Genomic DNA, 53,284 nt, shown 5'->3' with positions numbered 1-53,284 from the left:
GGAAGGCGTCGTTCGCCCAGGTCGCGACGTGGGCCTCCCACGCGACGCCCATGAGGTCGAAGATCATGTCGACGCCCCAGACCAGGGGCAGCGCGATGAACGTGAGCCACAGGGTCAGGCGGCCCTTGCGGTCGGCCGTGATCTCGGAGAAGTGCGTCAGGTCGTGCAGCTCCTCACGCATGTCGTGCAGCAGGTCGTCCTGCCGATGCATGGTGACCATGGTGTTTCCCTTTCTCGAGCGGTCTCTTTGTAAGAGACGTCGTCTTTGACGGTAGACCTGCGGACGTCTTTGAGCAAGACTTCTGTCTGGTAGAGGGGAGCAGGCGATGGACGAGGCGTTCGGCCGACGCGCGGCGACCGTGGCGGCGCTCGCGGACCCGCTGCGGCGAGCGCTGTACCGGTTCGTGGCCGAGCAGCCGGGCGCGGTCAGCCGCGACCAGGCCGCGGAAGGCGTCGAGGTGCCGCGGCACACCGCCAAGTTCCACCTCGACCGACTGGTCGACGAGGGACTCCTCGTCGCCGAGTTCCGGCGGCTCACCGGCCGCACCGGGCCGGGGGCCGGCCGCCCCGCCAAGCTCTACCGCCGGGCTCGCAAGGAGGTGTCGGTCAGCCTGCCCAGCCGCCGCTACGACCTTGCCGGGCAGGTGTTCGCCGACGCCGTCGAGCGGGCGCTGGCCGGCGAGCCGATGGCAGCCGCGCTCGACGACGCGGCCGACGCGGCAGCGCACGCGGTCGCGTCGTCGTACGACGACAGCCCGTCGGTGCCCGACGTCCTGTCCCGTCTCGGCTACGAGCCACGCGAGGAGGGCGGGGTCCGGCTCCGCAACTGCCCCTACGACCGGCTCGCCGCCGACCACCCGGACCTGGTGTGCTCGGTCAACGAGCGCTTCGTGACCGGCCTCTGCGCGGCCCTCGGGAGCGCCGGCAGGGTGACCCGGGCCGGCGCCGGCCCGGGCGCGTCGGGGTGTTGCGTACGGATCGACCCCGAGGACCCAACAACCACCCCCTAGGCTGCAGCCATGGGCAAGCAGGAAGACTTCGTACTCCGCGCTCTCGAAGAGCGTGACGTCCGGTTCGTCCGGCTGTGGTTCACCGATGTGCTCGGCTTCCTGAAGTCGGTCGCGGTCGCACCCGCCGAGCTGGAGGGCGCCTTCGCCGAGGGCATCGGCTTCGACGGCTCGGCGATCGAGGGCTTCGCCCGGGTCTACGAGTCCGACATGCTGGCCAAGCCCGACCCGGCGACCTTCCAGATCCTGCCGTGGCGTGGCGAGGGCCCGGCGACGGCCCGGATGTTCTGCGACATCGTGATGCCCGACGGATCGCCGTCCTTCGCCGACCCGCGCAACGTGCTCAAGCGCACGCTCGCCAAGGCGGGGGAGCAGGGCTTCACGTTCTACACGCACCCCGAGATCGAGTTCTACCTCTTCAAGGACGACCCGCAGCCGGGTGTCGTGCCGGTGCCGATCGACCGCAGCGGCTACTTCGACCACGCCGCGCACTCCGACGGCTCCGACTTCCGTCGTGAGGCCATCACCATGCTCGAGGCGATGGGCATCTCGGTCGAGTTCAGCCACCACGAGGGCGGCCCGGGCCAGCAGGAGATCGACCTGCGCTACGCCGACGCGCTGTCGACGGCCGACAACATCATGACCTTCCGCACCGTGATCCGAGAGGTCGCGCTCGGCCAGGGCATCTGGGCGACCTTCATGCCGAAGCCCTTCACCGAGCAGCCGGGCTCCGGGATGCACACCCACGTCTCGCTCTTCGAGGGCGACCAGAACGCCTTCTACGAGCCGGGCTCCGAGTACCAGCTCTCCAAGATCGGCCGGCAGTTCATCGCCGGCGTGCTCCACCACGCCGGCGAGATCAGCGTGGTGACCAACCAGTGGGTCAACTCCTACAAGCGGATGATGTTCGGCGGCGAGGCTCCGTCGTACGTCTGCTGGGGTCACAACAACCGCTCCGCGATGATCCGGGTGCCGATGTACAAGCCGCTCAAGGGGCAGTCCACCCGGATCGAGCTGCGCACGATCGACGCCGCCTGCAACCCCTACCTCGCGTTCGCTGCCGTGCTCGCGGCCGGCCTCAAGGGCGTCGAGCAGGGCTACGAGCTTCCGCGCGAGGCCGAGGACGACGTCTGGGCGCTGAGCGAGGCCGAGCGCCGCAGCCTCGGCATCGCCCCGCTGCCCAAGAACCTCAACGAGGCGATCGAGATCGCCGAGCAGTCCGAGCTGCTCGCCGAGACGCTGGGGGAGCAGGTCTTCGACTACTTCCTGCGCAACAAGCGCGCCGAGTGGGACGAGTACCGCGGACAGGTGTCGGCGTTCGAGCGCGACCGCATGCTGCCCGTCCTCTGACCGCATGAATCGCGCGACGCTGCGCAGTGAGCTGCTCCGGCACGGCTTCGCCGATGTCGACCGCGCGATGACCGAGCTCGCCGAGCTCGGTGGCGCCGGCCAGGAGCTGGTCGCCATCCTCGGCTGGTCGGCCGAGCCGTCCGCCGCGCTGTCGGCGCTGCTCCGGCTGGCCGACGCGGTCGAGGACCGCGACGGGCTGCTGGCAGCCCTCACGGCCGACGAGGGTACGGCGATGCGGCTGCTCTGCGTCCTCGGCGCCAGTGCCGCCCTGGCCGACCACCTGGTGGCCCACCCCGATCACTGGCGGGTGCTCCAGGACTCGACGCTCGGCACCACCCGGCCGGCCGCCTGGGCGCTCCGCGCGGCGCTGCTGGAGGCCGTCGGCGCGGATCCCGCGGCCGAGGCGCCGGTCGCCACCCTCGACGAGGCCGAGGCGATCGATGCGCTCCGCGTGACCTACCGGCGGCTGCTGCTGCCGCTCGCCGCGCGCGACCTCACCCACGAGCTGAGCGTCGACGACGCGGCCGCCGAGCTGTCCGACCTCGCGGCCGGCACCCTCGACGCAGCCCTCGCCGTTGCCCGCGCCCACGTCGGCGAGGAGGCCGCGTCGGTCCGGCTGTCGGTGATCGCGATGGGCAAGTGCGGCGGCCACGAGCTCAACTACGTCTCGGACGTGGACGTGATCTTCCTGCACGAGGCCGCCGACGGAGCGGACGAGGTCGCCGCCGCGCGCACAGCCGCGCGGCTTGCGTCCCAGCTGATCCAGGTCTGCTCGGCGCAGACCCGTGAGGGCACCATCTGGCCGGTCGACGCCGCGCTCCGCCCGGAGGGCAAGGCGGGCGCGCTCAGCCGCACCCTCGCCGGCCACCGCGGCTACTACGAGCGCTGGGCCGAGCCCTGGGAGTTCCAGGCGCTGCTCAAGGCCCGGCCGGTCGCCGGCGACCTGGAGCTCGGCCGCGATTTCGTCGCGATGGTCAGCCCGATGGTGTGGTCGGTCGCCGACAGGGAGGGCTTCGTCGACGCCGCCCGGGCGATGCGGCGTCGGGTCGTCGACCACATCCCGGTCAAGGAGGCAGATCGAGAGCTCAAGCTGGGAGTCGGCGGCCTGCGGGACGTGGAGTTCGCCGTCCAGCTGCTCCAGCTGGTGCACGGCCGCGCGGACGAGCAGATCCGGCCGCAGGCGACCTTGAGCGCGCTCCACGAGCTCACCAGGGCGGGCTACGTCGGCCGCGAGGACGGCGAGGCGCTCCACAACGCCTACGCGTTCCTCCGCCAGCTCGAGCACCGGATCCAGCTGCACCGGCTCCGCCGTACTCACCTGGTGCCGGAGGACGACGCCTCCCTGCGCCGGCTCGGCCGCAGCCTCGGCTTCATGAAGGAGCCGAACCAGCGGCTGGTCCGCACCTGGCAGCACCACCGCCGCGAGGTCAGCCGGCTCCACCAGAAGCTGTTCTACCGGCCGCTGCTGTCCGCGGTCGCCCAGATCGCCGGCGACGACGTACGGCTCTCCTCCGAGGCAGCGCGCGCCCGGCTGGCCGCGCTCGGGTACGACGACCCCGCCGCCGCCCTCCGCTCCCTGGAGGCGCTCACCGCCGGCGTCACCCGCACGGCCAACATCCAGCGGGCGCTGCTGCCCGCGATGCTGCAGTGGTTCGCCGACGGGGCCGACCCGGACGCGGGGCTGTTCGGGTTCCGGAGGATCAGCGAGGCGCTCGGCCGCACGCCCTGGTACCTCACCACGCTCCGCGACGAGGGGGAGATCGCCGAGCGTCTCGCCCACCTGCTGTCGACCGCGCGCTACTGCTCGGACCTGCTGGAGCGCGAGCCCCAGGGGATCAAGCTGCTCGGCGGCGACCTCACACCCCAGCCCTCGGCCGTGCTCACCGAGGAGATGCTCGCGACCGCGGGCCGGCAGGAGGACGTCGATCGCGCGGTGAAGGCGGTCCGCGCCGTACGCCGCCGCGAGCTGCTGCGCACCGCCGCCGGCGACGTCCTCGGTCTCACCGACGTCGCCGACGTCGGCAACGCGCTCTCGCGGATCACGGACGCCACCCTCGAGGCCACGCTCGCCGTCGTGGGCGAGTCGGTCCGGGTGCAGCGCGGCCTCGACGCGGCGCCCACCCGGTTGGCGATCATCGCCATGGGCCGCTACGGCGGGTTCGAGCTCTCCTACGGCAGCGACGCCGACGTGCTCTTCGTGCACGAGCCCGAGGACGGGGTCGACCAGCACGAGGCGGCGTCGTACGCCAAGGCCGTGGTCGAGGGCGTACGGCGCACGCTCGCACTCCCCGGCGGCGACCCGCCGCTCGTCGTCGACGCCGACCTCCGCCCGGAGGGGAAGCAGGGGCCGCTGATCCGGACCCTCGACGCCTACGCCGCCTACTACGCCAAGTGGTCCAAGGTCTGGGAGGCGCAGGCGCTGCTGCGCGCCGACGCCGTGGTCGGCGACCTCGAGGTCCGCGAGCAGTTCACCGCGCTGATCGACCCGCTCCGCTACCCGGCCGGGGGGCTGGCCGAGGACGACGTCATCGAGGTACGGCGGATCAAGGCCCGCGTCGACAACGAGCGGCTGCCGCGCGGCGCGGACCCCGCTCTCCACTTCAAGCTCGGTCGCGGGGGACTCGCCGACATCGAATGGACCGTCCAGCTGCTGCAGCTCCGGCACGGCGCCGACGTCCCCGGGCTGCGCACCACCCAGACCCTCGCCGCCCTCGCCGCGGCGACCGAGGCAGGGCTCCTCGACAGCGACGATGCCGAGGTGCTGACCGCCGCCTGGCGCGACGTCAGCCGGGTGCGCAACGCCGCGACGCTGGCCCGCGGGAAGCCGGTCGAGCAGATGCCCCGGCCGTCCCGCGAGCGACGTGCGGTGGCCGGGATCCTGGGCTATCCGCTCGATCAATCCGACGCGATGGTCAACGACTACCTGCGCGCAACGCGGCGCGCGCGAGCGGTCGTCGATCGCGTTTTCTGGGACTGATCGTCGCGGACATTCCACGTGCCGAGGGGGATGACAGGTTCCCAGGACGGGTGTGTAATGATGGGGTCGTCGGGCCGTGGCCGACCCCCCCAGAGGTCACGGCCCGACGCCTATTTCCCCGAGATTGCGGCGGCCTGACGCTCCGGCAGCTGCTCCCCAGGACGGTTCTCTCGTGACTCCAGCCGAGGTCGTCGTACTGGCGTTCGCCCTGGCGATGGACGCCGTCGCGGTGTCTCTCGCCGAAGGTCTCCGGCTGCGTCGCCCGAGCTGGCGCGACGCGCTGTTCCTGGCAGGGATGTTCGGCCTCTTCCAGGCGCTCATGCCCGTGCTCGGCTGGGCCCTGGCGTTCAGGTTCGCCGACACCGTCAGCGCCGCGACGCCGTGGATCGCGTTCGGCATGCTCGCCCTGATCGGCGCGCACATGATCAAGGAGTCGTTCGAGGACGACGACGATCACGGGGTGACGTCGCTCGTCACCCTCCGGACCGTGACGCCCCTCGCGATCGCGACCTCGATCGACGCCGCGGCCGTCGGCGTCACCTTCGGCGTGCTCGAGGTCGACGTCGCCCCGGCCGTCACGGTCATCGGTGTCATCACCGCCGTGCTGTCGCTCGGAGCCGTCTTCATCGGCGCCCGGGTGGGGGAGCGGCTCGGCCGCTGGGCGGAGCTGGTCGGCGGCGTGATCCTGGTCGCGATCGGCCTGCGGATCCTGCTCGACCACCTCATCGGCTGAGGCTGCGAGCCCGCCGGAGTCGTGGCGGACGGCGGTCCGTTATCGGAAACGGTGCCCAAAAACTGTCGATCCCCTGCCGGCTCCAACGGCAGGGGATCGATCTCCGGACTGGGGGAATAGCCCGGCCGAAACGCCTGATCCTAGCGGTCGAACGCCTGTGGGGGGAGCACTTGCGACGACCACCGGGACCGTTCTGAGTTCCGATGACGGAAACGCTAGCACAGATTTGACTTGCCAATGTGACCGAATGTGACAGAGTTTGTCCAGAGTTCGAAAATCTTCGAACTCGGACCTCATCGCTCCAAGCAGGGGGAGAGATTCATGAACAAGACGTTCAAGCTCGCGATCGCAGGCCTCGTTGCGGCACTGGCCACCACCGTCGGGATGGCCGCACCGGCTGACGCCAAGGCGCCCGCTCCCGTTCAGAAGACCTGGGTCTGCTGCTGACACCTCGCCGGCTTCATAGTCGAGCCGGTATCTGGCGCGCCGCGCGACGGCGTGACGTCAAGCCTGTGGTGGCTGCTGCGTTCCGGTAGGCCTCGCGGGCTCTATCGAGGTCTCCTGCCTCTTCCATCAGATCAGCGAGCTCGAACCACATCTGAGCGACGGATCTGTCGGCCCCTGCTGCCGTCAGGACGTGCATCGACTCGACGTACGCCGCATGGGCTTCGGTAGGACGATTCAGTGCGGCCAACGCCTGGCCGCGCACCACCAACGCCTCCGCATGAGCGTTGACCGCGCGGTGGCTGACCGACTCCTGTGCCACGACCACCATCTCGAGCGCCCGCGCCGGCTCGCCTGCCAGCAGGTGCGATTGCGCGATGCGGATGTCGGCGAGCGCGATGTCGATCTCGCTGGCGCTCGAGTTGGTCATCTCTTCGCGTGCTCGGCAGAGGTTGTCGCGTGCCTCGTCGATCTCCGGTGGGTCCATCTGCAGCTGGAGCTCGCCGAGCTGTGCCCGCAGCCGCGCGAGGTTGCGGCTGTCGTTGCCCTCGGTGAGGAGGGCGAGCGCCCGCGAAGCGAGTGGAGCGGCCGTCGCGATGTCGCCTCGCTCGGCTGCCACGAGACTCGCGTTCCAGTAGGCGCCCGCGCGGGCGTGGGACGACGACAACTCATCTGCGCGGCGGATGGCTTCGGTGCAGATTCGGGACGCTTTGTGCAGGTCACCCCGGATGATGTGCGCGCCAGCGATGTTGACGGCGAACTGGACGGCTTCGTCTGTCTGGCCGAGACCCGCCTCGTTGATGCGAACCTCGAGTCGGTCGCCGACCTCGATCGCGAGAGAGAGATCCCCCGTGTCCCGGTAACAGCGGCTGAGCGCGATTCCGGCAGCGATGATCATCGGTCCGGAGGCGCTCTCGACCAGCTCTTCGAGCTGGATGATCGCGGCATCGAGGTCGCCGTTCGACTCCAGGGCGCGGGCGTACAGGTAGCGCCCGCGGCAAGCGAGCTCGTCCAGGGACGACTGGAGGGCGAGCGAGAGGAACTTCTGGGCCTGACGCTCGGCATCGGTGCCTTCGCCGGACTCGAGCGCGAGCTCGGCGTAGTCGAGGCCGAGCCGGATCTCGTCGTACTGGGTCGCGGTGACGCCCTGGAGCAGCTGCTCGATCGGGGTGCCGAGGCGGGAGGCAAGACTGGTCAACACCGAGAGGTTGGGTCGGCGGGATCCGCTCTCGATCCGCGAGACGTAGCCGACGGAGATCTCCTTGCCCGCCAGGTCGGACTGCGTCCAGCCCTTCGCGACCCGTGCGGCGCGCACGCGCGAACCCAGCGCCGTCAGGTCGACGGCGTGCAGGAGTTCCACATTGCTCGCATGCATGTGACTCATTGTGACCCACAAGGGGCGATTTCGGTCAAAGTCACCTCCTGGTGACTTATCCGAACTCGAAATTTGACCTTTTTGACAAATCATCCCCACTTGTCAACCTGCTTTACAAAAGGTAGCCTCATGTCAAGTTCGACGACATGGCCGCAACGAGCGGCCCGCGAAGGAGGCGACGAGTCGATGACGACTTCGAGCATGGAACAGACGGTCTCGACCAGCACGTCCGACTGGAAGGACAAGAAGCGCTACCTGTGGCTGCTCGGTCTGGTAGTGCCGAGCATCGCGTTCCTCGCGTTCGCCGGCTACACGCTGCTCGGGTGGAGTGCGGCGCTCTGGCTGGGGCCGATCCTGGTCTTCGTCATCATCCCGATCCTCGACGTCACGATCGGCCTCGACTCCGAGAACCCGCCGGACGACCTGATCGAGGCGCTCGAGAACGACAAGTACTACCGCTGGATCACCTACGTGTACCTGCCGATCCAGTACCTCGGCCTGTTCGCCGCGATGGCGATGATCGCCGGGATCAACCCGCTGACGTGGACCGCTGACCTGGTCGGCACGACTGGCTGGATCGCCGACACGGTCAGCCCGAAGCTGGTCGCCGACCTCGACCTGTCGCTGGTCGACAAGATCGGCCTCGCGCTGTCGATCGGCTGCATCGCCGGCATCGGCATCAACACCGCCCACGAGCTGGGCCACAAGCGCGAGGCCAACGAGCGCTGGCTGTCCAAGATCGCGCTCGCGCAGAGCTTCTACGGCCACTTCTACATCGAGCACAACCGCGGCCACCACGTCCGGGTCGCGACGCCGGAGGACCCGGCTTCCTCCCGGCTGGGTGAGAACTTCTACCAGTTCTGGCCGCGCACGGTCGCGGGCTCGCTGCGGAGTGCTTGGGAGCTCGAGTCCAAGCGCTACCGCCGCAAGGACACCCACCCGTTCCACCTCGGCAACGACGTGCTCAACGCCTGGCTGATGTCGGTCGTGCTGTTCGGCGGTCTGATCGCGATCTTCGGGTGGGGGATCGCGCCGTACCTCCTGCTGCAGGCGGTCGTCGGCTTCTCCCTGCTCGAGGTGGTCAACTTCCTGGAGCACTACGGCATGCTGCGGCAGAAGGTCGGCCCGGAGGGCAAGCAGCGCTACGAGCGGGTCAACCCGTCGCACTCGTGGAACAGCAACAACATCGTCACGAACGTGTTCCTCTACCACCTGCAGCGGCACAGCGACCACCACGCGAACCCCACTCGTCGCTACCAGACGCTGCGCGCCTTCGACGAGTCGCCGACCCTGCCGATGGGCTACGCCGGCTGCATCGTGATGGCCCTGGTCCCGCCGCTGTGGCGCGGGGTCATGGACAAGAAGGTCGTGGCGCACCTGGGCGGCGACGTGACGCTGGCCAACATCCAGCCGCGCAAGCAGGCGAAGTACTACGCCCGGTACGGCGCGGTCGAGCACGAGCTCTCGATCGCCGACGACGTCACCGTGCAGGACTTCCAGACCGAGGTCCTGGCCGCCAAGTGCCCCGGCTGCTCCTACGTCTACGAGGTCGCGGCGGGCGACGAGCACGAGGGCTTCGCCGCTGGTACGGCGTGGAACGAGATCCCCGACGACTGGTGCTGCCCCGACTGCGGCGTGCGCGAGAAGGTCGACTTCGTCCCGGTCGACGCCGAGAGCCTGGAGGTCCGCACCGGCTGACGCCGGCAGTGCGCCAGAGTGGGCGCATGCGATTCGGACTGATCGGCACCGGGCCGTGGGCACAACGTGTCCACGGCCCGGCTCTTGCCGCCGCACCAGGCATCGAGCTCGCGGGCGTCTGGGGGCGGTCGGAGGACCGTTCGTCAGCGCTCGCGACCGCCCTCGACGCCCGCCCGTACGCCGATCTCGACGCGCTCGTCGCGGACGTGGACGCGATCGCGTTCGCCGTACCGCCGGACGTCCAGGCCGAGCTGGCGCTCGGGGTCGCGGCGGCCGGTCGGCACCTGCTGCTCGAGAAGCCGGTCGCGACCGATCCCGCGCGAGCGCGGGCGGTCCGGGACGCCGTCGCCGCGGCCGGCGTCGCCTCGGTGGTGTTCTTCACCGACCGGTTCATCGAGGCGCAGCGCGCGTGGTTCGCCGAGGTCCAGGAGAGCGGTGGCTGGCGCGGCGGCTGGCTCCGCTGGCTCAGCGCGCTGCAGGTGGAGGGGAACCCCTTCGGTGCTTCGCCGTGGCGCCGCGAGCAGGGGGCACTCTGGGACATCGGCCCCCACGCGATCTCGACGCTGACGGCCGCTCTCGGCCCGATCGAGACCGTCCGGGCCGCCGGGGGAGAGCTCGACCTGGTGGTGCTGACGTTCGGCCACGCGTCCGGCGCCACGAGTACGGCGACGCTCTCCGCGTTCGCGCCCCCCGCGGCGATCGGGTTCGACGCCGCGGTGTGGGGCGAGCACGGGGTGCTCCCGATGCCGGCCCGTCCCGAGGGCATGGCCGTCGAGGCGTTCCGTACGGCGGCGCAGGAGCTGGTCGCGTCGGCGGAGTCCGGCGATGGTCACCCGCTCGACGTCGAGTTCGGTGTCCACGTCGTCGAGCTCCTCGCCGATGCCGCGGAGCAGATCGCTCGGTAAAGGCGCGGGCCGTCGTACCCGTCTCGGAGTACCCGCGGCGGGTACCGGATCCCCATGACCCATGACGTAGGGGTCGCACCTGCGACCCTCCTTCAGAAGGCCGCGCTCGTGGTGGCGGCCGTGTTCGTGCTCGTCGGCGTCCTCGGGTTCATCCCCGGCGTGACGACCGACTACGACCAGATGGAGCTGGCTGGTCACAAGTCCGGAGCCGAGCTGCTCGGTGTCTTCGGAGTCTCGGTGCTCCACAACGTGGTGCACCTCCTGTTCGGACTGGTCGGGCTGGCGCTGGCCCGCTCGTGGGCAGGAGCCCGCGCCTTCCTCCTCGGTGGTGGTGCGATCTACCTCGTCCTCGCGCTGTACGGCGTCCTGGTCGACCGGCACGAGAAGGCGAACTTCGTCCCCCTCAACGACGCCGACAACTGGCTGCACCTCGTCCTCGGAGCCGCGATGATCGTGCTCGGCGTGGTCCTCGGAGGACGCGCTCGGCACGCGCACTGATCCGCCACTCGGGAGGAGATGATCCCCATGGCCACCAAGACCTGGACCGTCCAGGTGAACATCGAGGAGATGGGAGACGACACCGTCGCTGACGCCACTGTGAGCATCGACGGCACGGAGGTGCACGGCCAGGGCCGGAGCCGCCGCAACCCGCAGGACGAGACGGTGCCGAGGATCGGCGACGAGCTGGCGGCTGCCCGGGCGCTCTCCGAGCTCGCCGACGAGCTGCTCTCCACCGCCGCCGGCGACATCGAGGCGAGAACGCACCAGCCGGTGCGCTCACTCGCGCTGTAGGAGTCACCCAGGTCAGGGCCGGGCGCCTATCCCGGTCCTGATCTCGTGGCTGCGGAACCGACCGCTGGTGCTGGGCGCGAGCGGCGGGTTGGGCCCGCCCTCCGCCGACCGGAAGCCTTCCCACAGCGCCTTGAACGTCGCATGGGCGTCGCGTTCCGGCTGCCAGCCCAGCTCGTCGCGCGCGCGGTCGGTCTTCATCACCGGGATCTGTGCGAGCAGGTCGAAGAGGCCGGGTGCCGCGGGCACGATCCGAGCGCGCCAGGCCGCGGCAACGGCGCCGCGGGTGAGACGTCGCGGCACCCGGACCACCGGGCGGCCGAGCAGGTGTCCGATCGCCCCGATGTCCAGGGTGGGGTCGGTCGCGATGTTGAACGCGCCCTTCACGTCCCGGACCAGCGCCAGCCGGTACGCCTCGGCCACGTCATCGGTGTGCACCACCTGGAGCGTAACCCCGGGGTCCGGTAGGACCGGCGGTCCCACCGTCGCGAGCAGCTTCGTCGGCGCGAACGGTCCGACGAACAGCCGTCGCTGCTGCACCGACGCCTCGCGGCGGAAGATGAATCCGGGCCGCAGCCGGACCACGCGGGTCGTCGGGTGCCGTGCCTCGTAGGCGTCGAGCAGCCGCTCGACGTACGCCTTCTCCCGGCTGTACGCGGCTGTCGGGATGCCGTGCGTCGGCCATGACTCGTCGACGGGATGTCCCGGTCCGGGGCTGTACGCGCCCACGGAGGACGCCTGAACGAAGGTCCGGACGTTCGCGTCGGAGACCGCCTGCAGCAGTCGCGCAGTGCCCTCGACGTTCGCCCGCCACGTCGTGGCAGGGTCGCGGGTCGGCTGGAACAACCACGCGAGGTGGATCACGGCGTCCGCGCCCCGGAGGAGCTCCCGCGGGAATCCCTCAGCGAGGTCGGCCGCGTGCCACTCGACGTCATGGGGCAGGCTCGTGGGCGTGCGTCGCGAGACGCCGACGACCCGGGCGATGCCGGGATCGTCGGCGAGCCGCTCGACCAGGCGCGACCCGACGTTCCCCGTCGCTCCGGTGACGACCACGTGCATGGTCGGACAGTGCCCGGATCTGCGAGGAGCAGACGGTCAGGAGCCCCCCTCCGCGGTGCGGACCCGCACGCAGCACTGGCCTTCCTGCGGTTCCAGGCAGGCGGCCACGCCGCCGCCGAGTCCGTCGCCGACGCCCTGGACGAACGACCGGTTGAGGCCGCAGACCAGCTCGGTGTGCTTCTCGGCCAACGTGTCGAAGGGACAGTTGGCGAGATCGACCCGGTCGTCGTCGAGGCGCGGCTCGTAGCCGAGCGACGCCAGCACCTGTGCCACCCCCTCGAGTCGGGGGAGCGCGGCCGCATCGGCGGCGCCGGCGATCTCCGCGCCCCGCTCGTGAGCCGTCTCGTCGAGGGCGGCGTCGAGCGGCTGGCCGGCCCGCGCCCGGACCACCGCGCTGGCGAGGATGTCGCCGACGACGTCGTACTGGCGCGGTGGGAGGGAGACGGCGAGCTCGCGGTCCGCCCGTCGGTAGAGCTTGCTCGGTCGTCCGGCGCCCGGGCCGGTGCGGCCGGTCAGCCGCCGGTTCTCCACGTCGAGGAGGCCCTCGGTGACGAGCTTGTCGAGGTGGAAGTACGCCGTGTGCGGCGCGATGTCCAGCGCCTCGCTGGCCTGGTCGCGGGTCACGGGCCCGGTCTGCGCGGCGACGTACTCGTACAGGCGGCGTCGCGTGTCGTCGGCAAGGGTGCCGATGCGGCTCGCCTGGTCGCGCAGGTCCATGGCCGAAGTCTAAATCAGAAGATCCTTGACACAAGAGCGTGGGCGAGGTCTAAATTCGAAGAAAGCACAAACTAGAAAGGACGTCGTCATGACCGACACCGCCTCCTCGCAGCACGACACCGCCCCCACCTCGCCCGACGTGGGCGCGGACCGCGCCTTCCTCCTGCTCCGCACCGTCTTCACGATCGCGCCGATCGCGTTCGGCCTCGACAAGTTCGCCGAGCTGCTGACCGACTGGGAGCAGTACCTCGCGCCCTGGATCAACGACCTCGTGCCCGGGTCGGCCCACGACGCGATGCTCGCGGTCGGCGTGATCGAGGTCGCCGCCGGAGTGGTGGTCGCCGTCGCTCCCCGGTACGGCGCCGTCCTCGTCGCCGCCTGGCTCGGCGGCATCATCCTCAACCTGGTGACGATGTGTGAGTTCCTCGACATCGCCCTGCGCGACTTCGGCCTGCTGGTCGGGGCGTTGGCCCTCGCGAGCCTCGCCTGGTCACGGCGGCGCAGCGTGGGCTGACCGGCCGCCGCTCGTCCTGTCGAGTCCATCCAGCGGGTGCGGACCGGGGAGACCGGCGCCTCCGCGATCTAGTGCCGGGTCCGAGCGGTCGACCCCTTGAACAATTACTACGGGTGTGTAGTATTTGCGGGACGCCGACCCAAACAGACCGGGGGAGACATGACCGCTGTGGAGACCGAGCGGAAGCCGATGACCGTTTCGGAGTGGCTGGGCGCCACCGTGATGATCGGGGCCGTCTGGATCCTGATCGGCCTGTTCTGGGCCGACGGCCATGCCAATCTGAACGAGGTCTTCGGTACCGAGAAGCCGATCACCTACGCACTGCACGTGGCCCTGTGGCCGGTCCTGATCTTCACCGACCTCGACGTCTTCGGGCTGCATCTCACCTGACGCCGGCGCTGGTGTTGCGCTCCCATGTCGCGACGGGGCCGTCGACCGGCGTGAAGGACGGATGCGCCGCCGGGCGTTCGATGGCCTCCCAGCGCGCGAGCACCTCGGGGTTCCGTACGGCGAGCTTGGACCGGAGCCACGCCCACTCCAGGTCGAGCTGCCCGGTCGTGACCTCGATCGTCGCGACCGTCGTCGGTGGCCGGTCGACCCTGCTGCGGTCGTACCGGTAGCCCCGCACGTCCGCCTCGTCGGCGACGCCGTGCAGGTAGCCGCAGATTGCCCCGATCGGGTCCGCGTGGGCGCGGAACCGCTCGAGCTGGGGGTGAGCCTGGTAGCCCCGGGTCCGGCCCGCCAGCACTGCCTGCGCCAGCAGCGTCTCGCGCCAGCACGCCGTCAGTCCCTGGCGGTCCAGGTAGCGCGGGTGCAGGCTCCAGATCCGCATCCGCCGAACCTAGCTGGCGGCAGACCGCGGTCTGGACAGCGGGCGATTGCACTTTTCCTTACGTCGGACCCATATCTATCAAAGTTTGGATATCTATCCTTTGATAGAGTTCGTCTCGATGAAAGGAAAGCGCTGATGGCCACGTGGGAGGAAGCGCACTGGGAGTCGAGCGCCGACTCAGGCGTGCCGCGCGCGGCTCAGCGCTCCGGAACCTACGCGCGTTACCTACCCGACACGATTGACGGTGTCGCCCTCGCCGTCGACGGCGACCTTTCCCGCGAGGTCACGGCAGTCGAACGGAGCGTCCGGGCGCTCAACGGTTCGGGCTCCGAGAGCCTGGCTGGCATCGCCCGGTTCCTGCTGCGTTCCGAAGCCATCGCCAGCTCCCGCATCGAGGGCATCGCGCCGTCCGCCCAGCAGGTTGCGCTGGCGGAGCTCGGTCAGTCCGAGACGGTCAGAGGGATCAGCGAGCAGGCCAAGCTGGTGGCCAACAACATGACGATCGTCCGCCGGTCGACGACCGAGCTCGTCGAAGCTGGGACATTGACGGTGGACCAGATCGTCGAGCTCCACCGGTCGCTCCTCCCGGAACAACCGCGCCACCACGGGCTGAGGAGCGTTCAGAACTGGATCGGCGGCTCCGACTGGACCCCGATCGGCGCCGACTTCGTGCCGCCCGACCCCGCACAGGTTCCGAGGCTGATGGCCGACCTCGTCGACTACATCAACGGCGCCGCCCACGCGCCGCTCATCCAAGCGGCGCTCGTGCATGCCCAGTTCGAGACGATCCACCCGTTCACCGATGGCAACGGCCGAGTCGGGCGCGCGCTCATCCACACCCTGCTCGCCCGCCGCGGCCTCACCGAAAGCGCCGTCCTTCCGATCAGCCTGGTCCTCGCCACACTGAGAGGTCGGTACGTCGACGGGCTGAGCGCCTACCGACACAGCGCGCCTATGTCCTCGAAGGAGGCGAGCAAAGCTGCCAACGCTTGGTTGCAGGTCTTCGTCGAGGCATCGGCACTAGCGGCAGAACAGTCCGCGATGCTGGTGAGGCAGATCGGCGAGCTCCGTGCGGACTGGGCGCAGCGGCTCGCGACGTACCGGGCCTCGATCGGGCTCAGGGCCGCGCCGCGCGCGGACTCCGCGGTCGCCCGGCTGTTGGGCCAGCTACCGGAGGCTCCGGTCGTCACGGCGACAACACTGGCGAAGATCCTCGACGTCTCGTTCCCGGCGGCCAGTGCCGCTCTCGACGAGCTGCGACAAGCCCGCATCGTCACCACGAAGTCGATCGAGCGCGGTGCGACGGCGTACGTCGCGCGCGAGGTCCTCGACCTCATCACCATGTCCGAGCGGGCGTTGGCGAGCACCAGGTTCGACACTCGCGAGGCGCCTCCCAATCGCCCGGTCGCCGCTCGCCCCGACGCCGGGTGAGAAGCACTCGCTCCCTCCACCCCTCCTTCCTGTCCTCTCGAGGCGTGTGAGGGGATGACGAGGAAGAGGAGGATCGGATGAGCACGCTGCAGGACCGGCTCGAGGACCTGGCGACCGCGGCACCCAGCGGGGGCGCGGCGCCCGGCGACCTCTGGGAGCGCGGCGTACGGCGCGGACGCGCCCGCCGGGCAGGCACCGTCGCAACGGTCGCCGCCACCGTCGCCCTCGTCGCCGGCGCGACAGTGGTCCTGGGCAACCCGGACCGCGGCGAGCCGCAACCCGCCGACGTGCCGTTCGAGGAGCTCCACCTGCCCGAGGTGGTCCACGCTCCCGGGACCTGGTCCGACGAAGAGGGCCCGGACGGACCGTTGGCGGCGGTCGGAGTCGCACCGCGGACCACGCCCGAGGGCTTGACCGGAGAGCGGGGAGGCCTCGAGCTGTTCGGGGTGTCCGCGGTGGACGGCCGCTCGCAGTGGCTCGACCTGCCGGGGATCGACGAGGACGACCGTCCGGTGATTGGTTGGTTCGCCCTCTCGCCAGATGGCCGAAAGCTCGCCTGGACCCGGCACTTGCCGGGGCGGCGTCCCGATACCAACGGTCCACTCACGGGGTGGTCGGTCATGGACACCACGACTCGTGAGGTCCTGGAGCTGGCCGACCCCGCCGCACCACGGCTGCAGGAGACGGCGTCGGACCTGGAGTTCTCGGGCGACTCTCGCTATCTGCTCACGAGCTACGAGCAGCGAGGTGGCCCTCGGACACGTGGCCACCAGTTCGTGGCCTGGAATGTGGCGGACGGGACCCCGACCCTGCTGGAGGGGCCCGGTCACTACTGGCTGCCGAACCTCGGCTCAGCGCCGTCGGACGTGGTGTGGTCCCGGAAGCGCATGGTCTACCGGGCCGATCCCGCGACCGGCGCGAGGTCGTCGTACTCCCTGCCGCAGGAGGTGATCACGGCGTCGTGGGCCCCGGACGACCGCGGGTTCGCCTACATCGGGCGAGACGGCGACGTACGAGGCGGTCCTTGGCGTCTGTACGCCGGCCGCACGCTCGCGGGGGCGCGCGATCGGGTGATCCCGGTGGAGGACCTCGATCCTGCCCAGCTGCTGGGCTGGCGGGACACGCGGCATGTCGTCGTCGGACGGTTCCGGTCCACCGTGCACGTGGTCGACATCGTGACCGGTGAGGTGGTCGAGTACCGGATGGGCGGCGAGGGCGACCAGGTCAACTCGCCGAAGCTGGCCGGCGACCTCTGGCGGAACGCGCTGATCACCCCGCCGGAACCCGAGGGGACCTCGGACCCGCGGACGCCGTTCTTATGGGGCGGCGGTGTCGTGGTCGTCGCGCTCGCCGGCGCCTTGATGCTGCGGCGGAGGCGAAGGCGTGCCTGATCCGTCGCGGGCCGGATTCGAGGAGTGGGTCGCTGCCCGGCGACCGGCGCTGCTGCGGACGGCCTACCTGCTCACCGGTGATCCGCACGACGCCGACGACCTGGTGCAGGCGGCTCTCATCAAGGTCGTGCCGCGCTGGGCCAAGGTGGCCGCCGACCCGGAGGCCTACGTCCGCCGCGTGCTCGTGACGACGAACGTCTCCCGGTGGCGCCGCCGGCGGTGGCGCGAGGTGCACGTCGAGGCGATACCGGACCGGGCAGCGGCCGTCCCTGCGACGGACGACCGGCTCGCGCTCCACGACGCGCTGGCACGGCTCGCGCCGCGTCAGCGAGCAGTGATCGTGCTGCGCTACTACGAGGACCTGACGGAACGTGAGACCGCCGCGATCCTGGGCATCGCTGTCGGCACCGTGAAGTCCCAGGCGCGTGACGCGCTCAGCCGGCTCCGCCAGATGCTGCCGGGCCTCGACATCGCCGAGCGCGACGACGCGTTGGAAGGCCGCGCCTGACCCGGTCGGGCCATACCCAACAGGCCGCGACCGGAGCATCCTGAACGGATGGCAGACACCACCGCGCGACACAGCGCGCAGAAGAGAATGGCCGTCCCGTTGGGTGCCTTCGTCGCCGGCGCGGTGGTCGCGTTGCTCGTCGGAGTGTTCAGCAAGGTGCACGACCCGACCCTCGACGGCACGACGACCCTCGGTTTCAAGGACGTCCGCGACATGAAGGTCGCCGTCTCGACGGTGATCGGGGTGCTGGCGGTCGGCCAGGTCGTCGGTGCGCTCTGGCTCTACGGCAAGCTCGGCATCAGGGCACCGTCCTGGCTGGGGATGGCCCACCGCGCCTCCGGGTCGATCGCCCTCCTGCTGGCGGTGTTCGTCGGCTACCACTGCATCTGGGCGTTCGGCTTCCAGACCGGGACCGTGCACGGCTACGAGGTTCCGGTGCGGGGGATCGTCCACGAGGTGCTCGCGTGTGCGGTCTTCGGCGCCGTCGTGGTGAAGGTGGTCGCGGTCCGGTCGAAGCGCGCGCCCGGCTGGTTCCTCCCGGTGGCCGGAGGCCTGCTGTTCGCGCTGCTCATCGTGGTGGTGCTGACCTCGGCCGGCTGGTACCTCGACGCGAAGGGCTGGCCGTCGCGGTAGGACGCAGATCACGCAACCTTCAGCCGATCTGGCGCGTCGAAGTATCAGGAGCGGGGAACGCTCCTCTGTACTGACAGAAGGAGTGATCGCGATGACCGTTTCCCGCGCCAGCATCCCGCTGGTTCTCGCCGTACCGGCCTATCTCACCGGCGTTGCCGTCGGCACCTTCATCGCGACCGCCTGGAACTCCGGCGACGACGCTCGCGGGCTCGTCCGGCTGACCGCGAGGACGCTGCACCGGCCGCCCCGGGACGTCCGGGCGCGGATGGCCGCGGTCGCCGCGCAGAACGCTGCCCTTCACCCCGCACAGTCCGAGGCCGCCTGACACACTGCGGTGATGGACTCGAGCAACGAACGGATCGCTGCCTTCCACCAGCTGCACTCGTCGGGGTGCTTCGTGATGCCGAACCCGTGGGATGCGGGGAGTGCGCGGGCGCTGGAGCTGATGGGGTTCCCGGCGCTGGCGACGACGAGCGCAGGGGCCGCCTGGACCCTCGGCCTGCCGGACAACGCGCTCACGCTGCCGCAGGCTCTCGACCACTTGCGCACGGTGGCCGGCGCGGTGTCGGTGCCGGTCAACGCCGACTTCCAGGGCGGCTTCGCGGTCGAGCCCGAGGGGGTCGGCGAGAACGTGAAGCTGGCCGCCGCGACCGGGATCGCAGGACTCTCGATCGAGGACTCGACCGGCGACGAGGCGGCGCCGCTGTACGACTTCGACCTGGCAGTCGAGCGGGTCCGGGCGGCACGTCAGGCGATCGACGAGAGCGACACCGGCGTCCTGCTCACGGGTCGGTCCGAGGGCTTCGTCGTGGGACGGCCCGACATCGACGAGACGATCCGCCGGTTGCAGGCGTACGACGAGGCGGGTGCGGACTGCTTGTACGCACCGCGGATCGAGTCGATCGAGCACGTCACCGCCATCGTCGAGGCGGTGGCTCCGAAGCCGGTCAACCTGCTGATCAACGCCCCGTTCATCACCGTCGCGGAGGCCGCCGAGCTCGGCGTTCGGCGGATCAGCGTCGGCGGCACCCTCGCCCGCACTGCCTGGGGCGGCTTCCTCGAGGCGGCACGGGAGCTCGCTGACTCCGGCACCGTCTCCCGGTTCGTGGGCCTCCCCAACGTGGACGCGCTCCTCGGTCGCGATCTCTGAGCGCCGGGGAACGGGCGGTCAGGTCGCGGCCGCGGCGACGTACTGCCGTGCGCTGACGCCGTGCCACCGGCGGAACGCCTGGGAGAAGCTGGACACCTCGACGTAGCCGAGGCGCTCCGCGATCTCGGCGATGGTGAGGCTCCCTGAGGAGAGGAACTCCGCGGCGAGCGTGGCCCGGACCTCGTCGACGAGCTTCCGAACGGACGTGTCCTCGTCGGCCAGCCGACGGCGGAGCGTCCGCTCGCTCACGTTGAGCGCGGAGGCGATCTCGGTCGCCGTAGGGACGTCCCGGAGTCGCGCGACGACGAGGTCGCGCACCTGGCCGGCGAGCCCGGGCCTGGTGTGCCGCCGGTCGAGCATCGCCCGGCACTGGGCCTGGGCGAGGGCGGTGGTGTGCTCGTCGGCCTGGGGGAGCCGGGTGTCGACGATGTCGGGGGCGAAGACCACCGTGTTCGCTGGGGCGCCGAACTCCGGGGTGACGCCGAAGACCTCGGTGAACCGGTCCACCGTCCCCGGCTCCGGCACCTGGTTGAACGTCACCCGCAGGAAGCGGGCGTCGCGCCCGAGCACCTCCTGCAGGATCGTCTGGACCGCTGCCATGTCCCGCTGGAGGACGAAGCGCGCGACCTCGTCCGTCTCCGGGGGAGTCCGGAAGGTCATCCGCAGGTCGCCGTGCTCGTCGACGTCTGCGAACGGCGCCGTCAGTGCGTAGGTCAGGTCGATCCACCGCAGGCCGATCTCGACAGCGGCCCGGACGGTCGGCGCGCTGACGAGGGCGAACCCCCAGATGCCGAAGGTCGTGACGTGGAAGCGGCAACCGGCGTCCAGGCCCCAGGTCGCGCCGGCCCCGGCGGCGCCGGCGAGGTTGCGGATCACGGCCGTCTCGGTCTCCGCCGCCACCTCGATGTCGGGATTCTCGAGGTCGGCCAGGGTCACCGTGGTCCCGGCGAGCACGGCCTCCTCGGACAAGCCGCGCTCCATCCCGAGGCGGGCCAAGATGAGCGTCCCCATCGGCGGTCGAGGGGCGCGGGTCTCAGGAGAGGTCGGTCGCTCGACGAGGGTCACCTGGCCGAATCTAGTAACTCTCTGGCCGTCGGTCACCTTTCTGGGCGTCCGCGAGCCGTCCTACGTTCTTTGTAGTCGCCGTCACATTCACCGGGGGTCGAGAACATGCCACGCGTCTACTTGTCGTCCGTCCTCGACGTCGCCCGCTCGTCCGTCACCGGTGTCGTCCGGGTCATCGCGATCCGTCGCTGATCGCGCGGTTCCCCACCTCCGTCTGCGCGGTAGGTTGCGCCCATGGAGGCGCCGCGATGATCACGCAGCCGACGACGCGCTACGCGCGCTCCGGTGATGTCTCGATCGCCTACCAGGTCTTCGGCGACGGTCCCTTGGACATCGTGGTGGTCCCGGGGTTCGTCTCCCATGTCGAGCTGATCTGGGAGGTGCCGACGGCCGTCCACATCCTCGAGCGGCTGGCGTCCTTCTCGCGGGTGATCCTCTTCGACAAGCGGGGGAGCGGGCTGTCGGACCCGGTGGTCGGAGCACCGACGCTCGAGGAGCGGATGGACGATGTCCGCGCGGTCATGGACGCCGCCGGCTCGGATCGCGCCGCGATCTTCGGGCTGTCCGAAGGTGCCCCGATGTCGATCCTCTTCGCGGCGACCTATCCGGAGCAGACCAGCGCGCTGGTCCTGTACGGCGGGATGGCTCGCTCGACCTGGGCGCCGGACTACCCGTGGGCGACGCCGGCGGATGCGCTCATCGAGTCGTCGGAGGCGATGGCGCCGTACCTCTACGAGGGCGCTGTCATCGAGATCATGGCGCCGACGTTCGCTGACGACCCCCGGGTCCGCGCGCTCTACGCGCGGCTGCAGCGGTACGCCGCCTCTCCGGCGATGCTGCAGCAGATGTTCCTCATGTTCCTCGACATCGACGTGCGCGCGGTCCTGCCCACCATCGACGTGCCGACGATCGTGCTGCACCGACGCGGTGACCGAGCCGTCAACTACCAGGCCGCCGTGTGGATGGCCGGCCAGATCCCCGGCGCCCGCTACGTCGAGCTCGAGGGCATCGACCACATGATGTTCGCCGGCGACACCGACGCGCTGGTCGACGAGATCGAGGAGTTCCTCACCGGCGTCCGTCGCGCCACCGAGGTCGACCGGGTGCTCGCCACCGTCATGTTCACCGACATCGTCGACTCCACCCAGCGCGCGTCGGCGATGGGCGATCAGGCCTGGCGGGCCTTGCTGGACGCGCAGAACGACGTGCTCCGTCACGAGCTCGTCCGGCACCGCGGCCGCGAGGTGAAGACCCTCGGCGACGGCATGCTCGCCACGTTCGACGGCCCGGCGCGCGCGATCCGGTGCGCCCGGGCAATGACCGAGGCGGTTCGAGCGCTCGACATCGAGATCCGGGTCGGACTGCACACCGGTGAGGTCGAGCTGGTCGGCGACGACGTCGCCGGGATCGCGGTCCACATCGCCGCCCGCGTGGGCGCCCTCGCCGGCGCGGGTGAGGTCCTGGTCTCCGGCACGGTCAAGGACCTGGTCGCCGGGTCCGGGATCAGCTTCGCCGACCGTGGCGAGCACGTGCTCAAGGGCATCCCGGACCGGTGGCGGATATACGCCGCCGGCTGAGCCCGTTGCCGGAAAACTAGTCCTGAGACGGATTGACCCCCGCCCTCGCCACCGATGCACGTGGTGTCCGGCGGCACCACGACGGTGCCGACCAACGCGACCACCATCCGGATGACGGTGACCGCGAGGGGCGCAGCGGCCGGGACGTTGAGCTTCTTCCCGGCGGGCAACCCGGACGGTAGCAGCGGGCAGACGGTGAGCTGGTCCGCGGGCGGCACCGCAACCGAGGTCATCACCACCGATATCGGCCAGAAGAACCAGGTGGCGTTCAAGAACACGAGCACCAAGGCCGCCATCGTGACGGCGACCATCACCGGCTACTCCACCGAGGTGGAGGTCGACGACATCAGCGAGAGTGGCGGCACTGCAGGCCAGGTGCTGACCAACACAGGCACCGCCGCTGCGTGGCAGGACCCGCAGCTGCCGTCGGCGTACCACGCACGGAACCCGTCCTACGTCCCGCTGTCGGGCGGCGCGGCCACTGTGGTCAGCCTCGCCCTCCCGGCAGGTCGGTATCAGGTCGAGGCGATCACGTCGGGGTACGGCGGCGGGTCTGCCGGCTAGTTCTACTGCCATCTCGTGTCGCCGAATGGCGCTGCGGTCTCGACGCGCTTCGGCAACGTCGACGCGACCGGCTTCAACACGACGATGATGCTGAACGGGCTCGTGCAGACCACCGGCGGGACGGTCGCGCTGAGGTGCGCGCTGCTCTCCGGGCTGACCCAGCTCTACGAGAGCACCATCCTGGCGACCAGGGTCGGCGCGACGAGCGGGCCCATCGTCTCGAATGCCACGACACCGCGCCGCGTTCCGTCCCAGCCCGGACGCTGAGGCCCGCCGTCAGTGGGCACTCGTGGTGCTCGCCCTGCTCAGCGCGGGGTGAGCACCACGATCGGCAGCGGCCGCTCCGTGCGGGTGCGGTACTTCGCGAAGGTGCCGCGGTTGGCCTTGTTGCACAGGGCGAACAGGCGCTCGTAGTCCGGGTCGTCGGTCCGTACGACGCCCGCGGTGGCCGGCGTGCGTCGTACTCCCACCTGGAACTCGACCTCCGGGTCCGCCTCCAGGTTGAGGACCCACGCCGGGTCGCGCCGCGCGCCGCCGTTGGAGCCGACCACCAGGTGCCGGCCCCCGTCGACCGCGTAGACGAGCGCCGTCGTCCGGGTCTGCCCGGTCTTGCGACCGGTCGTCCGCAGCAGGAGCGTCGGCATCCCGGCCAGCAGTCGGTGGCCGAGCACGCCCCGTGACTTCTCGTAGATCGCCTGGTGCACGTCGAGGGTCTTGAGGAAGACGTCGCGCTGGCTGGGAAGGGTGGGGAGCTTCATGGTCCGAGCATGGCAGTACGGTCCGAGGCCATGCGCGAGATCTATCGGGGCGAGACGCTCGTGGTGCGGGCCGGGTACGACGACGCCGGCCGGCTCGCGATCGACGGCGAGGACCGCGGTGGGCACCCGATGTTCGAGGAGTACGAGTACTACATCCGGATCGAGCAGGAGTACTTCGCCGCCGTACGCGCGGCGCTCAACGGCGCCGCCGGCACGGACCTGGTCGGGCTGCTGGAGGACCGCGCGAGCGAGCTCGTCCGCCGCGGCGAGACGGCGTGGCTGAAGGCGCACGGGATCCCGTACGACTTCCACACCTGGACCCATTGACCGGCCGTTGCGCCGCCGCGACACGCCCGGCAAGGCTTTGTGACAAGGCCCACGAACGGCGGGTTCGATTGGCCAGCCCACGTCCGGCCGACGTAACGTCGTCAGGGATGAGCCCAGTCGAGAACACGACCATCCGCCCCATCGAGCGCGACGACATCGACACGATCGTCGACCTGAACCAGGACGCCCTGGAGGGCGTCGGGCCCCTGGACTACGAGTCCGCCGCCCTGCTGGTCAAGCAGGCCGACCAGGCCCTCGTCCTGGACGACGGCGGCGACGTCGCCGGGTTCGTGATCACCCTCCCGACCGGCGCCACCTACGACTCGTCGCGCTACGAGTGGTTCGAGGACCGGCTCGACGAGTACGTCTACCTCGACCGGATCGTGGTCGCCGAGACGCACCGGCGCCAGGGCGTCGCCTCGCGGCTGTACGACGCCATCGAGTCCGACCTCCCCGTCGCCCTCGAGGTCTACGACACCAACGTGCCGTCGCTGGAGTTCCACCGTCGTCGTGGCTACCAGCCGATCGGGCAGCTACGGCATGCCGGCAAGACCAACCTGATGCTGGTCAAGGCGGGCTAACCTCGTCGGATGGCTGACGGGACGGGTGACCCCCACGTGCTCGCTCCCGGAACGGCGCCCACGCCGTTCACAGCCGCGCAGATCCGCGACGGCGCGCGCGCCGGCAAGGAGATCCGGGTCCGGGTCGAGGCCGCGGGGGAGACGCCGTACTTCCGGGTCAACCGGTACCTCGAGTGTGACGAGGCAGGCGCCGTCCTCGAGCGGTTCCACCTCGCGCTCGACGGCTCGCCGATCGGCGACCCCGAGCTGGACCCCGTGGCCTGGCTGGACCTGCAGGGACACGCCTCCTTCCCCGTCGACGCGACGACGATCGAACCGGAGCGGATCGAGACCCCGCTCGGTGAGCTCGACTGCCTGCGCTACACCGTGCGCGAAGGTGCGACCGAGAACGTCTTCTGGTTCGCCACGGACCTGCCGGGCATGCCTGTCCGGTTCGTGACGCGGATCGACGGAGAGGTCGCGCTGACCGTGTCGATGGTGGCCAACGTCAACCCGTGACCGCGAGCGATGCCACGGTTCCCCTGCGCTCGCGGTTCCTGCCCGACAAGAGGGTGTAGTTTCGGGAGAGAGGGCGCGACGTCGTCCTCGGACTGTCGGCAGTGAGGAGCTCCCGTGGCCGACGCAGGGGGCGGAGCAGCCGATTCCAACGGCTATCCGGACCCGCTCGCGATGATCGCGGCGATCCACCCGTCCAGCGAGCTGGACGGGATTGCGCAGTCGCTCGAGCGGCTCTGTCGGGCAGCCGTCGACCACCTCGGGATGCTGGGTGCCGTCGTGCGGCTGCTTCCGCAGGGCGGGTCGGCTGGTCTGGTCGTCGCGGCTGAAGGTCCGGGCGGTCGCCTGGGTGACATCGAGTTCGACGTCGGAGAAGGACCGGGGACGACGTCGTACACCGCGAGCCGTCCCGTGCTGGTCTCGAACCTGGCGGGGCCCGACGGGAACGACTGGCCCGGGTTCCAGGCGGCGGCGACCGAGCAGGGGGTGGCGGCGGTGTTCGCCTTCCCGCTGCACCTCGGTGCCGTCTCGTTCGGCACGTTGGAGCTGTTCGCCGGCCGTCCCGGGACGTTGACCCGGGTGCAGATCTGGCTCGCCCGGGCGTTGGCCGAGATCGGAGTGGAGATGCTGCTCGACGGTGACGCGACGAACTCCGACGGAAGTCTGTCGCGCGGCTTCACCCGGGTGGTCGAGCATCGTGCCGAGGTCGCGCAGGCGCAGGGGATGGTCATGGTGGATCTGGACGTCAGCCTGGGTGAGGCGATGGCGCGTCTCCGGGCGCACGCGTTCGCGCGGGGACTCTCGCTGGGGGACCTGGCGCACAGTGTGATCGACGGTTACGTCCTTCCGTCAGATGATGGGCCCACAAGGGGCATGGAGAAGTAGATGAAGTTGGGGAAGTGGATGCCGTGATCAGCACCAACAGAATGGCCGACCTGCTCATCGACGTGGCCGACACCCTCGTCAGCGATTTCGACATCATCGACTTCCTGCACAACCTCGCCGTTCATGCCTCCGAGCTCACCGGGTCACCGGCGGTCGGCCTGCTCCTCAGCGACCTCTCGGGCGGCCTGGACCAGGTGGCTGCGTCGAGCGAGGACGCCCAGACCTTGGAGCTGCTCCAGCTGCAGCACTCCGAGGGGCCGTGCGTCGAGTGCTATCGCACCGGTCGGGCCGTCATCGAGGAGGATCTCGCTGGCGCTCAGGAGCGATGGCCGAACTTCGCCCCCCGAGCCGTCGCGGCCGGCATCAGCAAGGTCCATGCCTTTCCGATGCGCCTCCGCGACGACGTCATCGGTGCGCTGAACGTGTTCGGTCGGCCGGGTGACGTGATGGGTCCGGACGACGTCCGGCTCGTGCAGTCCCTCGCCGACTTCGCAACGATCGCGATCCTCCAGGAGCGTGCCCTCTCCCGCGCCGAGTCGCTCTCGGAGCAGCTGCAGTTCGCCCTGAACAGCCGGATCGTGATCGAGCAGGCCAAGGGAGCCGTCGCCCGTTCGCTCGGGATCGGCGTCGACGAGGCGTTCGACATCCTCCGCTCCCACGCGCGCAGGACCCAGCAGCGACTGACGGAGCTGGCCCGCGCCGTGGTCATCGACCGCGACGTCATGGAGACCCTGCGCCCCGCGCAGAGCTGACCTGCGCTCGAGGGGGCCGCGTCGTCGTACCGGTGCTTCCGTCGCTCCGGACAGCGGCGTACGCTCGAAAGCTCAGGCCTCCCCAGACCCCGGCGGCGTCGACAGCGATCTGCCGGAGCGTCCATGACTGTCACCGGGCCCCTGAGCCCACCCGTCCCAAGCGACGCCATCGGGAGCGGCTACAGCGAGCTGGTCCGAGAGGTCCGCGGCCTCGGTCTCCTTCGACCTCGCCGGTTCTACTACGTGGTTCTCGCGACCCTCAACCTGGTCGGCCTCGCGCTCGTCGTGGCCGGCTTGTTCGTGCTCCACGACTCGTGGTGGGCCATCCTGCTGGCCCCCATGTTCGCGGTCGTCTCGACGCAGATGGCCTTCTTCTCGCACGACGTCGCCCACCGCCAGGTCACGCACCGGGGCGGGATCCGAGCGGCGCTGTGCCTGGTGCACGGCAACCTGGCCAACGGCCTGAGCTACGGGTGGTGGGTCGCCAAGCACAACGCGCACCATGCTCATCCCAACGACCTCGAGACCGACCCCGACGTCGCGGTCGGCGCGTTCGTGTGGGACGCGAGCCAGGCCGGAGAACGGCGGGGTGTCGGCTCCTGGCTGGCGCGTCACCAGGCTGCGCTGTTCTTCCCGATGCTGACCCTCGAGGCCTTCAACCTCCGGGTCTCGAGCTTCCAGGCCGTCCTCCGGCCCGGGATCCGCTACCGGAAGACCGAGGGCGTGCTGCTGCTCGCCCATGTCGTCCTCTACCTCGCGCTGCTGATCAGCACCTTGACCTGGGCCCAGGGCCTGGTGTTCCTCTTCGTCCACCAGGCGCTGTTCGGCCTGTACCTCGGCTGCTCGTTCGCGCCGTCGCACAAGGGGATGCCGGTGCTGACGGCGGAGCAGGACGCCGACCCGCTGCTGCGGCAGGTGCTGGCCTCGCGCAACATCCGCGGTGGGCACCTGCTCGACCTGGCGCTCGGTGGCCTCAACCTGCAGATCGAGCACCACCTCTTCCCGAGCATGCCTCGACCCAACCTCCGGCGGGCCCGCCCGGTGATCGAGGCGCACTGCCGGGCGCGCGGGATCCCGTACGCCGAGACGACCCTCCTCGCGTCGTACGGGCTGGCGTTGCGGCACCTGCACCAGGTCGGCGCCCCCCTTCGCGCTGAATGACCCGACGCAGGCGGAGTAGGGCAGGCTTCGACCCATGTACTTCGTCGGTGTCGACCTCGCCTGGGGTGAACGGAAGCCCACCGGCCTTGCCGTCGTGGACGGGCACGGGCATCTCGTGCACGTGTCGGCCGCCAAGACCGACGACGAGATCGTCGCGGCGCTGACGCCGTACGTCGAGGACGACTGCCTGGTCGCGATCGACGCGCCGCTCATCGTCACCAACGCCAGCGGCAACCGGCCGGCCGAAGCCGAGCTGAACAAGGACTTCGCCCGCTTCGATGCCGGCGCGCACCCCTCCAACACGGCAAAGCGGGAGTTCCGGGACCAGCCGCGCGGTGCCCGCATCGCCGCTCGGCTCGGGCTCGACATGAATCCCCGCTCCGGGCGGGCGCGCCGGGCGATCGAGGTGTACCCGCACCCGGCGACCATCGCCCTGTTCCGACTGGGGCGGATCCTGAAGTACAAGAACAAGAGCGGACGCGACCGCGAGCAGCTGCGTGCGGAGCTGCTCGTCCTGCTCGGTCTGCTCGAAGGGCTCGCCAGCGCTGACCCGCCGCTCCTGGTCGACGGTCGACCGGGTGCCGACCCGCAGCCGCCGGCGTGGCGGACACTGCGAAAGGCCGTCGAGACGGCAGGACGCAAGACCGAGCTGCGGGTGGTCGAGGACCAGGTCGACGCGGTCCTGTGCGCCTACATCGCTCTCTACGCGACCCGCAGACCGGAGGACACCACGACGTACGGCGACTTCGAGACCGGCTACATCGTCACCCCGACCCTACCGGCCGACCTGGCCGCCACACCCCGGGGCCGAACGAACGCGTCGGACGTCCGCGACCCCGGCACCGCTGTGCGCGAGTACGCCGAGATCCATCCCGAGCTGCGGCTCGCGGCCGACCAGTTCGTGCGGCTCGCGACCACGATCCTCGACGAGGCGGGCATCAACTACCTGAGCGTGACCGGCCGGGCGAAGTCCGTGGCCTCGTTCGCGGCCAAGGCGGCTCGCACCGTCGACGGCCGGCCCGTGTTCACCGATCCGCTCCGCGAGATCACCGACGTGATCGGGATCCGGGTGATCACCTACGTCCACAGCGACGTCCAGGCGGTGGCCGACCTCTTCGAGGACCAGGTCGTCGTCCATGACGACCGCGACCTGGGGCAGGAGACGGCCAGCGAGGGCCGCTTCGGCTACGCCAGTCGCCACCTGCTCGTCGGCCTGGACCCGGTGCGGGAGGGACAGGACACCTACGAGCTGCTGCGGGGGCGCCAGGCGCAGGTGCAGATCCGCACCGTCCTGCAGCACGCGTGGGCGGAGTTCGAGCACGACATCCGCTACAAGGGCACCATTCCCGTCGAGCACGTGCCGGACTTCGACCGCCGGTTCACCCTCGCCGCCGGCCTGCTCGAGCTCGCCGACCGTGAGTTCTCGACGATCCGGGACCGGCTCCGGGAGGGCATGACCGGCCCCGCGGTCGAGGCCGGGGACGACGATCCGCGGATCAGTCCGCGCGAGCTGGCGGCGTTCCTCGCAGGGCAGTACGCCGACGCCGGGTGGTCGCGCACCGACCACTACGCCTGGATCTCCAGCCTGGTGCTCGAGCTCGGCATCACCTCGCTCGGCGAGCTCGGCGACGTGTTGCGCTCGGTGGACGCCGAGACCCTCCAGGATCGGATGGCCTACCGCTACCCGCCGGGCGCCGTACGACGGCTCGACGACGCCTTGCTGTGGGTGTACGGCGACACGTACGTCGACCTGCGCGCCAACGACCACCGGGTGCCGGCGCTGCGGGCGAGGCTCGCCAAGATGCGCGCCACGGGCTGAGCCGGCGCGAGCAGAGTCGGTGGCGCTGCGGTTCGGGTTGTGCGACCGTCGTTCCCGTGAAGCTCGCCCGCTCCGCTGTGTCCCTCGCCGCCGCCGCACTGCTCAGCACCGGCCTCGCCGCCGTCCCCGCTCCGGCGTACGCCGTGACCGACGCAGAGCTCGCCCTGCGCTGGGCGCCGATCCACCACCAGGACACGGACAGCTCCGACTACGACGCCGACTACCTCACGAGGATCAACTTCGACGGCGAGTGGACGATGAACGACAACTGGGAGGCCCAGCCCGCTTCGCTGTCGCGGCTGACCGGCAACGCGTACTACTCGGTCGCGGAGACGTCGACCCACTGGTTCCTGATCTACGCCTTCTACCACCCGCGGGACTGGTCGGAGACCTGCTCGAACCTGAACTGCCACGAGAACGACCTCGAGGGCGTGCTGCTCACCGTGCGCAAGAACGGCACGACCTACGGCAAGCTCGAGGCCGCGATCACGGTCGCGCACTCGGACTTCTACTCCTACGTGCCGGCGGGCTCGTCGTTCGTCTCCGGTCGGGAGACGGTGGACGGCACCCTGCTGACCGAGACGTGGAGCGGCGCCGCGCACCCCTCGACGTTCCAGGAGGCCAAGGGCCACGGCCTCAAGCGCTGGGACGGTGCGGCTCCTCCCGGTGGGGACGGTGTCATCTACCAGCCGACGTCGGCCGCGGCCGGCGAGGTTCCCGCCTCGGGCAACGACCGCACCGTGGCCTACGCACTGACCAGCATCTTCACGACCGGTGGTCTCTGGTCGCACCGCAACGACACGGCCACCTTCGCGTCGTACGGCACGTTCCGCGGCGACAACTACAAGGACAACGCCGCCAACGCCCCGTGGAGGTGGGACGACGGCAACGATGGCAGCGACCTGCAGGCGGGGATCATGGCGACCGACCCGGCGTACCTGGTGCACCAGTACTTCGACGGCACCGGCACGTTCAGCCTGACCTACACCCGCAACCCGTACGGCGGCTGAGCCCGCCCGCCGAGGCGACTACCAGGTGCGCGCCCAGATGCAGTACTCGGCGCCGCGCAGCTGCTCGACGGCCGCGGCGGACAGCGGGTCGGACGTGTCAGCGACGACGTAGCCGAGCTGGTCCTTCGTCGAGAGGTGCTGGTCGATCACGTTGTCGCCCGCGGCGGCGAACGCGGCGTTGAGCTCGGCCAGCACGCCCGGGACGTTGTGGTGGAGGAGGCCGAGTCGGTGGCCGGGCGTCAACGGCTGCGGGAGGACCGCGGGCACGTTGACCGACAACGCCGTGCTCCCTTCGAGGGCGAAGCGCGCGAGCTTCTCGGCCACGAACCAGCCGATCTCCTCCTGCGCCTCCTGCGTCGAGCCGCCGATGTGGGGCGTCAGGATGACGTTGTCGAGCCCGCGCAGCGCCGACTCGAACGGGTCGCCCTGCGCCTTCGGCTCGGCCGGGAAGACGTCGATGGCCGCTCCGGCGATGTGCCCGGACAGGAGATGGTCGCGCAGGGAGTCGTAGTCGACGACCATCCCGCGCGACGCGTTGATGAACATGGACCGCGACTTCATCGCGCCGAACTCCTCGGCACCGAAGAACCCTGCGTTGCCCGGGCGGCCGTCGACGTGCAGGCTCACGACGTCGGACGTGGTGAGCAGCTCCTTCAGCGTCCGCAGGCGGCGGGCGGTCCCGTGCGCGGGTCGGTCCGCGGTGTCGTAGAAGACGACGTCCATCCCGAGCGCCTCGGCGACCGTCGACAGCTGGGTGCCGATGTTGCCGTAGCCGACGATCCCGAGCGTACGGCCGCGCACCTCGTGGCTGCCCTTGGCCGACTTGTCCCACACGCCGTCGTGCATCCGCTGGGTCTTCTCCGGAAGCCGCCGTGCCAGCGCGATGATCTCGGCGATCACGAGCTCCACGACGCTACGCGTGTTGGAGTACGGCGCGTTGAACACCGGGACGCCGCGCGCAGCAGCCGCAGCCAGGTCGACCTGGTTGGTGCCGATGCAGAAGCACCCGATCGCCTCCAGGCCGGCCGCCGACTCCAGGACGCGCTCGGTCACGTTGGTGTTGGACCTGATCCCCACCAGGCTGACGCTGTCGAGTGCCTCGATCAGCTCGTCCTCGGACAACGACCCAGCGCGCAGGTCGACCTGATAGCCACGACCTTCGAGGATCTCGACGGCCGCCGGGTGGATGTTCTCGAGGAGCAGAGCCTTCACGCCGCAACCGTACGGGCAGCGCGCCCCGGCGGGGAAACCCGCCCTCGCGGTCAGGCCGGCTTCGCGTAGGCAGCCACGCCGGTGTCGAGGAGCACGCACGGCTCGTCGCCGACGACCCAGGCGTCGTGACCGGGCTCGGCGACCATCACGTCGCCAGGACCGACGGTCACTTCCTCGCCGTCGTCGAAGCGGATCGTCATCTGCCCGGACACGCAGAAGCCGGTGTGGCGGACCTGGCAGGAGTCGGTCCCTGCGATCGGCTTGACGTCCTCGGACCAGCGCCAGCCCGGCTCGAAGACTCCCCGACCCAGGGTGAAGTCGCCGAGGGTGACGACGTCCATGTGACCGTGGGCCCGGAACGGCCGCGTCTCGTGAGGTGAATCCATGCTCTGCGTCGCTGACGTCATCGTGCTTCCCCTTTCGGACTGCTCGGCTCCCGCCTCCGTTTCGAAGGTACGCCTGATGACGGGGCCCTGTGGTCAGAGTCGCGAGAAGGACGCGGGGTCGGTGTTGCTCAGGACCCGGACCGCGAGGTCGGTGGTCGCCCGGACGTTGAGGAAGCCGACGACCTGCGTGACCCGGGCGATGTCGAGGGGGAGGAGGCCCGGGGTGCCGGGCACGTCAGGGGTGAGGCCGAGGTCGAGGTCGTCGCGGCCGGACATGATGCGGACGTTGAAGTCGTAGCGCTCGCGCGCGTCGGGCGCGGACAGTCGTCGTACGACGGTCGAGCCCATCTTGCGGCCGCCGGTCTCCTCTGCCCAGGAGTCGAGGGCGGCGACGAGCGCGCGTCCCTCGTTGTGGTCGATGTCTGCCCAGACGGTCTGCATGGAGCCGGCGTGCTCGAGGAGCAGGGCAGCGGTCTTCTCGCCGATGCCCGGCACGCCGGGCAGGTTGTCGCTCGCATCGCCGCGCAACGCGGCGTACTCGAGGTAGCGGTCGGCCGCGACGCCGTACATCGCGTGCAGGCGCTTCGGGTTGAGCAGGGGTGAGCCGTGGAGGCCGCCGTCGATCAGGCGGAGCACCTGGGTGTGGTCGCTGATGTGCGCGAACGCGTCACGGTCGGAGGTGATGATGATGCAGTTCCAGTCGTTGCGCTCGGCCCAGGTCGCGCCGGAGGCGTTGACGTCGTCGGCCTCCAAGCCCGGGGGAGTGAGGGTGGCGAAGCCGAGGGCGTCGAGCAGCGCGCCGGCGCGCTCGAGCTGGTCGATCAGCTCGGGGTGCTTCTCCGCCCGGCCGGCCTTGTAGTCGGGATAGAGGTCCCGACGCTCGGACGCCGTCCGGTCGTCCAGGCCGAAGATGACCGCGTCAGGCGCGAAGCTGTCGATCGCCTCGATGATCTGGCGCACCATGCCGTGCAGTGCCCACGCCGGTCGTCCGGACCGGTCCGTGATCCTGGTGTGGGCCCGGGCGTGGTGACTGCGGTGGAGCAGCGAAGGCGCGTCGACGACCAGCAGCAGCTTGCGGTCGGGGGCAGCGGAGGTCGGCATGGCGATCGGCGCCATCGTAGGGCCCCCGCTCCGGCCCGATGGCTGGTGGTCAGGCGTTGGCGGTGAGCGCGGCGACGACCTTCTTCTGGACGTCCTGCGCGAGGCCGAGCAGCTCGTTGGCGGTCGCGGTGACCTGGTCGACGACGTCGCTCGGGTCGGGCACGAGATCGGCCATCCTCTCGAAGCCGGGAGCCTTGTCGCGGACCGCGTCGCGCGCGACGCCGACGACGGCATCGGCTGCGCCCACGGCCTTGGCGACGAAGTCGTGGCCCTTGTTGGTGAGGTCGGAAACGTCTGGCATGGCTGGCTCCTGGTGCTGGATGTGCTGCTACAAGGGCAGCACCTCGCAGCGTGCTAGCTCAAGACAGCGACGGCGTGCTTCCGCTCACAGGCCCGCGAGGTCTTCGTCCGTCGGCCCGTCGAGGGGTGCGTACTACTGGATCGCGGACAGGCCGGCGATCTCACCGGCGCGGAAGGCATCGACGAAGAGCGCGTGGTCGCGGCGGGCGGTGCCGGCGTACGCCATGGCGAACTCGACCAGGTCGTCGACGAAGTCCTGCTCCTGGTCGCCGATGACGGCAAGGATGGCCTCCTCGGTCTGGAACTCGACGAGCTCCTCGTCGCTGTCCTCGTCGGAGGCGCAGTGCACCTTGGCCGTCGCACGTCCGAGGTCCTCGAGCAGAGGTGCCATCTCGTCAGGCTCGGTGATCTCGCTCCAGTCGAGGTCGGCCTCGTACGGAGACAGCTCGGCCACGACGAACCCGGTGCCGTCGATGGTGGTCCAGCCGAGGAACTGGTCGGTGTGCACCTGGAGCGCCCGCTGGCTCACGACCGTGCGGTGGCCGTCGTGCTCGAAGAAGTCGCCGATCCGCTTGTCCGTCACGACCTGGCTCACCGCGGGTCGGTTGCCCTGCTTCATGCTGAGCACGATGTCGTTCTCGAGCGCCTGGTTGTACCCCTCGATGAGCACGTTGTAGGCCGGCAGGCCCGCGCTGCCGATGCCGAACCCGGTGCTCGCGACGACGTCCTTGACGTCGTAGAACACCTGGCGTCCCGACCGCTTCGACTCCGGGATCGTCTCCAGGTAGCGGTCGAACGCGGCCAGCACCATGGAGCGCTCGGACGCGTTGAGGTGCCGGGCGGTGGGTCCGTCGACGAAGCGACGTTGGCGGTCCGCCACCACCGTCATGGACTCCAGCAGCCCGATGCGGGTGAGCGCACGCGCGGCCTGCAGCACGTCGTGCACGGCGCCCTCGGTGTTGTCGAGCCGCAGGGCGAACTCGTCGAGGTCGTCCTCGGTCTCGTCGTACCTCCTGACCTGGTCGACGTAGGCGTGAAGGAAACGCGCGGCGAGGCTGCGTACGTCGTCCTCCGGCAACGCCTTCTGCCAGCCCATCAGGGCGAGGCTCGCGACGAAGCGGCGCAGGTCCCAGGAGAAGTGGCCGAGGTAGGCCTCGTCGAAGTCGTTGACGTCGAAGACGAGGAGGCCCGCGGCGTTCATGTAGGTGCCGAAGTTCTCGGCGTGGAGGTCGCCATGGATCCACACGCGCGACGTCCGGTCGTCGGCCCAGCGGTCCTCGACCTCGGCCATGTCGGCGTAGAACAGGCACGCCGAACCCCGGTAGAACGCGAACGGATCGGCCGCCATCTTGCGGAACTTGGTCCGGAAGCCACGCGGGTCGGTGCGCAGGAGGTCGTCGAACGCCTGGGTGAGTACGTCGATGACCTGCTGCCGCCTCGTCGCCTCATCGCTGCCCATCCCCTCAGCGTAGGCACGACGCCCGCGGCCACCACCCCCCGCGCGACGGCGCGAACGCAGGATTGTCGGCATCTTGGGTCACGTGGGGTCACTCTGCGGTCGGCGGCTTGGCGGGCGCGCCGTCCGAGCCGCCTTCGCGGCTGAAGATCGAGAGCTGGCCATCTGCCTCGAGGACGGCGTACTCGATGTCGGCAGTGCTGCGGATGCCTTGCTTTCGCGCGGACACGAGAAGATCGGCCATCGCCAGACGCTGGGACTTCATCGCCGCCTCTATCGGCTCGCCGTCACGGAAGACGAGCATCGGCCGTCCGGTCACGACCGGGCGCACGCGGGGAAACCGCCACTGGAACCACGACAGGCCGACCGTGAGCAGCGCGAAGGTGCCGACCGCGATCCCGGCGCCGGTCAGGGAGTAATCCTGTTGGGTGACGCCCTGCTGGACGAGGTCGCCCATGGTGACGTAGAGCAGCAGCTCGAACGTGCTCAGCTCGCCCAGCGTCGTCCGACCGACGGCCCTGGTCACCAGCCACAGGAAGACGAACACGACGCCTGCCCGGATCACGATCTCCATCTGGTTCTCCCTCTACGGCCAGAGCTTGGTCTCGAACTCGACGGTCACCACCGGTACGCCCCCGACGACGACGCTGACTGTGCCGTCCTGACCACGCTGGCTGGCGGGTTGGATGTAGGCGTCGTAGTCGAGCCGAAAAGTGTCGGCGTCGGGGGTGTCGAACGTGAGGTAGACGGTCGTGCCGTCGCGGGTCCATGCGGCAGGCTCGGGAGTGAATCCTTGGGTCTCGAAGATGTCGAAGTAGTTCCCCGTCACCGCGAGAACCAGCGTCTTGTCGAAACCGCCCGGGCTTCGCACAGTGACCTGCCACGGCACGTCGAGGCCCGCTCTCGCGACCGCGGCGTGCCGAACGGAGAGGTCGTATCCTCCGCCGGTCGCGGACGTCGTCGTCGTTCGCACGCCAAGCTCACCGGACAGGCCGACCGCCAAGAACGTCGCCAGCAGGAGGAGGAACCCACGCCGGATCCACAGCGCAGAATCACGAGGCTCGCTCGTCGCGACGTCCTCGAGCGTCGATCCTGGGACCCTCACCCCACCGGTCTAGCACCATCGATGCTCCGCGGGATCGCGCCACGCGCGGCTTTCGTCTTCATCGTCGAGAGCTGAGGTCGGATTGAACCCGATTGCAAGACCGGCTTGGCGAGTCGCATAAGACCGACCAGGGGAGTTGTGCGAAAGGAACGAGAGTCCCGCCGCCCGGGGGTGCGAGCCTGATGACTCGACCGGCGACTTGACCCGCTGCCTTCCTTGTTGCAGTGGTCGGGGTCCCACACGAAACTAGCGGCGAGGAGGTCAAGGCCATGAGCGTTCTCGACCAGATCATCAACAAGGCCCAGGCGACGATCCCGATGGAGCGGCAGGTCCAGGGACTGCACCTGTTCCAGAAGGCCAAGAAGATGGTGTTCGGTGGCAGCCAACCGGTCTTCATCGAGGAGAGGATCCCCGACGTCGATGAGATTGCGCTGACCGAGATCGACCTCAGCAACCCGTTCCTGTACGGCCAGGGACAGTGGCAGTCCTACTTCAAGCGACTGCGGGACGAAGCGCCCGTGCACTACCGGGCGGACAGCGCCTTCGGGCCCTACTGGTCGGTGACCCGGTACGACGACATCATGACCGTCGACAAGGACTTCGAGAGGTTCTCCGCCGAGCCCCAGATCGTCATCGGCACCCCGCCGGAGGGCTTGGACATCGAGATGTTCATCGCCATGGACCCGCCGCGTCATGATCAGCAGCGCGGAGCGGTCCAGGGGGTCGTCGCTCCGCAGAACCTCGAGGAGATGGAGGCGCTGATCCGCTCGCGCGTGCAGGAGGTCCTCGACGGCCTGCCGGTCAATGAGCCCTTCGACTGGGTGGACAACGTCAGCATCGAGCTGACCTCGCGGATGCTCGCCACCCTGCTCGACTTCCCCTACGAGCAGCGCCGCGACCTCGTGCACTGGACCGACCTGGCGGCCGGCAGTGCCGCGGCCACCGGCGGCTCCAACGACATGGACGAGATGTACAAAGGCATCGCCGACATGGCGAAGAGCTTCAGTGCTCTCTGGCACGACAAGGCCGCGCGCCTCGCCGCGGGCGAGAAGCCTGGCTACGACCTGATCACCCTGATGCAGATGTCTGAGGACACCAAGGACCTCATCAACAGGCCGATGGAGTTCCTCGGCAACCTCATCCTGCTCGTCGTGGGAGGCAACGACACCACCCGCAACTCGATGTCGGGTGGCGTGTACGCACTCAACCAGTTCCCGGACGAGTTCGATCGCCTCAAGGCAGACCCAGGCCTTGTCCCAAAGCTCGTCCACGAGATCATCAGATGGCAGACGCCGCTCGCCTACATGCGCCGGATCGCCACGCAGGACACCGTTCTGAACGGCCAGTTCATCCGCAAGGGCGACAAGGTCGTCATGTGGTACGCGTCAGCCAACCGTGACGAGCGCACCTTCGAGAATCCCGACGACTTCGTCATCGACCGTCCCAACGCACGCCACCACCTCTCGTTCGGGATCGGTGTCCACCGCTGCATGGGGAGCCGTCTGGCCGAGATGCAGCTGCGGATCCTGTGGGAGGAGCTGCTGGCGCGGTTCGAGGACATCGAGGTCGTGGGGGAGCCGGAGTACCTGCAGTCGAACTTCGTCAGGGGCTACACCAAGATGATGGTGACGCTCACGCCGATCGGTGAGCAGAGTCGCCGGCGGCCCGCCGTTCCCAAGCCCGCGCGACTCGGTTCTCGTGAGGGCTGGGTCATGAGCACCACGGAGAGCGAGGTCGACCTGCGGGTCGAGGCTCGGCGGGAGGTGGCCGAGGGGATCGTCGAGCTCACTCTCGCCGACCCAACGGGTGCACCGCTTCCGTCATGGACCGCCGGCGCCCACATCGATCTCGTTCTCGACTCGTCGCTGACGCGGCAGTACTCCCTGTGCGGCAGCGCTGCCGACGAGTCGTCGTGGAAGGTGGGGGTCCTCCTCGACCCGAACAGCCGGGGCGGGTCGGCGTACGTCCACGAGAAGCTGGCGGAAGGTGCGACTGTCCGCGTGCGAGGCCCGCGCAACCACTTCGCGCTCGTCTCGTCGCCGCGCTACCAGTTCATCGCCGGCGGCATCGGCATCACCCCGATCCTTGCGATGATCGAGGCGGCTGAGGCTCGCGGTGCCGAGTGGAGCCTGCTGTACGGCGGTCGGTCCCGTGCGTCGATGGCGTTCCTCGACACGCTCGAGAGCAACGACCGGGTGACGGTCTGGCCGCAGGACGAGAAGGGTCTGCTCGACCTGGCATCGGTGCTCGGGACACCGCAGCCGGACACCTTGGTCTACTGCTGCGGCCCTGGCGCGCTCCTTGACGCGGTCGAGGAGGGGTGCGCGTCGTGGCCCGAAGGCAGCCTGCACCTCGAGCGGTTCGCGGCCAAGGAGGTTGTCGCGTCCGAGGACGCGCTCGACTCGTTCGAGGTGGAGTGCTCGCGCTCGGGCGTGACCGTGACGGTCCCCGAAGGCGCTTCGATCTTCGACGCGGTCGAGAGGGCCGGTGTCGACGTACTCGGGTCCTGCATGGAAGGCATCTGCGGCACCTGCGAGGCCGACGTGCTCGAGGGCACGCCCGACCACCGTGACTCGATCCTGTCCAAGTCGGAGCGCGAGCGTGGCGACACGATCATGCTCTGCGTCTCCCGCTCACTCTCGAAAAAGTTGGTGCTGGACGTATGAACTATCCCAAGGAGTGCTGGTACGTCGCTGCCACCTCCGACGAGGTCGGCGAGGGATTCACCGCTCGACGCATCGTCGACAGGCCGGTCGTGCTCTTCCGCCTCTCCGACGGCTCGATCGCCGCGCTCGAGGACCGCTGCGCGCACCGGCCCTACCCGCTGTCGGCCGGCCACCGCGAGGGCGACCTCGTCGTGTGTGGCTACCACGGCTGCACGTACGACGCGACCGGTCGCTGCGTGCGGGTGCCCTCGCAGGACAACCCGCCCTCGGGCGCGCAGGTGCGCGCCTTCCGGGTCGTCGAGCGCGGACCCTTCGTCTGGGTCTGGACCGGCACGGCCGGTGGCGAACGGCTGCGGCCGCCCCCGTCGACGCCCTGGCTCCAGGGTGATGGCTGGAGCAGCGTGGGGGAGCGGCGCGACGTGGCCGCGAACCTGCTGCTGCTGCACGAGCACTACCTCGACCTGACCAACGTGTTCGAGATGCACCCGGAGCTGGTGCCGCCGGGCATCGAGGCGCTGCCGCCGCTGGAAGAGGTAGAGGTGTCCGAGGTCTCGGTGTCCTACACGCGAGAGCTGCCCAAGGCACCCCTGGCACCGTGGGAGGCCCAGGTCTCCGGGCTCGACAGCGCCGAGTCGTACGGTCGCAAGGAGACGGGTGCGTTCGTGACCCCCGGCCTGCACAAGCAGACCTACACCATCACCGGCTCTGACGGTCCCGAGCTGGAGCTCGTGCGGACCCACGGCTTCACGCCCGAGTCGTCAGGGGCGACCCATGTCTTCCTCCAGATCTCGTGGCGCGGTACGGCGGTCGCGCCCGATGCGGGCACGCAGCTGGCCGCCGTGTTTCACGAGATGGCCAACCGTGACATCGCCGTGCTCGAGACCATGCAGCGTTGCCTCGACGAGGACACGACACCGCGGCGCTACTTCAACGTCAAGGCCGACCGTGCCGCCGTACGCGCTCGTCGGATCCTGACCTCGATGGTGGAGGACGAGCGGGGGCCGCACCACCCGTAGCCGGCGTCCGGCGGGATCGTGTCAGCGCGGTGCCATGCGGAGCGCGCCGTCCATGCGGACGGTCTCGCCGTTGATGTAGTCGTGCTGGATCAGCTGGGTGACCAGCTGGGCGAAGTCCGAGGGTTGGGCGAGACGCTGCGGGAACGGCACGCCGGCGGCGAGACCGGCGCGGAACTCCTCGCTGACCGTGGCCAGCATCGGGGTCTCGACGATGCCGGGTGCGATGGTGTTGACCCGGATGCCGTGTTGGGCGAGGTCGCGAGCCGCCGGCAGGGTGAGGCCGACGACGCCGCCCTTGGAGGAGGAGTAGGCGACCTGTCCGACCTGGCCCTCGTAGGCCGCGACGGAGGCGGTGTTGATGACGACGCCCCGCTGTCCGTGGTCCAGTGGCTCGGTGCGCGCGATGGCCTCGGCCGCGAGGGCGAGCACGGTGAACGTCCCCACCAGGTTCACCTCGATGATCTTGCGGTAGAGCCCGAGGTCGTGGACGCCACCCCGACCGAGGATCCGAGCCGAGGGCCCGATTCCCGCACAGTTGACGACGATCCGCAGCGGGCCCTGCTCGGCGGCGAGCGCCACAGCGTGGCGGAGCTCGGCCTCGCTCGTGACGTCGGCCTTGACGTACGCCACGTTGTCGAGGGCGGGCGCGTCGGACACGTCGAGGTCGACGCCGAAGACCCGGGCGCCCTGAGCAGCAAGGGCGGCGGCGGTCGCGTTGCCGAGGCCGGAGGCGGCGCCGGTGACGATGGCCGAGACGTTCTGGATCTGCATGGTGTTCCGTTCGATCGATGGTGGTCAGCGACAGCTCAGTGGCGGAGGTCGCGGCTGATGACGAGGCGCTGGATCTGGTTGGTGCCCTCGAAGATCTGCATGACCTTGGTCTCGCGCATGTAGCGCTCGACGGGGAAGTCGCGGGTGTAGCCGGCGCCGCCGAGGACCTGGACGGCATCGGTGGTGACCTTCATGGCGTTGTCGGTGCAGATCAGCTTGGCGATGGACGCCTGACGGCCGAAGGGGCGGCCGGCGTCGCGCAGCCGGGCGGCGTGGAGGTACGTCGCCCGCGCCGACTCCACCGCGGCGGCCATGTCGGCGAGGACGAACGCGAGTCCCTGGTGGTCGATGATCGGGCGGCCGAACGCCTCCCGCTCCTGGGCGTAGGCGATCGCCACGTCGAGGGCGCCCTGGGCGACACCGGTCGCGACCGCGGCGATCCCGAGGCGACCGGAGTCGAGACCGGCCAACGCGATCGGGAGACCCTGGCCCTCCTCGCCCAATCGCCGCTCGGCCGGCACCCGGACACCGTCGAACACCATGGTGGTGGTCGTCGAGCTCATCAGGCCCATCTTCTGCTCCGGTGGGTCCGCGGAGAGCCCCTCGGCGTCGGCGGGCACCAGGAAGCAGGAGATGCCGCGGCCCCCGGTGTCGGCTGTGCGGGCCATGACCTTGTAGAAGTCGGCGTGACCGCCGTGGGTGGTCCAGGCCTTGGCGCCGGTGATGACGTACTCATCACCGTCGCGCACCGCCTTGGTGCGCATCGCGGCCGGGTCGGAGCCGGCGTGCGACTCCGACAGGCAGTAGGCGCCGAGCAGCTCGCCCGACAGCATGTCGGGCAGCCACCGGGCCTTCTGCTCCTCGGAGCCGGCATGGAACGGGCCGAAGCAGCTCAGCGCGTGCACGCTGGTGCCGACACCGACCGCCGCCCAGGCCGAGGCGATCTCCTCGACAACCTGCAGGTACACCTCATACGGCTGGCCACCGCCGCCGTACTCCTCGGGATAGGGGAGACCCAGCAGCCCCGCCCGGCCGAGTGTCCGGAACACCTCGCGGGGGAAGGTCGCGGTGCGCTCGGCCTCGTCGACCTCGGGGCGCAGCTCCTTGTCGACGATCGTGCGAGTGAGGTCGATCAGGTCGGCCGACTCCTCGGTCGGCATCATCCGGTCAGCTGGCACGGGTGGGTCCCCTTCTCGGGTCAGGACTCAGGACAGGTACGACGGAAGCCGCGAGCCGATGATCTGCTCCGCCTCGGCGAGGATCGTGTCGTGTCGGCTGGGTCAGCGCCGTGAGGAACCCGAGCGCGCCGGCGTTGGCGACCGCGCCGATGAGGGGTGCCGTGCCGTAGCCCGTCATGCCCCCGCACAGGATCGGGTGGGGGACGCCGAACTGGCGGGTGAACTCGGTGGCGATCATTGCTTCTCCTCTGTACAGTCAACGGTGACTGTAGTCAACGCTGACTGTACGTGGCAAGCCCAAGGAGAACCTCGTGACCACTGCCCCTGGCTCGACCGCTCCCACGACCTGCGTCGAGTACGACGTCCGCGGTCGCGTCGCCGAGATCGTGCTGAACCGACCCGAGGCATCCAACGCGATCGACGTCGCAATGGCGCGCTCGCTCGCCGAGGCCTTCGTCCGGGCGGGCTCTGACCCCGCCGTCGACGTCGTACTGCTCCGCGGCCGGGGCCGACGGTTCTGCGGCGGCGGTGACCTGGCTGCGATGGCCGGCGCACCGGACCGCGAGGCTGCTGTCGCGGAGCTCGCCGCCGACATCGTCGTCGCCGGAGAATCGGCGAAGCTGGTGACGGCCTACACATCGGTCGGTCTCACGCCCGACGGCGGGATGTCCTGGCTGTTGCCGAGGGTGGTCGGCCAGCGGCGCGCGGTGGAGACGATCCTCACCGGCGAGCCGATCAGCGCTTCTCGGGCAGCCGATTTCGGGATCGTCTCCGAGACCTGCGCCGACGAGGACGTGCTGGCTCGCGCCCGGGAGCGCGCCAACGCCCTCGCCGCGCGTCCCGCCGCCGCGCGGTCCGAGGCGCGTAGGCTCGTCCGCGCGTCCTGGGACCAGGGTCTGGATGAGCACCTGGACGACGAGGCCGCCACGATCGCGGCCGCAGCAGGAACAGAGGAGACGGGTGGCCTGATCGCGGGATTCGTCGGTGGTCGGTGAGGATCGATGTGTCGAGGCAGGTGACGATGGCAAGCAAGACGGCCCAGGGCGGTCCGCGGTACGCCGACTACGAGGCTCGTAGCCGCGCGACCCAACAGCACATCCTGGACTCCGCGGTCGAGGTCCTCATCGAGCTCGGCTACAGCGGCGCCTCGACGCTCAAGATCCAGGAGCGTGCCGGGGTCAGCCGCGGCCGGCTTCTTCACCAGTACCCCGACCGCGACACCCTTCTCGTCGCAGCGGTCCAGCACATCGCAGAGGCCAGGCTCACTTCGACGATGAGTCGCGACGAGTGGCCGGCCGCTGCCGCCGACCGCATCGACGCCGCGGTCTCCACGCTGTGGTCGACCTACCACCAAGGCTATTTCTGGGCTGCCACGGAGCTGTGGCTGGCGGCCCGGTCGAACGCCCGGCTCGCCGAGGCGCTGGTTCCCAAGGAGCAGGCGCTGGGTGGCGCGATCAGGTCCGCGATCGACGAGATGTTCGGCCCGGAACTGACGGCGCACCCGGCGTACGTCGACCTGCGCGAGCTCCTCAACACCAGCATGCGCGGTGTCGCGCTCACCTACACCTTCGACCCGCGGGATCCCACCCTCGACCCGCACGTGCCGACCTGGCAGGCGCTTGCACGGCGCGAGCTCGAGGTCGAACGACGTCCTTCGCGATAGTCCCTGTCACCCGCGATCGGGTCCGCTTCCTCGGGCAGCTGGCGACGGGTGAAGGAGTACGAGCACAGCGTCGGTGATCGCGGTGAGGTCCTTGTTGGCCGCTGGGTTGTTGGTCGAGGTGCTGTTGAGCGCGCCGATGACCAGGTCGCGAAGGATGCGGAGGGTGATGTCGGTGCGCACCACGCCGTCGGCCTGGCCGCGCTTGAGGATGTCGGACCAGACCTGCGCGAAGCGGCGTTCGTGTTCGGCATGCACTCGGCGGAGGTCCGGGGGGAGGGTCTCGACCATCCTGACCACCGAGGATGCCCTGTCGTCGCTGGCGTGCAGGGCGTCGAGGTGGCCGCGGATGGCGGCTCGGAGCCGATCCTCCGGCGAGGCGTCAGCCTGGACGTTGCCGACGGCCAGCTTCAGGGCCGCGCGGGCGGACTCCACGCCTTCGGCCAGGACGTCGATGACGAGCTCGTCCTTGGTCTTGAAGTGGAAGTAGAGGCTGCCGAGCTGGAGGCCGGCTGCGGTCGCGATGCGCCGGAGGCTCGCGCCGCCGTACCCGTTCTCGGCGAACTCGCCAGCCGCGGCATCGACGATCCGGCGGCGGGTGCGTGCCGCCTTGTTGTCCACGGGAGCGGTTGCCGGCATGGCCGCATCCTAGCGAATCGGACGATTGTCCGGTTATGATCGATTCGGACGATCGTCCGATTACTACGAGGAGTCCCTATGAGCACCGCCGTACGACGCACCCAGGAGCACATGTCCCACGACGTGTTCCTGCCCAAGGAGACCGTGGAGCTCCGCCGGCGGGCTCGCGACTCGGTCGCCCGTCACCTCGCACCGGTAGCCCGGGAGATCGGCACCCGCGAGGAGTCAGCGGAGAGCTTCCCCTGGGAGGCATTCCGCGGACTGGCGTCCGATGGCCTGTTCGCCGTTCCGTTCGGGGCGGACCACGGCGGTGGCCTGGAGTTCCCGATGCTGGGCACCTGCACCGTCGCCGAGGAGATTGCCTACGAGTCGTCCTCGATGGCCGGCGTGTACGACGGCCAGTGCATCTTGGTGCCCTCGACGCTGCGGCACGCCAGCCCGCAGCTCCAGGAACGCCTCATCCCTGACCTCGTCTCCGGTCGTCAGGCCTTTGCCTTCGCCACGACCGAGCCCGAAACCAGTTCCGACCTCACTGCCGAACGGCTGGGCACCTGGGCCGAGGAGACCGCGGAGGGCTACGTCGTCAACGGGCGCAAGCGCTGGATCACGAACAGCGTCGTCGCCGGCTGGGTGTCGATGCTGGTCCGCGCCGGACGCGATGGCAGCCGCGCCCACATGCTGCTCATCGACCTGAGCAGCCCCGGCGTCCGGATCGGTACGCCCGATCTCAAGCTGGGCCACCGTGGCCAGATCACCGCAGATATCGTCCTCGAGGACGTGGAGGTGCCCCGGGCGAACGTCCTCGGCGAACCCGGTCGCGGCATGGCGGTCGCGCTGTCCTCCCTGGTGCGCGGCCGGATCGGCATCGGCGCGGCCGGCGTGGGCGTCGCGCAGGGGGCCCTCGACCTCGCCGTCCACCGCCTCCAGACGAGGGAGGTGTTCGGCCGGCCGCTGGGGGCCATGCAGCACTGGCAGTTCCAGATGGCGCAACGAGCCACCGAGCTGGAATGTGCGCGCAGCCTCTACCAGAAGGCTGCGATGCTCCTCGACACCGGCGATGCGACGGCCGAGCCCGAGGCCGCGATGGCCAAGGCCTACGGCACCCGGCTGGCCAACGACCTGGTTCGCGAGGCTATCCAGATCCACGGGGCGCTCGGCTTCGCCCGTCAGGTCGGGGAGACCGGCGAGTCGGTGCGGCTGGAGGAGATGTACCGCGATGCCAAGATCCTGGAGATCTTCGAGGGCGCCAACGAGCTGCAGCAGTGGATCATCGCCCGGCGACTGCTCGGCCGCGAGATCACCGGCTGACCGGGCGCGCGCCGGGTCGGGTGAGCAGTTCCGAAGAGCATGACGTGACTCAGGTCGGACAGAGGTACCGAACCAAGTTGGACATTCCCTCGTCGAGCACACCGGGCAGATCCGCGCTCTCGTCGTCGAGCCACACCTCATAGGCCGTGAGCGCGAGCGCGAGGCTGACCTGGCCGATCAAGCGTGGAACCAGGTCGCTGGGCCGGGCGTTGGTACGCCGGGCGACGTACTCGGCGATCGCGGCCCGCCAGGCGGCGTACTGATGGACTGAGTGCGCCCGCAGCTCAGGGGTGGTCAGGATCAGGCGCATCCGGTCCCTGTGGCTCGGGCGCGCGTTGTCTGGGAACCGGTTGAAGTCGACGACGGCGCGGTGCACCGCATCATGCAACGGGATCTCGTGTGGCTGGGCGGCCAGCAACTTACGGAAGCCGGCGAGGGTCTGGTCGAACTGGCCCCACGGGATGTCGTTCTTGGACTGGTAATAGCGGAACAGCGTGCGGCGGCCGACCCCGACTCGTTCGGCGATGGCGTCGAGGGTGGTGCGCTCGAACCCGCGCTCGCCGAAGAGCTCGAAGGCTGCCTGTTCGATCTCCGCGTGTGACGTCGCCACCGGCCGCCCGCGGGCTCTCCGGCGCACGTCCTGGTCGGTCACGACAGCGAACCTACCGCGTCGGGAGCAGATTTTCTGCACTCGTTGCCGGAAAACTCTGGCTTTATCGCCACGAGTGCCATTACTGTGTGGCGGACACCACAACCGATGCTCAGGAGGCAGCGATGAACCCGGAGAACGAGCAGCAGGAAGAGCTGATCGCGGAGGACCTGATCGAGGAGGTCTCGATCGACGGCATGTGTGGCGTGTACTGATGGACGACCTGCTGGGGGAGCCGTGGATGCTGTCGCCGTCGGTGGCGTTGCGTCCGGAGCCCTTCGGTGCGCTTGCCTACCACTTCGGGAACCGCAAGCTGACGTTCCTGAAGCGTCCTGAGCTGGTCGCCGTGGTCCGGGGGCTCATCGAGGCGCCCGACGTGCGGACCGCGCTCGAGACGGCCGGAGTACCGGCCTCCCAGCACCCCGCGTACGCCGCCGCCCTGCGCGGTCTGGCCGCCACCGACATGATCCGCCGGCGGACCGGCGAGAACGGGGCAGCGGCATGACGCTCACCACCGACCGGCCCACAGAGCGCCCCCGGACCGGGACGTTGGTCGAGCAGTTCGAGCTCGGACTGGACGCGCCGATCTGCCTGACCTGGGAGCTCACCTACGCCTGCAACCTGGAGTGCGCGCACTGCCTGTCCAGCAGCGGCCGACGCGACCCGCGGGAGCTGAGCACCGCCCAGTGCAAGGCCGTGATCGACGAGCTGCAGCGGATGCAGGTCTTCTACGTCAACATCGGGGGCGGGGAGCCGACCATCCGACCCGACTTCTGGGAGCTGCTGCAGTACGCCGTGGACCATCAGGTCGGGGTGAAGTTCTCCACCAACGGCGTGCGGGTCACCCCCGAGCGGGCGGCGTTCCTGGCCTCCCCGGCGTGCAACGGCTATGTCGATGTGCAGATCTCCCTGGACGGGGCGACGGCTGAGGTCAACGACTACGTCCGCGGTCCGGGGTCGTTCGACACCGCGCTCGCCGCGCTGCAGAACCTGCAGGACGCCGGGTTCACGGACGCGAAGATCAGCGTGGTCTGCACGCGGCAGAACATCGGCCAGCTCGATGACTTCAAGGCCCTGGCGGACCGGTTCGGGGCGACGCTTCGGCTGACCCGGCTGCGTCCGTCCGGTCGTGGCGCGGACGTGTGGGACGAGCTGCACCCGCTGCCGGAGCAGCAGCGCGTGCTCTACGACTGGCTGATGGCGCACGGCGAGGACGTGCTGACCGGCGACTCCTTCTTCCACCTCGCCGCGTTCGGCGAGTCCCTGCCGGGTCTCAACCTGTGCGGCGCCGGCCGGGTGGTGTGCCTGATCGACCCCGTCGGTGACGTCTACGCCTGCCCCTTCGCGATCCACGACAACTTCCTGGCCGGCAACCTCCTCGCCGACGGCGGGTTCCAGCAGGTGTGGCAGACCTCGGCGCTGTTCGCCGACCTGCGCTCTCCGCAGACGGGCGGTGCGTGTGCGAAGTGTGAGTTCTTCGACTCCTGCCGCGGCGGGTGCATGGCGGCGAAGTTCTTCACCGGGCTGCCGCTCGACGGCCCGGATCCCGAGTGCGTCCAGGGGTACGGCGAGCAGGCCCTCGCCGCGGACCGTGTGGTTCCGGCGCCGAGTCAGGACCACTCCAAGACCAGCCCGACTCGCAACCAGCCGGTGATGCTCCAGCTCCTCACCCGCCCGCCCTCTCAGCCGCCGGTCTCGGCGTGCGCCGAGAGCCCGCTCTCCGGTTTCACCCCCTGATTCCGGGCCGCCGCGGACCCTCCCGAAGCCCGCGGCGGCCCGGTCACCACCACCGAAAGCAGGACCATGAAGGTCGAGAATCCCTGGAAGCAGAACCCCTGGTTCGAGTCCGTCGCGGTTGCGCAGGCCCGGGCCAGGAAGCGGCTCCCCGCCCCTGTGTACGGCGCGCTGGTCGCCGGTTCGGAGCGGGGCCACAGCATCGCCGACAACTTGGCCGCATTCGCCGAGATCGGGCTGGCGCCGCACGTGGTCGGCCAGCTGCCGGAGCGCTCCCAGGCGACCACCGTGTTCGGTCAGCAGATCAGCCTGCCGGTGATCATCAGCCCGACCGGCGTACAGGCCGTGCATCCGGACGGTGAGGTCGCCGTCGCCCGCGCCGCCGCCGCGCGTGGCACGATCATGGGCCTGTCGAACTTCGCCTCCAAGTCGGTGGAGGAGGTCACCGCCACCGGTGCGACGACGTTCTTCCAGATGTACTGGACCGGCGACCGCGACACGATGATCCAGCGGATGACCCGGGCGCACGATGCCGGTGCGAAGGGTCTGATCGCGACCCTGGACTGGTCGTTCTCGATGGGCCGCGACTGGGGCAGCCCCGAGATCCCGGAGAAGGTCGACCTCAAGACTATGGTCCGCCTCGCCCCGAAGGTCGTGACGAAGGGCCGGTGGTTGTGGCAGTTCGGCCAGCAGTACCGCCAGAGCGGCAAGCTGCCCGACCTGACCGCCCCCAACCTCGCCCCGCCGGGCGGTGCGGCGCCGACGTTCTTCGGCGCCTACTACGAGTGGATGACCACCCCGCCCCCGACGTGGGAGGACGTGGCCTGGATGCGGGCGACCTGGGCCCAGATCAGCGGCACCCCGTTCGTGCTCAAGGGCGTGTGCCGCGTCGATGACGCGCTGCGCGCGGTCGACGCCGGCGTCGCCGGGATCTCGGTGTCCAACCACGGCGGCAACAACCTCGACGGCACCCCCGCCGCGATCCGGATGGTCCGCCCGATCGCCGAGGCCGTCGGTGACCAGATCGACGTCGTCATGGACGGCGGTGTACGGCGCGGCTCCGACGTCGTCAAGGCGCTCGCGCTCGGCGCCAAGGCCGTCCTCATCGGCCGCGCCTACCTGTGGGGACTGGCCGTCAACGGCCAGGCCGGCGTGGAGAACGTCCTCGACGTCCTGGGCGGCGGCATCGACTCCGCCCTCCGTGGTCTCGCGCTCTCCTCGACCGCCGAGCTCCAACCCGAGCACCTCCTCGTGCCCGACGGCTTCGACCGCGCGCTCGGTCTGCCCGCCCCCTCCACGATGAGGACTTGACGATGGACCTCAACCCTGACCTCGACCTCGCCGCCGCCACTTCGCCTGGCCTGCCGGCCCTGCCGTCGGTGCTGGTGCCTGTCGGGTCGATCGAGCAGCACGGACCACACCTGCCGCTCGACACTGACGCTGTGATCGCGACAGCGGTGGCGACGCGCGCCGCGAAGGTGCTGGTTGCCCGTGGGCGGGCAGTCATGGTCGCCCCGGCTATCAGCTACGGCTCCAGCGGGGAGCACCAGGACTTCGCGGGTACCAGTTCCATCGGCGACACGGTCCTCAACCAGGTGGTCGTCGAGCTCGCCCGATCTATGCGCACCTGGGCGGCCGACGTGGTCTTCGTCAATGCACATGGGGGCAACGTCGTCGCGCTGAGGGCGGCAGTTCGCCAGCTGCTGGACGAGGGCCACGATGTCGGTTGGGTCGCCTGCGACTGCGAGAACGTCGTCGACCTCCACGCCGGCCGCACCGAGACCTCGCTCATGCTGTACCTAGCTCCTTGGAACGTCCGGCTCGGACGGGCGGAGCCGGGGAACACCGGCTCCCTGGAGGAATTGCTGCCGCTGATGAAGGCCGGCGGCGTGAAGGCAGTGTCAGCAAACGGTGTGCTCGGCGATCCGACAGGTGCGAGCGCCGAGGAGGGCCGAGCGGCGCTGACGACGATGGTGCGCGACGTGGTGCGTGCCGTCCAGGTGATCCTCGGAGACAGCCTGCCGGATGTCCCGACCGGTCCGTCGTGACCGGGCGCGTGGTCCTGGTTACCGGTGCGGGGCGCGGCATCGGTGCCGCGACAGTACGCGCCCTGGCCGCTGCCGGTGATCGGGTGGTCGCCGTCGACGCGTGCCAGGGCGACAGGGGCGAGGTCGGTTACGCGCTGGCGACTCGAGCCGAGCTCGACGAGGTGGTCGCGCCGTACGGCGACTCAGTGGTCGCGCACCTCGCCGACGTACGCGACCTCGCCGGTCTGCAAGCAGCCGTGGACCTTGCGCTCGACCGGTGGGGCAGGCTCGACGCCGCGGTTGCGGCTGCTGCCGTCATCGCCGGCGGTCGCCCGTTGTGGGAGACGCCGGTCGAGGAGCTCGCCCTGCTGTGGGACGTCGACGTCCGCGGTGTCTGGAACACCGCAGCGGTCACCGTCCCCGCCATGCTCGCCGGCCCCGACCCCCACGGCGGCCGCTTCGCAGCCGTCGCCTCCTCCGCCAGCACCCACGGCCTCCACCGGCTCGCCGCGTACAACGCTGCGAAGCACGCGGTCGTCGGGCTCGTGAAAGGCCTCGCCGCCGACCTGGTCGGCACCGGCGTCACTGCCTGCGCCGTCTCTCCCGGCTCCACCCGGACATCGATGCTCGACGCCACCGCCGCGCTCTACGAGCTGCCCGAGGTCGAGGGCTTTGCCGTCAACCAGCTCTTGAGACGGCTGATCGACCCCGACGAGATCGCGGCCGTCCTGGCGTTCTGCTGCAGCCGCGACGCCGCGGTCTTCAACGGCTCGGTCCTGCATGCCGACGGCGGGTTCTCGCCGTGAGCGCGACCACGCGGTCCCGCCTCCCCGACGGGTTCGAGGTGCGCCTCCGTGACGACGTGCTGCGCGCCGAGGGTGGCCGGGTCCTCGTGGGCGGTTCGCCGACCCGGGTGGCCCGGCTCAGTGATCGCGCGCGAGCACTCCTCCAGGGCGCCAGGCTCGTCGTCGACGGGCCGACGTCAGCCGCCCTCGCCCGCCGTCTGCTCGACGGAAATCTCGCCGACCCGGTCGTCGACGGCATCGAGGTCTCGGCGGACGACCTGACCGTCGTCGTGCCGGCCCGCGACCGGGTGGAGCAACTCGGCAGGTGCCTGGCGGCGCTGGCGCCCCTGCGGGTTCTCGTGGTCGATGACGCATCGGAGGACAGCGCCACCGTCGCTCGGGTGGCGAAACAGTACGGCGCCGGCGTCGTACCTCTCGCCCACAACGTCGGCCCGGCAGGCGCACGGAACGTCGGGCTGGCTCTTGTCTGCACACCACTCGTTGCCTTCGTGGACTCCGATGTGGTCGTCGACGGGCCGACGCTGCTGGACCTCGCCCGCCACTGTGCTGACTCCCAGGTCGCGCTGGTCGCGCCGCGGGTGGTCGGAAATCCGCAGCGCTCCCGTCCCCGGTGGTTTGAGCGGTACGACGCTGCCGCGTCCTCTCTCGACCTCGGGCGGATCGCGTGCCAGGTGCGTCCCGGCGGCGCGGTCGCCTGGCTTCCTTCGGCGTGCCTGGTCGGTCGCGCCGAGCTCCTCGGAGACGGGTTCGACCCGGAGTTGCGGGTGGGGGAGGACGTCGACCTGGTCTGGCGGCTTCACGCGGCGAGCCTGACCGTTCGCTACGACCCCTCCGCTGTTGCCCGCCACGACGTCCGGTCGACGGTGCGCGCCTGGCTGGGGCGGAAGTTCGTCTACGGGACCGGTGGCGCCGCTCTCGCGAGGCGCCATGGGGCCAATCTCGCGCCGGCCAGTCTCTCGCTGACCATGGCGGTGGGCGCCGCCGCCGTACTCCAGCGCCGTTGGTGGTCGGCTCCCGTCGCTGCCGCCGCCGTGGCGTGGTCGACATGGGGACTGCGCACGCGCCTCCCGCTCGGGCGTGGCCGGACGGTCCTCGCGGCATGGCTCTCCGCTCGCGGCCTGGGATGGGCCGTACGTCAGGAGGCCGGACTAGTGCTCCGGCACTGGTGGCCCCTCGCAGCAGTCGGAGCGGTCGGGAGCCGATCCGTCCGCCGGATCCTCGTCAGCGCCGTCGCGGTCGACCTCGTGATGTTCCTGCGCGAACGTCCGGGTGTCGACCTGCCGACCGTCCTCCTCGCCCGTCGCCTTGATGATCTCGCCTACGGCGCCGGGCTCTGGTGGGGCGCGATCGGTCAACGGAGTGCTCGGTGTCTCGCTGTGCGCCGCCCGAGAGCAACTCGTCGGGGACTCTTCCGTGTCGCGTCTTCCGACACGTAAGACCCGCGCTCGACTCGTACCGTGCTGATATGAGCCTGCGTAGACGGATCGTGTTGATCAGCGGCGGAAGCCGTGGCGTCGGGGAGCCCGTCGCCGTCAGGGCGGCGCGCGACGGCGCGAACGTCACCCTGCTCGCGAAGACCGATCAGCGCACCGACTGCCCGGGACGATCCGCCGCGCGGGTTAACGCGGGGACGTAGCTACTCGCTCCGAATTGAGCCACGCAGTCCGCACCAACGCATGGGGGAGATGAGCAATGGCGACCACGACACCGCGGCCGAAGGTCTCGGCGGTGCGCGCGAAGCTGACGCCCCTGGGGGCTTCTTCGCCATGGCAGGCGACTCGTTGCGAGCGATGTTCCGGCGGCCGTTCGCGGTCGGTGAGTTCCTCGAGCAGACGTGGTTCATCGCGAGCGTGTCGTTCCTGCCGGCGATCTTCGTGACGATCCCGTTCACGGTGGTCGTGCAGTTCTTCATCAACCAGCTGCTCCAGGAGATCGGTGCTACCGACCCCCAAATTGGTTGCTGCCACGTCCGACAGCTTCGGGCGCTGCGATGCCGCCGCTCCAGTCACGTCGAGGTTGGCCGCGTGGCGCACGGCTGCAAAGGCCGCATCCACCGCTGCACGGGTTCGCTCCGTGCTGCTGGGCACGAGATGGGTGTAGGTGCGCAAGGTGAATCCGGGGTCGCTGTGCCGAGGTAGTCGGACACAGCGCGAATCGATTCGCCGGCGTCAAGGAGCACGGACCAGTGGCGTAGGGCGTGCATGAGCGATCACGCAGGTGCAAATGACGTGGCAGCGAGCTGACTCGGGACTCGGGGTGGTGGTCGCCGAACCGGGGCGACGCGACGCTCGAGGCTCGGGCAATGGACCCCGTTCGAGACCGCTGCGGCGACCTACCCGGTCGGAGCGAGGCGAACCGTGCGCCAGGGGGTGGCGCTTCTGAGCCGGAGGCCCTCGACGCCTACATCGACCTGAACCAGGACGCCGCGCCCGCGATCGTCCTGGAAGGCTGGCAGGACCCGGCCGCACTCCGTCAGCTCGCTGCTGCCGCGCTCGCGGCCGCTGAGTTGCTCGAGGCGCACCGATGAAGGACCGCCTCGTCTCGGCGACCACCGTTACTGCCGCTCTGCTGTGGCTCGCTGCCCTCGCGCTCGGCGTCATCTACTGCTTCGGCGAGCCGCGGGGCGTCGGTTTGTTTGAATCGCCCTGGGTCTGATGGAGGCTCTGGTCATTTGATTTCAACCAGGGCGCTCTGGCCCTGCTGGGTAGCGTAGAACCTCCCTTCGAACTCGACCGGCGGTAGGTCGTCGAGGTAGCCGTGGAG

The 53,284-nt window shown here is 69.9% G+C and carries 63 protein-coding genes (1 of these 63 cut by a window edge); 44 read left to right on the top strand and 19 right to left on the bottom strand.

Annotated elements, in window-relative coordinates; all coding sequences use genetic code 11:
- A protein-coding gene (locus D0Z08_RS27625; protein WP_147381556.1) for a hypothetical protein crosses the window boundary here: on the bottom strand, window positions 1-211 show its 5' end (the start). Its footprint begins 254 nt before the window's first position; the window shows 211 of its 465 coding nt (coding positions 1-211); the start codon lies at window positions 209-211; its stop codon lies off the left edge, out of view.
- 115 nt (window positions 212-326) lie between these two features.
- Between D0Z08_RS27625 and D0Z08_RS27620 the strand changes: the two genes are divergently transcribed.
- The 5 genes from D0Z08_RS27620 to D0Z08_RS33530 all read left to right on the top strand — a co-directional run bounded on the left by D0Z08_RS27620 (window position 327) and on the right by D0Z08_RS33530 (window position 6,514).
- Window positions 327-1,010 carry a helix-turn-helix transcriptional regulator gene (locus D0Z08_RS27620; RefSeq protein ID WP_118928512.1) on the top strand — a complete coding sequence of 228 codons (684 nt, stop codon included), beginning with the start codon at window positions 327-329 and terminating at the stop codon, window positions 1,008-1,010.
- 9 nt (window positions 1,011-1,019) lie between these two features.
- Window positions 1,020-2,357, top strand: a complete 1,338-nt coding sequence (locus tag D0Z08_RS27615; protein ID WP_118928511.1) for a glutamine synthetase family protein — start codon at window positions 1,020-1,022, stop codon at window positions 2,355-2,357.
- A gap of 4 nt (window positions 2,358-2,361) precedes the next feature.
- Complete coding sequence (locus D0Z08_RS27610) at window positions 2,362-5,334, top strand: bifunctional [glutamine synthetase] adenylyltransferase/[glutamine synthetase]-adenylyl-L-tyrosine phosphorylase (protein ID WP_118928510.1); 2,973 nt, start codon at window positions 2,362-2,364, stop codon at window positions 5,332-5,334.
- A 172-nt stretch (window positions 5,335-5,506) separates the two neighbouring features.
- A complete protein-coding gene (locus D0Z08_RS27605; RefSeq protein WP_220454397.1) occupies window positions 5,507-6,067 on the top strand; it encodes a manganese efflux pump MntP in 561 nt (186 codons plus the stop codon).
- 321 nt (window positions 6,068-6,388) lie between these two features.
- A complete protein-coding gene (locus D0Z08_RS33530) occupies window positions 6,389-6,514 on the top strand; it encodes a hypothetical protein (protein ID WP_281271784.1) in 126 nt (41 codons plus the stop codon).
- 13 nt (window positions 6,515-6,527) lie between these two features.
- Here D0Z08_RS33530 and D0Z08_RS27600 read toward each other — a convergent pair whose 3' ends face one another.
- On the bottom strand, window positions 6,528-7,886 hold the full coding sequence (locus tag D0Z08_RS27600; protein ID WP_182481515.1) for a helix-turn-helix domain-containing protein: 1,359 nt from the start codon (window positions 7,884-7,886) through the stop codon (window positions 6,528-6,530).
- A gap of 186 nt (window positions 7,887-8,072) precedes the next feature.
- Between D0Z08_RS27600 and D0Z08_RS33525 the strand changes: the two genes are divergently transcribed.
- The 4 genes from D0Z08_RS33525 to D0Z08_RS27580 are packed head-to-tail and all read left to right on the top strand — an operon-like array spanning window position 8,073 to window position 11,281.
- Complete coding sequence (locus D0Z08_RS33525) at window positions 8,073-9,584, top strand: fatty acid desaturase (RefSeq protein ID WP_281271783.1); 1,512 nt, start codon at window positions 8,073-8,075, stop codon at window positions 9,582-9,584.
- Between the two features lie 26 nt (window positions 9,585-9,610).
- Complete coding sequence (locus D0Z08_RS27590; protein ID WP_118928507.1) at window positions 9,611-10,489, top strand: Gfo/Idh/MocA family protein; 879 nt, start codon at window positions 9,611-9,613, stop codon at window positions 10,487-10,489.
- Window positions 10,490-10,543: 54 nt separating this feature from the next.
- Window positions 10,544-10,987, top strand: coding sequence for a DUF4383 domain-containing protein (locus D0Z08_RS27585; RefSeq protein WP_118928506.1), 444 nt, complete (start codon window positions 10,544-10,546; stop codon window positions 10,985-10,987).
- A gap of 27 nt (window positions 10,988-11,014) precedes the next feature.
- Window positions 11,015-11,281 carry a DUF1876 domain-containing protein gene (locus tag D0Z08_RS27580; protein WP_118928505.1) on the top strand — a complete coding sequence of 89 codons (267 nt, stop codon included), beginning with the start codon at window positions 11,015-11,017 and terminating at the stop codon, window positions 11,279-11,281.
- Between the two features lie 12 nt (window positions 11,282-11,293).
- On the opposite strand, the gene D0Z08_RS27575 is transcribed toward D0Z08_RS27580, so the two are convergent.
- Both D0Z08_RS27575 and D0Z08_RS27570 read right to left on the bottom strand, forming a co-directional pair.
- Window positions 11,294-12,337 carry an NAD-dependent epimerase/dehydratase family protein gene (locus D0Z08_RS27575; protein WP_118928504.1) on the bottom strand — a complete coding sequence of 348 codons (1,044 nt, stop codon included), beginning with the start codon at window positions 12,335-12,337 and terminating at the stop codon, window positions 11,294-11,296.
- Between the two features lie 36 nt (window positions 12,338-12,373).
- A complete protein-coding gene (locus D0Z08_RS27570; RefSeq protein WP_118928503.1) occupies window positions 12,374-13,054 on the bottom strand; it encodes a helix-turn-helix transcriptional regulator in 681 nt (226 codons plus the stop codon).
- Window positions 13,055-13,142: 88 nt separating this feature from the next.
- On the opposite strand from D0Z08_RS27570, the gene D0Z08_RS27565 reads away from it, so the two are divergent.
- Both D0Z08_RS27565 and D0Z08_RS27560 read left to right on the top strand, forming a co-directional pair.
- Window positions 13,143-13,568: a hypothetical protein gene (locus D0Z08_RS27565; protein WP_118928502.1), complete on the top strand. Its 426-nt coding sequence runs from the start codon at window positions 13,143-13,145 to the stop codon at window positions 13,566-13,568.
- A gap of 159 nt (window positions 13,569-13,727) precedes the next feature.
- Window positions 13,728-13,958, top strand: coding sequence for a hypothetical protein (locus D0Z08_RS27560; protein WP_147381555.1), 231 nt, complete (start codon window positions 13,728-13,730; stop codon window positions 13,956-13,958).
- Here D0Z08_RS27560 and D0Z08_RS27555 read toward each other — a convergent pair.
- Window positions 13,951-14,400, bottom strand: coding sequence for a pyrimidine dimer DNA glycosylase/endonuclease V (locus D0Z08_RS27555; protein WP_118928500.1), 450 nt, complete (start codon window positions 14,398-14,400; stop codon window positions 13,951-13,953). The genes D0Z08_RS27560 and D0Z08_RS27555 overlap by 8 nt on opposite strands.
- 135 nt (window positions 14,401-14,535) lie before the next feature.
- Between D0Z08_RS27555 and D0Z08_RS27550 the strand changes: the two genes are divergently transcribed.
- From D0Z08_RS27550 to D0Z08_RS27525, 6 genes are all read left to right on the top strand, one after another.
- The gene (locus D0Z08_RS27550; protein ID WP_118928499.1) at window positions 14,536-15,831 is read left to right on the top strand and encodes a Fic family protein; all 1,296 of its coding nucleotides are present in this window, start codon (window positions 14,536-14,538) and stop codon (window positions 15,829-15,831) included.
- A gap of 77 nt (window positions 15,832-15,908) precedes the next feature.
- Window positions 15,909-17,222: a hypothetical protein gene (locus D0Z08_RS27545; RefSeq protein ID WP_118928498.1), complete on the top strand. Its 1,314-nt coding sequence runs from the start codon at window positions 15,909-15,911 to the stop codon at window positions 17,220-17,222.
- Window positions 17,215-17,730 (top strand): SigE family RNA polymerase sigma factor, encoded by a 516-nt coding sequence (locus tag D0Z08_RS27540; protein WP_118928497.1) that lies wholly within the window; start codon window positions 17,215-17,217, stop codon window positions 17,728-17,730. The genes D0Z08_RS27545 and D0Z08_RS27540 overlap by 8 nt, the downstream gene beginning before the upstream one ends.
- A gap of 48 nt (window positions 17,731-17,778) precedes the next feature.
- The gene (locus D0Z08_RS27535; protein ID WP_147381554.1) at window positions 17,779-18,363 is read left to right on the top strand and encodes a DUF6529 family protein; all 585 of its coding nucleotides are present in this window, start codon (window positions 17,779-17,781) and stop codon (window positions 18,361-18,363) included.
- A 91-nt stretch (window positions 18,364-18,454) separates the two neighbouring features.
- The gene (locus D0Z08_RS27530) at window positions 18,455-18,688 is read left to right on the top strand and encodes a hypothetical protein (protein WP_147381553.1); all 234 of its coding nucleotides are present in this window, start codon (window positions 18,455-18,457) and stop codon (window positions 18,686-18,688) included.
- Window positions 18,689-18,700: 12 nt separating this feature from the next.
- A complete protein-coding gene (locus D0Z08_RS27525) occupies window positions 18,701-19,513 on the top strand; it encodes an isocitrate lyase/PEP mutase family protein (protein ID WP_118928494.1) in 813 nt (270 codons plus the stop codon).
- Between the two features lie 18 nt (window positions 19,514-19,531).
- Here the strand turns inward: D0Z08_RS27525 and D0Z08_RS27520 are convergent, their stop codons facing one another.
- Complete coding sequence (locus D0Z08_RS27520) at window positions 19,532-20,578, bottom strand: AraC family transcriptional regulator (protein ID WP_147381552.1); 1,047 nt, start codon at window positions 20,576-20,578, stop codon at window positions 19,532-19,534.
- A gap of 248 nt (window positions 20,579-20,826) precedes the next feature.
- Here D0Z08_RS27520 and D0Z08_RS27515 point away from each other — a divergent pair, with 248 nt between their 5' ends.
- The 3 genes from D0Z08_RS27515 to D0Z08_RS27505 are packed head-to-tail and all read left to right on the top strand — an operon-like array spanning window position 20,827 to window position 22,986.
- On the top strand, window positions 20,827-22,155 hold the full coding sequence (locus D0Z08_RS27515) for an adenylate/guanylate cyclase domain-containing protein (protein WP_118928492.1): 1,329 nt from the start codon (window positions 20,827-20,829) through the stop codon (window positions 22,153-22,155).
- A 54-nt stretch (window positions 22,156-22,209) separates the two neighbouring features.
- A complete protein-coding gene (locus D0Z08_RS27510; RefSeq protein WP_118928491.1) occupies window positions 22,210-22,719 on the top strand; it encodes a hypothetical protein in 510 nt (169 codons plus the stop codon).
- Between the two features lie 15 nt (window positions 22,720-22,734).
- Window positions 22,735-22,986, top strand: coding sequence for a hypothetical protein (locus D0Z08_RS27505; protein WP_118928490.1), 252 nt, complete (start codon window positions 22,735-22,737; stop codon window positions 22,984-22,986).
- Window positions 22,987-23,024: 38 nt separating this feature from the next.
- Here the strand turns inward: D0Z08_RS27505 and D0Z08_RS27500 are convergent, their stop codons facing one another.
- Complete coding sequence (locus D0Z08_RS27500) at window positions 23,025-23,477, bottom strand: nitroreductase family deazaflavin-dependent oxidoreductase (protein WP_118928489.1); 453 nt, start codon at window positions 23,475-23,477, stop codon at window positions 23,025-23,027.
- A gap of 9 nt (window positions 23,478-23,486) precedes the next feature.
- On the opposite strand from D0Z08_RS27500, the gene D0Z08_RS27495 reads away from it, so the two are divergent.
- The 8 genes from D0Z08_RS27495 to D0Z08_RS27460 all read left to right on the top strand — a co-directional run bounded on the left by D0Z08_RS27495 (window position 23,487) and on the right by D0Z08_RS27460 (window position 30,507).
- Window positions 23,487-23,804 (top strand): hypothetical protein, encoded by a 318-nt coding sequence (locus D0Z08_RS27495; RefSeq protein ID WP_118928488.1) that lies wholly within the window; start codon window positions 23,487-23,489, stop codon window positions 23,802-23,804.
- A gap of 107 nt (window positions 23,805-23,911) precedes the next feature.
- Window positions 23,912-24,385, top strand: coding sequence for a GNAT family N-acetyltransferase (locus D0Z08_RS27490; RefSeq protein WP_118928487.1), 474 nt, complete (start codon window positions 23,912-23,914; stop codon window positions 24,383-24,385).
- A gap of 9 nt (window positions 24,386-24,394) precedes the next feature.
- On the top strand, window positions 24,395-24,883 hold the full coding sequence (locus D0Z08_RS27485; protein ID WP_118928486.1) for a hypothetical protein: 489 nt from the start codon (window positions 24,395-24,397) through the stop codon (window positions 24,881-24,883).
- 114 nt (window positions 24,884-24,997) lie between these two features.
- Complete coding sequence (locus D0Z08_RS27480; protein WP_118928485.1) at window positions 24,998-25,765, top strand: GAF and ANTAR domain-containing protein; 768 nt, start codon at window positions 24,998-25,000, stop codon at window positions 25,763-25,765.
- A gap of 23 nt (window positions 25,766-25,788) precedes the next feature.
- Complete coding sequence (locus tag D0Z08_RS27475) at window positions 25,789-26,517, top strand: GAF and ANTAR domain-containing protein (RefSeq protein ID WP_220454396.1); 729 nt, start codon at window positions 25,789-25,791, stop codon at window positions 26,515-26,517.
- Between the two features lie 123 nt (window positions 26,518-26,640).
- A complete protein-coding gene (locus D0Z08_RS27470; protein ID WP_118928484.1) occupies window positions 26,641-27,678 on the top strand; it encodes a fatty acid desaturase family protein in 1,038 nt (345 codons plus the stop codon).
- A gap of 34 nt (window positions 27,679-27,712) precedes the next feature.
- A complete protein-coding gene (locus D0Z08_RS27465; protein ID WP_118928483.1) occupies window positions 27,713-29,497 on the top strand; it encodes a DUF429 domain-containing protein in 1,785 nt (594 codons plus the stop codon).
- A gap of 56 nt (window positions 29,498-29,553) precedes the next feature.
- Window positions 29,554-30,507 (top strand): hypothetical protein, encoded by a 954-nt coding sequence (locus tag D0Z08_RS27460; RefSeq protein ID WP_118928482.1) that lies wholly within the window; start codon window positions 29,554-29,556, stop codon window positions 30,505-30,507.
- Between the two features lie 18 nt (window positions 30,508-30,525).
- Here D0Z08_RS27460 and serA read toward each other — a convergent pair whose 3' ends face one another.
- The 7 genes from serA to D0Z08_RS27425 form a co-directional block, all read right to left on the bottom strand.
- On the bottom strand, window positions 30,526-31,719 hold the full coding sequence (gene serA / locus D0Z08_RS27455) for a phosphoglycerate dehydrogenase (RefSeq protein ID WP_118928481.1): 1,194 nt from the start codon (window positions 31,717-31,719) through the stop codon (window positions 30,526-30,528).
- A 50-nt stretch (window positions 31,720-31,769) separates the two neighbouring features.
- Window positions 31,770-32,126 carry a cupin domain-containing protein gene (locus D0Z08_RS27450; RefSeq protein WP_118928480.1) on the bottom strand — a complete coding sequence of 119 codons (357 nt, stop codon included), beginning with the start codon at window positions 32,124-32,126 and terminating at the stop codon, window positions 31,770-31,772.
- Between the two features lie 72 nt (window positions 32,127-32,198).
- Entirely contained in the window at window positions 32,199-33,206 is a 1,008-nt protein-coding gene (locus D0Z08_RS27445; protein ID WP_118928532.1) for a 5'-3' exonuclease H3TH domain-containing protein, read from the bottom strand.
- A gap of 49 nt (window positions 33,207-33,255) precedes the next feature.
- The gene (locus D0Z08_RS27440) at window positions 33,256-33,507 is read right to left on the bottom strand and encodes a hypothetical protein (RefSeq protein ID WP_118928479.1); all 252 of its coding nucleotides are present in this window, start codon (window positions 33,505-33,507) and stop codon (window positions 33,256-33,258) included.
- Window positions 33,508-33,639: 132 nt separating this feature from the next.
- Window positions 33,640-34,965 carry a DUF2252 domain-containing protein gene (locus D0Z08_RS27435; protein WP_118928478.1) on the bottom strand — a complete coding sequence of 442 codons (1,326 nt, stop codon included), beginning with the start codon at window positions 34,963-34,965 and terminating at the stop codon, window positions 33,640-33,642.
- 88 nt (window positions 34,966-35,053) lie between these two features.
- Window positions 35,054-35,536 carry a DUF421 domain-containing protein gene (locus tag D0Z08_RS27430; RefSeq protein ID WP_118928477.1) on the bottom strand — a complete coding sequence of 161 codons (483 nt, stop codon included), beginning with the start codon at window positions 35,534-35,536 and terminating at the stop codon, window positions 35,054-35,056.
- A 12-nt stretch (window positions 35,537-35,548) separates the two neighbouring features.
- A complete protein-coding gene (locus D0Z08_RS27425; RefSeq protein WP_118928476.1) occupies window positions 35,549-36,067 on the bottom strand; it encodes a hypothetical protein in 519 nt (172 codons plus the stop codon).
- Between the two features lie 269 nt (window positions 36,068-36,336).
- Here D0Z08_RS27425 and D0Z08_RS33215 point away from each other — a divergent pair, with 269 nt between their 5' ends.
- Both D0Z08_RS33215 and D0Z08_RS27415 read left to right on the top strand, forming a co-directional pair.
- Window positions 36,337-38,733, top strand: coding sequence for a cytochrome P450/oxidoreductase (locus D0Z08_RS33215; protein ID WP_118928475.1), 2,397 nt, complete (start codon window positions 36,337-36,339; stop codon window positions 38,731-38,733).
- On the top strand, window positions 38,730-39,749 hold the full coding sequence (locus D0Z08_RS27415) for an aromatic ring-hydroxylating oxygenase subunit alpha (RefSeq protein ID WP_118928474.1): 1,020 nt from the start codon (window positions 38,730-38,732) through the stop codon (window positions 39,747-39,749). Before D0Z08_RS33215 ends, D0Z08_RS27415 begins: the two co-directional genes overlap by 4 nt.
- A gap of 21 nt (window positions 39,750-39,770) precedes the next feature.
- On the opposite strand, the gene D0Z08_RS27410 is transcribed toward D0Z08_RS27415, so the two are convergent.
- The 3 genes from D0Z08_RS27410 to D0Z08_RS33210 are packed head-to-tail and all read right to left on the bottom strand — an operon-like array spanning window position 39,771 to window position 41,936.
- On the bottom strand, window positions 39,771-40,520 hold the full coding sequence (locus D0Z08_RS27410; RefSeq protein WP_118928473.1) for an SDR family NAD(P)-dependent oxidoreductase: 750 nt from the start codon (window positions 40,518-40,520) through the stop codon (window positions 39,771-39,773).
- Window positions 40,521-40,555: 35 nt separating this feature from the next.
- Window positions 40,556-41,698, bottom strand: a complete 1,143-nt coding sequence (locus D0Z08_RS27405) for an acyl-CoA dehydrogenase family protein (RefSeq protein ID WP_118928472.1) — start codon at window positions 41,696-41,698, stop codon at window positions 40,556-40,558.
- Window positions 41,688-41,936, bottom strand: a complete 249-nt coding sequence (locus D0Z08_RS33210; RefSeq protein ID WP_245994568.1) for a hypothetical protein — start codon at window positions 41,934-41,936, stop codon at window positions 41,688-41,690. Before D0Z08_RS33210 ends, D0Z08_RS27405 begins: the two co-directional genes overlap by 11 nt.
- 73 nt (window positions 41,937-42,009) lie before the next feature.
- On the opposite strand from D0Z08_RS33210, the gene D0Z08_RS27395 reads away from it, so the two are divergent.
- Together D0Z08_RS27395 and D0Z08_RS27390 are read left to right on the top strand one after the other, a co-directional pair.
- Window positions 42,010-42,693 carry an enoyl-CoA hydratase/isomerase family protein gene (locus D0Z08_RS27395; RefSeq protein WP_220454395.1) on the top strand — a complete coding sequence of 228 codons (684 nt, stop codon included), beginning with the start codon at window positions 42,010-42,012 and terminating at the stop codon, window positions 42,691-42,693.
- 26 nt (window positions 42,694-42,719) lie between these two features.
- A complete protein-coding gene (locus D0Z08_RS27390; RefSeq protein WP_118928531.1) occupies window positions 42,720-43,361 on the top strand; it encodes a TetR family transcriptional regulator in 642 nt (213 codons plus the stop codon).
- 6 nt (window positions 43,362-43,367) lie between these two features.
- Here the strand turns inward: D0Z08_RS27390 and D0Z08_RS27385 are convergent, their stop codons facing one another.
- Window positions 43,368-43,997 carry a TetR/AcrR family transcriptional regulator gene (locus tag D0Z08_RS27385; RefSeq protein WP_118928471.1) on the bottom strand — a complete coding sequence of 210 codons (630 nt, stop codon included), beginning with the start codon at window positions 43,995-43,997 and terminating at the stop codon, window positions 43,368-43,370.
- Window positions 43,998-44,075: 78 nt separating this feature from the next.
- On the opposite strand from D0Z08_RS27385, the gene D0Z08_RS27380 reads away from it, so the two are divergent.
- On the top strand, window positions 44,076-45,305 hold the full coding sequence (locus D0Z08_RS27380) for an acyl-CoA dehydrogenase family protein (protein WP_118928470.1): 1,230 nt from the start codon (window positions 44,076-44,078) through the stop codon (window positions 45,303-45,305).
- Window positions 45,306-45,354: 49 nt separating this feature from the next.
- Here the strand turns inward: D0Z08_RS27380 and mftR are convergent, their stop codons facing one another.
- Entirely contained in the window at window positions 45,355-45,957 is a 603-nt protein-coding gene (gene mftR, locus D0Z08_RS27375; RefSeq protein ID WP_118928469.1) for a mycofactocin system transcriptional regulator, read from the bottom strand.
- A gap of 122 nt (window positions 45,958-46,079) precedes the next feature.
- Between mftR and mftA the strand changes: the two genes are divergently transcribed.
- The 11 genes from mftA to D0Z08_RS33520 all read left to right on the top strand — a co-directional run bounded on the left by mftA (window position 46,080) and on the right by D0Z08_RS33520 (window position 53,176).
- Window positions 46,080-46,169: a mycofactocin precursor MftA gene (gene mftA / locus D0Z08_RS27370; RefSeq protein ID WP_118928468.1), complete on the top strand. Its 90-nt coding sequence runs from the start codon at window positions 46,080-46,082 to the stop codon at window positions 46,167-46,169.
- Window positions 46,169-46,459 carry a mycofactocin biosynthesis chaperone MftB gene (gene mftB, locus D0Z08_RS27365; RefSeq protein ID WP_118928467.1) on the top strand — a complete coding sequence of 97 codons (291 nt, stop codon included), beginning with the start codon at window positions 46,169-46,171 and terminating at the stop codon, window positions 46,457-46,459. Before mftA ends, mftB begins: the two co-directional genes overlap by 1 nt.
- Entirely contained in the window at window positions 46,456-47,691 is a 1,236-nt protein-coding gene (mftC, locus tag D0Z08_RS27360) for a mycofactocin radical SAM maturase (protein WP_118928466.1), read from the top strand. The genes mftB and mftC overlap by 4 nt, the downstream gene beginning before the upstream one ends.
- Window positions 47,692-47,757: 66 nt before the next feature.
- On the top strand, window positions 47,758-48,999 hold the full coding sequence (mftD, locus tag D0Z08_RS27355) for a pre-mycofactocin synthase MftD (protein WP_118928465.1): 1,242 nt from the start codon (window positions 47,758-47,760) through the stop codon (window positions 48,997-48,999).
- 2 nt (window positions 49,000-49,001) lie between these two features.
- Complete coding sequence (gene mftE, locus D0Z08_RS27350) at window positions 49,002-49,736, top strand: mycofactocin biosynthesis peptidyl-dipeptidase MftE (protein WP_118928464.1); 735 nt, start codon at window positions 49,002-49,004, stop codon at window positions 49,734-49,736.
- The gene (locus D0Z08_RS27345; RefSeq protein ID WP_118928463.1) at window positions 49,733-50,521 is read left to right on the top strand and encodes a mycofactocin-coupled SDR family oxidoreductase; all 789 of its coding nucleotides are present in this window, start codon (window positions 49,733-49,735) and stop codon (window positions 50,519-50,521) included. Before mftE ends, D0Z08_RS27345 begins: the two co-directional genes overlap by 4 nt.
- A complete protein-coding gene (gene mftF, locus D0Z08_RS27340) occupies window positions 50,518-51,957 on the top strand; it encodes a mycofactocin biosynthesis glycosyltransferase MftF (protein WP_118928462.1) in 1,440 nt (479 codons plus the stop codon). The genes D0Z08_RS27345 and mftF overlap by 4 nt, the downstream gene beginning before the upstream one ends.
- A 29-nt stretch (window positions 51,958-51,986) precedes the next feature.
- Window positions 51,987-52,157: a hypothetical protein gene (locus D0Z08_RS27335; RefSeq protein WP_220454394.1), complete on the top strand. Its 171-nt coding sequence runs from the start codon at window positions 51,987-51,989 to the stop codon at window positions 52,155-52,157.
- Between the two features lie 40 nt (window positions 52,158-52,197).
- A complete protein-coding gene (locus D0Z08_RS32390) occupies window positions 52,198-52,659 on the top strand; it encodes an ABC transporter permease family protein (RefSeq protein WP_182481514.1) in 462 nt (153 codons plus the stop codon).
- A gap of 164 nt (window positions 52,660-52,823) precedes the next feature.
- Window positions 52,824-53,048 (top strand): hypothetical protein, encoded by a 225-nt coding sequence (locus tag D0Z08_RS27325; RefSeq protein ID WP_118928461.1) that lies wholly within the window; start codon window positions 52,824-52,826, stop codon window positions 53,046-53,048.
- A complete protein-coding gene (locus D0Z08_RS33520; protein ID WP_281271782.1) occupies window positions 53,045-53,176 on the top strand; it encodes a hypothetical protein in 132 nt (43 codons plus the stop codon). The genes D0Z08_RS27325 and D0Z08_RS33520 overlap by 4 nt, the downstream gene beginning before the upstream one ends.
- Window positions 53,177-53,284: the final 108 nt, after the last annotated feature.

The organism is Nocardioides immobilis (assembly GCF_003515065.1).
Lineage (GTDB): Bacteria > Actinomycetota > Actinomycetes > Propionibacteriales > Nocardioidaceae > Nocardioides > Nocardioides immobilis.
The sequence above is the reverse complement of the archived record's forward strand: the minus strand, read 5'-3'. Positions and strand labels throughout refer to the sequence as shown.

What these genes read in the sequence shown, in the direction of transcription:
- D0Z08_RS27620 (WP_118928512.1), top strand. Translation starts at nt 327, where the DNA reads ATGGACGAGGCGTTCGGCCGACGCGCGGCGACCGTGGCGGCGCTCGCG.
- D0Z08_RS27615 (WP_118928511.1), top strand. Translation starts at nt 1,020, where the DNA reads ATGGGCAAGCAGGAAGACTTCGTACTCCGCGCTCTCGAAGAGCGTGAC.
- D0Z08_RS27610 (WP_118928510.1), top strand. Translation starts at nt 2,362, where the DNA reads ATGAATCGCGCGACGCTGCGCAGTGAGCTGCTCCGGCACGGCTTCGCC.
- D0Z08_RS33530 (WP_281271784.1), top strand. Translation starts at nt 6,389, where the DNA reads ATGAACAAGACGTTCAAGCTCGCGATCGCAGGCCTCGTTGCGGCACTG.
- D0Z08_RS27600 (WP_182481515.1), bottom strand. Translation starts at nt 7,886, where the DNA reads ATGCATGCGAGCAATGTGGAACTCCTGCACGCCGTCGACCTGACGGCG.
- D0Z08_RS33525 (WP_281271783.1), top strand. Translation starts at nt 8,073, where the DNA reads ATGACGACTTCGAGCATGGAACAGACGGTCTCGACCAGCACGTCCGAC.
- D0Z08_RS27590 (WP_118928507.1), top strand. Translation starts at nt 9,611, where the DNA reads ATGCGATTCGGACTGATCGGCACCGGGCCGTGGGCACAACGTGTCCAC.
- D0Z08_RS27585 (WP_118928506.1), top strand. Translation starts at nt 10,544, where the DNA reads ATGACCCATGACGTAGGGGTCGCACCTGCGACCCTCCTTCAGAAGGCC.
- D0Z08_RS27580 (WP_118928505.1), top strand. Translation starts at nt 11,015, where the DNA reads ATGGCCACCAAGACCTGGACCGTCCAGGTGAACATCGAGGAGATGGGA.
- D0Z08_RS27575 (WP_118928504.1), bottom strand. Translation starts at nt 12,337, where the DNA reads ATGCACGTGGTCGTCACCGGAGCGACGGGGAACGTCGGGTCGCGCCTG.
- D0Z08_RS27570 (WP_118928503.1), bottom strand. Translation starts at nt 13,054, where the DNA reads ATGGACCTGCGCGACCAGGCGAGCCGCATCGGCACCCTTGCCGACGAC.
- D0Z08_RS27565 (WP_118928502.1), top strand. Translation starts at nt 13,143, where the DNA reads ATGACCGACACCGCCTCCTCGCAGCACGACACCGCCCCCACCTCGCCC.
- D0Z08_RS27560 (WP_147381555.1), top strand. Translation starts at nt 13,728, where the DNA reads ATGACCGCTGTGGAGACCGAGCGGAAGCCGATGACCGTTTCGGAGTGG.
- D0Z08_RS27555 (WP_118928500.1), bottom strand. Translation starts at nt 14,400, where the DNA reads ATGCGGATCTGGAGCCTGCACCCGCGCTACCTGGACCGCCAGGGACTG.
- D0Z08_RS27550 (WP_118928499.1), top strand. Translation starts at nt 14,536, where the DNA reads ATGGCCACGTGGGAGGAAGCGCACTGGGAGTCGAGCGCCGACTCAGGC.
- D0Z08_RS27545 (WP_118928498.1), top strand. Translation starts at nt 15,909, where the DNA reads ATGAGCACGCTGCAGGACCGGCTCGAGGACCTGGCGACCGCGGCACCC.
- D0Z08_RS27535 (WP_147381554.1), top strand. Translation starts at nt 17,779, where the DNA reads ATGGCAGACACCACCGCGCGACACAGCGCGCAGAAGAGAATGGCCGTC.
- D0Z08_RS27530 (WP_147381553.1), top strand. Translation starts at nt 18,455, where the DNA reads ATGACCGTTTCCCGCGCCAGCATCCCGCTGGTTCTCGCCGTACCGGCC.
- D0Z08_RS27525 (WP_118928494.1), top strand. Translation starts at nt 18,701, where the DNA reads ATGGACTCGAGCAACGAACGGATCGCTGCCTTCCACCAGCTGCACTCG.
- D0Z08_RS27515 (WP_118928492.1), top strand. Translation starts at nt 20,827, where the DNA reads ATGATCACGCAGCCGACGACGCGCTACGCGCGCTCCGGTGATGTCTCG.
- D0Z08_RS27510 (WP_118928491.1), top strand. Translation starts at nt 22,210, where the DNA reads ATGCACGTGGTGTCCGGCGGCACCACGACGGTGCCGACCAACGCGACC.
- D0Z08_RS27500 (WP_118928489.1), bottom strand. Translation starts at nt 23,477, where the DNA reads ATGAAGCTCCCCACCCTTCCCAGCCAGCGCGACGTCTTCCTCAAGACC.
- D0Z08_RS27495 (WP_118928488.1), top strand. Translation starts at nt 23,487, where the DNA reads ATGGCAGTACGGTCCGAGGCCATGCGCGAGATCTATCGGGGCGAGACG.
- D0Z08_RS27490 (WP_118928487.1), top strand. Translation starts at nt 23,912, where the DNA reads ATGAGCCCAGTCGAGAACACGACCATCCGCCCCATCGAGCGCGACGAC.
- D0Z08_RS27485 (WP_118928486.1), top strand. Translation starts at nt 24,395, where the DNA reads ATGGCTGACGGGACGGGTGACCCCCACGTGCTCGCTCCCGGAACGGCG.
- D0Z08_RS27470 (WP_118928484.1), top strand. Translation starts at nt 26,641, where the DNA reads ATGACTGTCACCGGGCCCCTGAGCCCACCCGTCCCAAGCGACGCCATC.
- D0Z08_RS27465 (WP_118928483.1), top strand. Translation starts at nt 27,713, where the DNA reads ATGTACTTCGTCGGTGTCGACCTCGCCTGGGGTGAACGGAAGCCCACC.
- D0Z08_RS27450 (WP_118928480.1), bottom strand. Translation starts at nt 32,126, where the DNA reads ATGACGTCAGCGACGCAGAGCATGGATTCACCTCACGAGACGCGGCCG.
- D0Z08_RS27445 (WP_118928532.1), bottom strand. Translation starts at nt 33,206, where the DNA reads ATGCCGACCTCCGCTGCCCCCGACCGCAAGCTGCTGCTGGTCGTCGAC.
- D0Z08_RS27440 (WP_118928479.1), bottom strand. Translation starts at nt 33,507, where the DNA reads ATGCCAGACGTTTCCGACCTCACCAACAAGGGCCACGACTTCGTCGCC.
- D0Z08_RS27435 (WP_118928478.1), bottom strand. Translation starts at nt 34,965, where the DNA reads ATGGGCAGCGATGAGGCGACGAGGCGGCAGCAGGTCATCGACGTACTC.
- D0Z08_RS27430 (WP_118928477.1), bottom strand. Translation starts at nt 35,536, where the DNA reads ATGGAGATCGTGATCCGGGCAGGCGTCGTGTTCGTCTTCCTGTGGCTG.
- D0Z08_RS33215 (WP_118928475.1), top strand. Translation starts at nt 36,337, where the DNA reads ATGAGCGTTCTCGACCAGATCATCAACAAGGCCCAGGCGACGATCCCG.
- D0Z08_RS27415 (WP_118928474.1), top strand. Translation starts at nt 38,730, where the DNA reads ATGAACTATCCCAAGGAGTGCTGGTACGTCGCTGCCACCTCCGACGAG.
- D0Z08_RS27410 (WP_118928473.1), bottom strand. Translation starts at nt 40,520, where the DNA reads ATGCAGATCCAGAACGTCTCGGCCATCGTCACCGGCGCCGCCTCCGGC.
- D0Z08_RS33210 (WP_245994568.1), bottom strand. Translation starts at nt 41,936, where the DNA reads ATGATCGCCACCGAGTTCACCCGCCAGTTCGGCGTCCCCCACCCGATC.
- D0Z08_RS27390 (WP_118928531.1), top strand. Translation starts at nt 42,720, where the DNA reads ATGGCAAGCAAGACGGCCCAGGGCGGTCCGCGGTACGCCGACTACGAG.
- D0Z08_RS27385 (WP_118928471.1), bottom strand. Translation starts at nt 43,997, where the DNA reads ATGCCGGCAACCGCTCCCGTGGACAACAAGGCGGCACGCACCCGCCGC.
- D0Z08_RS27380 (WP_118928470.1), top strand. Translation starts at nt 44,076, where the DNA reads ATGAGCACCGCCGTACGACGCACCCAGGAGCACATGTCCCACGACGTG.
- mftA (WP_118928468.1), top strand. Translation starts at nt 46,080, where the DNA reads ATGAACCCGGAGAACGAGCAGCAGGAAGAGCTGATCGCGGAGGACCTG.
- mftB (WP_118928467.1), top strand. Translation starts at nt 46,169, where the DNA reads ATGGACGACCTGCTGGGGGAGCCGTGGATGCTGTCGCCGTCGGTGGCG.
- mftC (WP_118928466.1), top strand. Translation starts at nt 46,456, where the DNA reads ATGACGCTCACCACCGACCGGCCCACAGAGCGCCCCCGGACCGGGACG.
- mftD (WP_118928465.1), top strand. Translation starts at nt 47,758, where the DNA reads ATGAAGGTCGAGAATCCCTGGAAGCAGAACCCCTGGTTCGAGTCCGTC.
- mftE (WP_118928464.1), top strand. Translation starts at nt 49,002, where the DNA reads ATGGACCTCAACCCTGACCTCGACCTCGCCGCCGCCACTTCGCCTGGC.
- D0Z08_RS27335 (WP_220454394.1), top strand. Translation starts at nt 51,987, where the DNA reads ATGAGCCTGCGTAGACGGATCGTGTTGATCAGCGGCGGAAGCCGTGGC.
- D0Z08_RS32390 (WP_182481514.1), top strand. Translation starts at nt 52,198, where the DNA reads ATGGGGGAGATGAGCAATGGCGACCACGACACCGCGGCCGAAGGTCTC.
- D0Z08_RS27325 (WP_118928461.1), top strand. Translation starts at nt 52,824, where the DNA reads ATGGACCCCGTTCGAGACCGCTGCGGCGACCTACCCGGTCGGAGCGAG.
- D0Z08_RS33520 (WP_281271782.1), top strand. Translation starts at nt 53,045, where the DNA reads ATGAAGGACCGCCTCGTCTCGGCGACCACCGTTACTGCCGCTCTGCTG.